Origin of the sequence: Streptomyces sp. col6 (genome assembly GCF_008042035.1) — a bacterium.
Lineage (GTDB): Bacteria > Actinomycetota > Actinomycetes > Streptomycetales > Streptomycetaceae > Streptomyces.
This window is the reverse complement of sequence record NZ_RDBL01000013.1, coordinates 1,018,354-1,073,949: the sequence shown is the minus strand read 5'-3', so window position 1 is coordinate 1,073,949 and position 55,596 is coordinate 1,018,354. Positions and strand designations below refer to the sequence as shown.

Genomic DNA, 55,596 nt, shown 5'->3' with positions numbered 1-55,596 from the left:
ACGGCCGGGGACCGGGGCGGAGGGACTAGGACCTGGGACCGGGGCGCGGCGGGCAGGGCGCGGCGGGTGGTGCGCACCGGGTGCCCGGAACCCTTCCGGAGCGTTGCAGTCCGCATTGCGCGAGCAACACATGGTGACGCTGTTACCGCCCCGATGTGAGGCCGCGCATAGGGCCCACGTCACTTACGAAGCCACCTAGTGGAGCGAAAAGGGCGATTTGGGTGGTGATGACCTGGGGGCGAACCCGGCAAACCGCCCTCCATTCCACTACCCGGCTTCGTACGTCACACCTTTGCCAGAGCATTTTGCCGCCGCTAAGAATTGAGCTCGTCCCCGACGGAGATGCGTAGTCGCTCCCGTCTTCGTCCTCCGTGAGGACCCCCCGAATTTCGAAGAGGTAAGCCTGTATGTCCGCGTCCCGCATCACCGGTCGTCTCCGAAACCTGAACAAGACCCAGAAGCTCTCCGCCGCCGGCGTCTCCGCCGTCGCCGCCGCTGCCATCTCCTTGTCCCTGGTACCCGGTCACGCCGAGGCCGAGACCGAACCGCAGGCTCTCTCCGCAGCCCCGGTCATCTTCGACTCCGCGAGCTCCAAGCAGGCCCGTGCCATCCAGGACAGCGTCATCGAGCAGCACTCGACCGCCGAGAAGCTGGTCAAGGCCGCCGACGCCGCCAAGGCCAAGAAGGCCGCCGCGGTGAAGGAGAAGGCCGAGGCGAAGGCCAAGAAGGCCAAGCTGAAGAAGGCCAAGGCCAAGGCGCACAGCAAGGCCAAGTCCCACAAGTCCGAGTCGCGCTCCAGCCGCTCCTCCGCCCGTACGCACATGTACGGGAACAACCTGGACGGCTGGATCCGGGAGTCCCTCGACATCATGCACAAGAAGGGCATCCCGGGTACGTACGAGGGCCTGCACCGCAACATCATCCGCGAGTCCAGCGGTAACCCGAACGCGATCAACGACTGGGACATCAACGCCCAGAACGGCGTGCCGTCGATCGGTCTGCTGCAGATCATCAAGCCGACGTTCGACTACTACCACGTGTCCGGCACCCCGCACACGCAGTACGACCCGGTCGCCAACATCACCGCGTCGGCCAACTACGCCGCCGACAAGTACGGCTCGATCGACAACGTCAACAGCGCGTACTGATCCGCTGCGATCCGTACGCCGGTGACAGAACGCCGAAGGGCGGCACCCCGCGCGGGGTGCCGCCCTTCGGCGCGTGTCCGGGCCGGTTACTTGCGCATGACCTCGGGCTCGTGGCGGCGCAGCAGCCGGGCGACCGCGAAGCCGCAGACGACGCCGATGAACAGCAGGATCCCGACGTTGATCCCCCACTGGCTCGCCGTGTGCTCCCAGAGCGGGTCCAGGTCCGTGGGGTTGTTCTGGTCCCACGGCGGCATGAGGTGGGCGAGGTCCAGCGTCGAGCCGGCGCCCGCGATGGCCCAGCGGGAGGGCATCAGCCAGGCGAACTGCTCCAGGCCGGGCGATCCGTACACCTGGAAGAGGATGCCGGTGAAGACGACCTGGACGATCGCGAACATGACCAGCAGCGGCATCGTCTTCTCGGCGGTCTTCACCAGCGAGGAGATGACCAGGCCGAACATCATCGAGGTGAAGCCGAGCGCGATGATCGTCACGCAGAGCTCGACGGCCGGCGGCATGATCAGGCCCTCTTCGGGCAGGTCGCGGGTGGCGAAGCCGATGCCGCAGATGATGACGCCCTGGAGGGCCGTGATCAGGCCGAGGACGATGACCTTGGACATCAGATAGGCGGAGCGGGACAGACCGGTGGCCCGTTCCCGTTCGTAGATGACGCGTTCCTTGATCAGTTCGCGTACGGAGTTGGCCGCGCCGGAGAAGCACATCCCGATGGTGAGGATCAGCATGATCGTTCCGGCGTCGCCGTTGAACTTGTGCGGCGGCTCGGGCGGGGCGAGCCCGTAGTCGGACGGGATGACCACGCTGACGATGCCGAGCACCGCGGGCAGGATCACCATCAGACCCATGAAGCCCTTGTCGGAGCCGATCACCGAGAGGTAGCGGCGCACCAGCGTCCACAGCTGCGTGCCCCAGCCCTGCGGCTTGGGCGGGCGCATCTGCTGCGGCGGCGGCATGTGCACGGACTGCACGGCGGCGGCGTCGATGTCGGCGGCGTACATCTGGTAGTGCTGCGAACCGCGCCAGCGGCCCGACCAGTCGTAGTCGCGGTAGTTCTCGAACGCCGAGAAGACATCGGCCCAGGTGGTGTAGCCGAAGAAGTTGAGCGCCTCGTCCGGCGGGCCGAAGTAGGCCACGGCGCCGCCCGGCGCCATCACCAGCAGCTTGTCGCAGATGGCCAGCTCGGCCACCGAGTGCGTGACGACCAGGACGGTACGGCCGTCGTCGGCCAGTCCGCGCAGCAGCTGCATGACATCGCGGTCCATGCCCGGGTCGAGGCCCGAGGTCGGCTCGTCGAGGAAGATCAGCGACGGCTTGGTGAGCAGCTCCAGCGCCACCGAGACGCGCTTGCGCTGGCCGCCGGAGAGCGAGGTGACCTTCTTGTCCTTGTGGACGTCGAGCTTCAGCTCGGTGAGGACCTCGTGTATCCGGGCCTGGCGCTCGGCCTCGGTGGTGTCCGCGGGGAAGCGGAGCTTGGCCGCGTACTTCAGGGCGCGGGTGACGGTCAGCTCCTTGTGCAGGATGTCGTCCTGCGGGACCAGACCGATGCGCTGGCGCAGCTCGGCGAACTGCTTGTAGAGGTTCCGGTTGTCGTAGAGGACGTCGCCCTGGTTGGCGGGCCGGTAACCGGTGAGCGCCTTGAGCAGGGTGGACTTTCCGGAGCCGGACGGGCCGATGACACCGATGAGCGACTTCTCCGGGACGCCGAAGGAGACGTCCTTGAGGATCTGCTTGCCGCCGTCGACCGTGACCGTGAGGTGGCGGGCCGCGAAGGAGACCTCACCGGTGTCGACGAACTCTTCCAGCCGGTCGCCGACGAGCCGGAAGGTCGAGTGACCGACGCCGACGGTGTCGTTCGGGCCGATGAGCGCCGAGCCGGACTTGGAGAGCGGCTGACCGTTGACGTACGTGCCGTTGTGCGAGCCGAGGTCGCGGATCTCGAAGCGGCCGTCGGGCGTCGCGTGGAACTCGGCGTGGTTCCGGGAGACCTGGAGGTCCGAGACCACCAGGTCGTTCTCCAGCGCACGACCGATCCGCATCACGCGGCCGAGCGCCAGCTGGTGGAACGTGGTCGGGCTGCGGTCCCCGTAGACCGGCGGCGCCCCCGCAGGGCCGCCGATGCCGGGACCGGGCGGTCCCGGGACCCCGCCCTGCTGCGGTACGTGCGGCTGCTGCGGCTGCGCGGGCTGCTGCCAGCCCTGCTGCTGCGGCACGGGCTGCTGGGGGGCCGGCTGCTGCCAGCCCGGTCCGCCGCCCTGCTGCGGCTGCGGCTGCGCGGGGCCCGCGCCCCGGCCGCTGTAGACGTCCGCGGCGCTCAGGTTCAGCCGGGGCCCGTCGGTGGCGTTGCCCAGGTTCACGGCGGAGCCCGCCGCGATCTCCATCTGATGGATCCGCTGCCCGTGCACGTACGTGCCGTTGGTGCTGCCGTGGTCCTCGATGAACCAACTGCGGCCGTTCCAGCTGATCGTGGCGTGCCGCCACGAGACCCTGGCGTCGTCGATCGCCATGTCGCCCTGCGGATCACGTCCGAGGGTGTACGACCTGGACGGATCGAGCGTCCAGGTCCTGCCATTCAATTCCAGTACGAGTTCCGGCACTCCGCGCCCCACTAGTTGTCCCCCGTGTTACCCCCGTCGCAGGGAGTCTAGGGATGCTGAACATCGTGGGGAACTATTCCAGGACCAGTCCCCGATACGAAAGCCGGGCGCCCCAGGGTGACCTCACCGAGACCTGTGCAGCCAGGCGAAATGGGGACGGACCGGTGCGTGCGGGCAGGCTGTCCGGTACTCGGGACGGGCTGCCGACGAGGGCGCGCGGACCGATACGGTGGAGGCACCATGAGCGCATCCCGGCCCCCTGAGCCCGCCCCGTCTCCCGAGCCCGCCGCGTCCCGGCAGGGTCCGGACGTACCGACTCTCCTCGTGAAGATCTTCGGGAAGGACCGCCCCGGGATCACCGCGGGCCTCTTCGACACCCTCGCCGCCTACTCCGTCGACGTCGTCGACATCGAGCAGGTCGTGACGCGGGGCCGTATCGTGCTGTGCGCGCTGGTCACCGCCCCCACCGCGGGCGGGACCACCGAGGGCGACCTGCGGGCCACCGTGCACAGCTGGGCGGACTCGCTGAAGCTCCAGGCCGAGATCATCTCCGGTACGGGCGACAACCGGCCGCGCGGCGACGGGCGTTCCCATGTCACGGTGCTCGGTCACCCGCTGACCGCGGAGTCGACGGCGGCCATAGCGGCCCGGATCACCTCGACCGGCGGGAACATCGACCGCGTCTTCCGGCTGGCGAAGTACCCGGTCACCGCGGTCGAGTTCGCCGTGTCCGGTACGGGGACCGAGGAGCTGCGCTCCGCGCTGGCACCGGAGGCCGCGGGCATCGGGGTGGACGTGGCGGTCGTGTCGGCGGGGCTGAGCCGCCGGGCGCAGCGGCTCGTGGTGATGGACGTCGACTCGACGCTCATCCAGGACGAGGTCATCGAGCTGTTCGCGGCCCACGCCGGCTGTGAGGCCGAGGTCGCCGAGGTGACCGAGCGGGCGATGCGCGGCGAGCTGGACTTCGAGCAGTCGCTGCACGCCCGGGTGGCGCTGCTGGCGGGGCTCGACGTGTCGGTGGTGGACAAGGTCCGCTCCGAGGTACGGCTGACGCCCGGGGCCCGGACGCTGATCCGTACGCTGAAGCGGCTCGGCTACCAAGTGGGCGTGGTCTCGGGCGGGTTCACCCAGGTGACCGACGATCTGAAGGAGCGCCTCGGCCTCGACTTCGCCTCCGCCAACACGCTGGAGGTCGTCGACGGGAAGCTCACGGGCCGGGTGACCGGGGACATCGTCGACCGGGCGGGCAAGGCCCGGCTGCTGCGGAGCTTCGCCGCCGAGGCGGGGGTGCCGCTGGCGCAGACGGTGGCGATCGGCGACGGGGCCAATGACCTGGACATGCTGAACACGGCGGGGCTCGGGGTCGCCTTCAACGCCAAGCCGGTGGTCCGCGAGGCCGCGCACACGGCGGTGAACGTGCCCTTCCTGGACACCGTGCTGTATCTGCTGGGCATCACCCGCGAGGAGGTCGAGGCGGCCGACGGCCTCGTCGAGTAAGTCCCGCCGTCCTCATGGCCAGGGCCCCGGCGCGCACCGCGTGGTGCGCGCCGGGGCCCTGGCCGTACGGGCGGCGGGTCAGTCGTTGGGGGTCCAGTACTCGGCGAGCCGGCCGACGCCGTGCTCGACGGTCTTCCAGGATCCGGAGAACTCGACGACGGCGAAGGCGGCGGTCGGGAAGCCGCCGCGCGCCATCCGGGCGAGTGCGTCGCCCTCGCCGCTGCCGGAGAGGGCGTCGGCGAGCGCGTGCATCCCGGGGTTGTGGCCGATGACCAGCAGGTTGGTGACGTCGTCCGGGGTTTCGTCGACCAGGGCGATCAGCTCGCCGAGCGAGGCGTCGTAGAGCCGCTCCTCGTACACGGTCCTCGGGCGCTGCGGCATCTCGTGCACGGCCAGCTTCCACGTCTCCCGCGTTCTGACGGCGGTCGAGCAGAGGGCCAGGTCGAAGACGGTCCCGGAATCGGCGAGCTTGCGGCCCACCATGGGGGCCTCCATACGGCCGCGCTCGGCCAGCGGCCGCTCGTGGTCGGACTCCTGCGACCATTCCGCCTTGGCATGCCTGAGAAGGACGATCCTGCGAGGTGTGTCGGCGCTCATACACCTCAGCTTCGCATGAAACGCGCCAGCTGGCGCAGGGTGTTGGAGCCTTCGCCCGTACCGGCCGCCGCGGACCCGGCCATGATCGGCGGGGCACCCCCCGGACGCCGGACTCAGCGGGTCAGCAGCTCCACGAGATGCCGCAGCAGCTGGCCGGTCGACGATTCGCCGGTGGCGGCGTGCGCCTGGCCCGGTCCGGCGATGAGCAGCAGCAGCGCGGCGAAGGCGACGGCGGGCAGCGCGATGGCCCACCACGGCAGCCGGACGTCGACACCGCTCGGCTCCGGGTGGGTGGGCCGGGTGTGCGTGAGGGCCGGCATGTCCGCCTCCGTGGTCCGTGGATTCCGATACCCAAGAACCTACGGAGGCGGAGACGCCGGTCCCATCCGGTGACCCACCCACTTCACCCTGACCCTGGCCCCCTAGGGGATGGGGGTGCTAGCACCACCCTCGCCGGGGCCGGGGTGTCACGGGGAGGCGATGGAGGCGATGACGCCGACGACGACCGTGATCAGCAGCATGGCCCCGAAGACGAGGAGCAGCTTCTTCTGACCGTTCTGGGGATTCGGATCGAGCACAGGTGACATGGCCCCAGTCTCGCATCTCAGGATTCGTCCTCGATCGTCCGGTCCCGGCCGGCCAGGACGCCCATGACCATCTGCGGGACCATGAGGGCGGCCATCAGCGCGATGGGCAGCCCCCAGCCGCCGCTGTGCTGGTAGAGCACGCCGACCAGGAGCGGTCCCGGGATCGAGATCAGGTAGCCGGTGGACTGGGCGAAGGCGGACAGCCGGACCACTCCGGCGCCGCTGCGGGCCCGCATGCCGATCATGGTGAGGGCGAGCGGGAAGGCGCAGTTCGAGATGCCCAGCAGCAGCGCCCAGGCCCAGGCGCCGCCGGACGGCGCCAGGTAGAGACCCGCGTAGCCGGTGAGGCCGCAGGCGCCGAGGAAGACGACGATCGGGCCCTGGGTCCGCATCCGGGCCGCGACGCGCGGGATCACGAAGGCGAGCGGGACGCCCATGGCCATGGTGAGGGCGAGCAGCACGCCCGCCGTGCCGGCCGAGACCCCGGCGTCCCGGAAGATCTGGGGCATCCAGCCCATCGTGATGTAGGCGGCGGTGGCCTGGAGGCCGAAGAAGCAGGCGAGCGCCCAGGCGGTCCTGCTGCGGGTGATCCGGAGCTCCGGGGCCTGGGGCCGCGCGGTGGCGGTCCGGGGGCCGGACGACGGTTCACGGGCGACGGACCGGTCCCGTACGAGCGGGATCCAGGGCAGGATCGCGGCGGCGGCCAGCACGGCCCAGATGCCGAGGCCGGCCTTCCAGCTGCCGCCCATCGCGTCGGTCATGGGCACGGTCACGGCGGCGGCGAGCGAGGTGCCGAGGGCCAGGGCCATGGAGTAGAGCCCGGTCATGGAGCCGACGCGGTCGGGGAACCAGCGCTTGACGATCACCGGCATCAGGACGTTGCTGACGGCGATGCCCATGAGGGCCAGGGCGCTGGCGGCGAGGAAGCCCGCGGTGCCGCCGACCAGGGGCCGGATCACCAGGCCCGCGGTGATGGCGACCATGCCCGCGCAGACGACCGCGCCGGGTCCGAAGCGGCGGGCGAGGCGCGGGGCCATGACGCCGAAGACGGCGAAGCAGAGCGGCGGCACGGAGGTGAGGACCCCGGCGACGCTGCCGCTCATGTGCAGCCCGTCGCGCACCTCTTCGAGGAGGGCGCCGAGGCTGGTGATGGCCGGGCGGAGGTTGAGCGCGGTGAGGACGAGCCCGATCGCCACCAGGCGCGGGGCCCACGACGCGGGGCCGGTCCGCGGGGCGGGGGCGCCGGTGCGGGAAGCCGCCGTGGTGCCGGGGCTCAGGGTCCCGGTGGCGGTCTGGGGAGTGGATTCGTCGTCACGCATGGGCCCATCATAGAATCATGGGATGATTGATTGTCCACTCCGTCCGTCCGCCGGACCCTGAGAAGATCCGGACCCTGAGAAGATCCGGCCCATGAGAAGTTGCGACCGAGGAGCACCATGGCGCTGACGTCCACGCGGCGTTCGGCACTCGCCGACCAGGTGATTGCCCAGCTGCGGAACCAGATCACCACGGGTGAGTGGCCGGTGGGCTCCCGCATCCCCACCGAACCCGAGCTGGTCGAGCAGCTGGGGGTGGCCCGTAACACCGTCCGCGAGGCGGTCCGCGCGCTCGCGCACAACGGGCTGCTCGACATCCGGCAGGGCTCGGGCACCTATGTGGTGGCCACGAGCGAGCTGGCCGGGGTGATGCACCGCCGGTTCGCCTCGGCGGACCCGCGCCACATCGCGGAGCTGCGCTCGACCCTGGAGTCGTCGGCCGCGCGACTGGCGGCCGTACGGCGGACCGAACGGGACCTGAAGCAGCTGGACGCGCTGATGAAGCGCCGGGAGGAGACCTGGGCGGCGGGGGACGCGGAGGCGTTCGTGGCCGCCGACGCGACGCTGCACCTGGCGGTGGTCGCCGCCTCCCACAACGACGTGCTGACGGGGCTCTACGCGGACCTGGGCGACCTGCTGCGGGACTACCTGCGGGGCGACGTGGGCCAGGAACTGCGGCCGGAGAACCACATGGACCACAGCAGGCTGGTCGAGGCGATCCGCGCGGGCGACGCGGAGACGGCGGCGGCGGAGGCCGCGAGCCACGCGCTGACCTGCCTGGCGGACCGGGTCTAGCTTCCCGTACCCGTGCCGTGGGTGACCCAGGCCGAGGCGACTTCCTTCCAGCAGCGGTCGGTCAGGCGCACCGTACGCCCCGGCCCGACCGTGACCGGCCTGCCGTCCGCGTCGACGTCCCACCAGCGGGCGCACTCGGTGTGCAGCTGGACGCGGTCGGCCGTGGGGTACGGGTTGTGGCAGTGCGCGACGACCCGGGAGCCCTGGACGGACGTACGGCACTCGGCGCCGGAGGGTTCCGGGCTGGGCGCCGGGGGCGCGGCGCCGGTGGCCCCGACGTGCCCGGCCGCGTACAGGCCGGCCGGGACGAGCAGGCCGGCGACAACCGCGCAGGAGGCCAGCAGGGAGCGGGTCCGGCGATGTGTGCGACGCACAGCGATCTCCTCCCCTGGGGCCTGCGGACGAACGGCCGACCGGGACCAGAAGTCCGGTTCCTCCTCATTCTGCGGTGGATCGTCCGGCTTTTCGACCTGAGCGCGGCAAGGGCGTACGCAGGGGAGAAACGCCCGCGCACCGCCTCCGGAGGACTCCGGGGACGGTGCGCGGGCGGAACGTACGGGCCTGAGAGGGTCAGGCGCCCATCATGTGCACGCCGCTGTCGACGTGGATGATCTCGCCGGTGGTCCTCGGGAAGAAGTCCGAGAGCAGCGCGACGATGCCGCGGCCGGCCGGCTCCGGGTCCTTCATGTCCCAGGCGAGCGGCGCGCGGGTGTTCCACACGTCGGCGAGCCCGTCGAAGCCCGGGATGGACTTGGCGGCCATGGAGCCGAGCGGTCCGGCCGAGATCAGGTTGCAGCGGATGCCGTCCGGGCCCAGGTCACGGGCGAGGTAGCGGGAGGTGGCCTCCAGGGCGGCCTTGGCCGGGCCCATCCAGTCGTACTGCGGCCACGCGAACTGCGCGTCGAAGGTGAGACCGACGATCGAGCCGCCCTCGCTCATCAGCGGCTTGCACGCCATGGCGAGCGACTTCAGCGAGAACGCCGAGACGTGCATCGCCGTGGAGACCGACTCGAACGGGGTGTTGAGGAAATTGCCGCCGAGCGCGTCCTGCGGCGCGAAGCCGATGGAGTGCACGACGCCGTCCAGCGAACCCAGCTCGTCGCGCACCAGGCCGGCGAGACGGTCCAGGTGCTCCTGGTTGGTCACGTCCAGCTCGATGACCTTGGCGGGCTTGGGGAGCTTCCTGGCGATGCGCTCGGTCAGCGTGGGCCGCGGGAACGCGGTCAGGATGACCTCCGCGCCCTGCTCCTGGGCGACCTTGGCGGCGTGGAACGCGATGGAGGACTCCATCAGCACCCCGGTGATCAGGATGCGCTTGCCGTCGAGAATTCCGCTCATGGTGATCAGTGACCCATGCCCAATCCGCCGTCAACGGGGATGACGGCTCCAGTGATGTACGACGCGTCGTCGGAGGCGAGGAAGCGCACCGCGGCGGCGATCTCCTCGGGCTGCGCGTAACGCGCGAGCGGCACCTGGGCCACGATGCCCTTGCGCTGCTCCTCGGTGAGCACCTGCGTCATGTCGGTGTCGACGAAGCCGGGCGCGACGACGTTGAAGGTGATGTTCCGCGAACCGAGCTCGCGCGCCAGGGACCTGGCGAAACCGACCAGACCGGCCTTGGAGGCCGCGTAGTTGGCCTGGCCCGCCGAGCCGAGGAGGCCGACGACGGAGGAGATGAGGACCACGCGGCCCTTCTTGGCGCGCAGCATGCCGCGGTTGGCGCGCTTGACGACCCGGAAGGTGCCGGTGAGGTTGGTGTCGATTACGGACGTGAAGTCCTCCTCGGACATGCGCATCAGCAACTGGTCCTTGGTGATACCGGCGTTGGCGACCAGCACCTCCACATTGCCGTGCTTCTCCTCGATCTCCTTGTAGGCCTGCTCCACCTGCTCGGGATCCGTGATGTCGCAACGGACCGCGAGGACACCGGTCTCGGTGAGCACGGCGGGCGGCTCGCCGGAACGGTAGGTGATCGCGACCTTGTCGCCGTTGTCGGCGAAAGCGCGGGCGATGGCGAGGCCGATGCCCCGGTTTCCTCCGGTGACGAGAACCGAGCGGCTCAACGGATCACCCTTTCGATAGCGGTCTGGTACCTCGGAAACCTATCGGTACCGCCCGCGCGGCGAGGAATCGGCCCCTGACAGGGCCTTCGGCCGGGCACTGTCGGGTTCCTACAGTCGGCCGCACGGTCCGCCCCGGGGAATTCGGCCGCGACGGGGCGGGGGCCGTGCTTCACTGCCTCGTACACGATCCGTGGGTATGTGACCGCGAAGGAGAGGCCGCCCGTGCCCCATGAGGTAGATCAGTCGTTCCTGGCGCTTCCGCTACGGGCTCTCGCCGACGCGGCGCTCGCCCGAGCGCGGGCGCTCGGCGCGGCGCACGCCGACTTCCGCTTCGAGCGGGTGCGCAGCGCGACCTGGCGGCTGCGGGACGCCCGGCCCGCCGGGGGCTCCGACACCACCGACCTCGGGTACGCGGTCCGGGTCGTGCACGGCGGGGCCTGGGGGTTCGCCTCGGGCGTCGACCTGACGATGGACGCGGCGGCGCGGGTCGCCTCGCAGGCCGTCGCCATGGCGAAGCTGTCGGCGAAGGTGATCGCGGCGGCGGGCTCCGACGAGAGGGTGGAGCTGGCGGACGAGCCCTCGCACGGGGAGCGCACCTGGGTCTCGGCGTACGAGGTCGACCCCTTCGACGTACCCGCCGAGGAGAAGGCGGGCCTGCTCGCCGAGTGGAGCGCGCGGCTGCTGGCGGCCGACGGCGTGGCGCATGTGGACGCCTCGCTGATGACCGTGCACGAGAACAAGTTCTACGCGGACACGGCGGGCACGGTCACCACGCAGCAGCGGGTCCGGCTGCACCCGCAGTTCACCGCGGTGGCCGTGGACGCGTCGACCGGTGAGTTCGACTCGATGCGCACCATCGCGCCGCCGGTGGGGCGCGGCTGGGAGTACCTGACCGGGACCGGCTGGGACTGGGACGCGGAGCTGGAGCGCATCCCGGGGCTGCTGGCCGAGAAGATGCGGGCGCCGAGCGTGGAGGCGGGGACGTACGACCTGGTCGTCGACCCGTCCAACCTCTGGCTGACCATCCACGAGTCCATCGGCCACGCCACGGAGCTGGACCGGGCGCTCGGCTACGAGGCGGCCTACGCCGGGACCTCGTTCGCCACGTTCGACCAGCTGGGGAAGCTGGCGTACGGCTCGCCCGTGATGAACGTGACCGGCGACCGCACCGCCGAGCACGGGCTCGCGACGATCGGCTACGACGACGAGGGCGTCGAGGCGCAGTCCTGGGACCTGGTGAAGGACGGGACGCTGGTGGGCTACCAGACGGACCGCCGGATCGCGAAGCTGACGGGCCTGGGCCGGTCCAACGGGTGCGCGTACGCGGACTCCCCCGGCCATGTCCCCGTCCAGCGCATGGCGAACGTGTCGCTGCAGCCGGACCCGGGCGGGCTCTCCACGGAGGACCTGATCGGCGGGGTCGAGCGCGGGATCTACGTGGTCGGCGACCGGTCCTGGTCGATCGACATGCAGCGCTACAACTTCCAGTTCACCGGGCAGCGGTTCTTCCGCATCGAGAACGGGAAGCTGGCCGGGCAGCTGCGCGATGTCGCGTACCAGGCGACGACGACGGACTTCTGGGGCTCGATGGAGAAGGTCGGCGGCCCGCAGACGTACGTGCTGGGCGGCGCCTTCAACTGCGGCAAGGCCCAGCCGGGCCAGGTCGCGGCCGTCTCCCACGGCTGCCCCTCCGCCCTCTTCCGAGGCGTGAACATCCTCAACACGACGCAGGAGGCCGGGCGATGAGCCGCGTCAGCAAGCCGTACGAGATCGTCGAGCGCGCGCTCGAACTGTCCACCGCCGACGGCTGTGTGGTCATCGCGGACGAGGAGTCCTCGGCCAATCTGCGCTGGGCCGGCAACGCGCTCACCACCAACGGTGTGACCCGGGGCCGGACCCTGACCGTCGTCGCCACGGTCGACGGCGCCGAGGGCACCGCCTCCGGTGTGGTCTCCCGCGCCGCCGTCACCGCGGACGACCTGGAGCCGCTGGTCCGGGCCGCCGAGGCCGCCGCGCGCTCCGCCGGACCGGCCGAGGACGCGCAGCCGCTGGTCACCGGGGTGCCCGCGTCGCCCGACTTCACGGACGCGCCGGCCGAGACGGACTCGGACGTGTTCGCCGCGTTCGCCCCGGCGCTCGGGGACGCCTTCGCGCGGGCCCGTTCCGGCGGGCGCGAGCTGTACGGCTTCGCCCACCACCAGATGACCTCCACCTACCTGGGCACGTCCACGGGGCTGCGGCTGCGCCACGACCAGCCGAACGGCACGCTGGAGCTGAACGCCAAGTCGCCCGACCGCACCCGTTCCGCGTGGGCGGGCCGCTCCACACGGGACTTCAAGGACGTCGACCCGGCGGAGATGGACGCGGAGCTCGCGCGGCGGCTCGGCTGGGCGGAGCGCCGTATCGACCTGCCCGCCGGGCGGTACGAGACGCTGCTGCCGCCGACCGCGGTCGCGGACCTGCTGATCTACCAGCTCTGGTCGTCCACGGCGCGGGACGCGACGGAGGGCCGCACGGTGTTCTCCAAGCCGGGCGGCGGTACCCGGCTCGGCGAGACGCTGTCCCCGCTGCCGCTCACCCTGCGCAGCGACCCGCACGCGCCGGGCCTGGAGTCGGCCCCCTTCGTCATCGCCCACTCCTCCGGCGACGGCGGCTCGGTCTTCGACAACGGACTGCCGCTGGCCCGGACCGACTGGGTCGCCGACGGCCGCCTGGAGCGGCTGACGACGACCCGGCACACCGCGGGCCTGACCGGGCTGCCCGTCGCCCCGGCGGTCGACAACCTGATCCTGGAGGGCGGCGGCGAACGGTCACTGGAGGAGATGGTGGCCGCCACGACCGGCCGGGCGCTGCTGCTGACCTGCCTCTGGTACATCCGCGAGGTGGACCCGGCCACGCTGCTGCTGACCGGGCTGACCCGGGACGGCGTCTATCTGGTGGAGGACGGCGAGGTGGTGGGCGAGGTGAACAACTTCCGGTTCAACGAGTCCCCGGTCGACCTGCTGTCCCGGGCCACCGAGGCGGGCCGCACCGAGAAGACCCTGCCGCGCGAGTGGGGCGACTGGTTCACCCGGGCCGCGATGCCCGCGCTGCGCATCCCGGACTTCAACATGAGCTCGGTCAGCCGGGGCGTGTGACCGGCCTAGACTGACTGACACCATTGATTCAACCGGTCTCGTAAGGAGCACAGGAACCGTGACGGACATCGTCGACGAGCTGAAGTGGCGCGGGCTGTTCGCCCAGTCCACCGATGAAGACGCATTGCGCAAGGCTCTCGCGGACGGTCCCGTCACGTTCTATTGCGGTTACGACCCCACCGCGGCGAGTCTGCACGTCGGCCATCTGGTGCAGGTGCTCACCATGCGCCGGCTCCAGCAGGCCGGTCTGCGTCCGCTCGCCCTGGTGGGCGGGGCCACCGGTCAGATCGGTGACCCCCGGCCGACCGCCGAGCGCACGCTGAACGACCCGGAGACGGTCGCCCAGTGGGTGACCCGGCTGCGTTCGCAGATCGAGCCGTTCCTGTCCTTCGAGGGCGAGAACGCCGCGGTCATGGTGAACAACCTGGACTGGACCGCGGGCCTGTCCGCGATCGAGTTCCTGCGGGACATCGGCAAGCACTTCCGGGTCAACAAGATGCTGACCAAGGAGTCCATCGCCCGCCGGCTGGAGTCCGACGAGGGCATCAGCTACACCGAGTTCAGCTACCAGCTGCTCCAGAGCATGGACTTCCTGGAGCTGTACCGCCGCTACGGCTGCACCCTGCAGCAGGGCGGCAGCGACCAGTGGGGCAACCTCACCGCCGGTCTCGACCTGATCCACCGCCTGGAGCCGGGCGCCGAGGTGCACGCGCTGGCGACCCCGCTGATGACGAAGGCGGACGGCACCAAGTTCGGCAAGTCGGAGAGCGGGGCCGTCTGGCTCGACGCGGAGATGACCACGCCGTACGCGTTCTACCAGTTCTGGCTGAACGCGGACGACCGGGACATCTCGCGCTACATGCGCATCCTCAGCTTCCGGACCCCGGCCGAGCTGGAGGAGCTGGAGAAGGTCACCGAGGAGCGCCCGCAGGCGCGGACGGCGCAGCGCGCGCTGGCCGAGGAGCTGACGACGCTGGTGCACGGGGCGGACCAGTGCGCCGCCGTCGTCGCCGCGTCGAAGGCCCTGTTCGGCCAGGGCGAGCTGGGTGAGCTGGACGAGGCGACGCTGAGCGCCGCCCTGTCCGAGGTGCCGCACGCCCGGGTCACCGAGCTGGGTCCGCTGGTGGACCTGCTGGTGGAGGCCGGCCTGGCCCCGAGCAAGTCGGGGGCGCGGCGCACGGTCAAGGAGGGCGGCGCGTACGTGAACAACGTCAAGGCCGTCGACGGCGAGGCGGCGCCGGGCCGCGAGGAGCTGCTGCACGGGCGCTGGCTGGTGCTGCGCCGGGGCAAGAAGAACCTGGCGGCGATCGAGGTCACGGCCGGCTGAGCCGTACCACTGCCGCACGACAGCGGCCGGGCGCGCGTGATGCGTGCCCGGCCGCTGTCGTCGGTTCCGGCGGATTCAGGTGCGCTGTCTGTTGCCCCGCAGCGAGGCGTACAGCATGTCGCCGACACCGACGATCACCACCGCGCCGATGAGCTGGAGGACGTGGCGCGTCCAGTCGATGCCCTTGGTGTCGTTGACGCCGATCCACGTGGCGACAGCATTTCCGAGGATGCTGCCGATCATGCCGCAGATGACCGTCAGCCAGAGCGGGATCTGCTGCTTCCCCGGCAGGATCGCCTTGGCGATCAGACCGAGCACCAGGCCCACGATGATTGCCCACAACCAGCCCATGCTGCCTCCTTGAGCGACGCGGTGTCGCGCGTGTCCCGCCCAGTCTCGGGGCCGGGGCGGGACCCCGCACGCCGGAGGGGCCCGTGCGGGCGAGTGGCGGAATGTGCGCATACGGCGTGCCCCGGTCTCGTACGCGCCGGATGCCGGGCGTAGCGTAGGAGCGGCCGGTCCGGGTCCGGGGAAGGTTTGGTGGGGACGTGGTGCGCAAACAGGGTGGTGCGGAGGTCTTCCGGATCACGGGGGCCCGTCAGGGGCTCGCCGACGACGTGCGGGGCAGACAGCGCCGCTACGTGATCTCGATGACCGTGCGCACGGTGTCGGTGGTGGCGGCGGCGGTCCTGTGGAACGTGGAGCGGCACATCGCGTTCGTGGCGCTCGCTCTCGGAGTCCTGCTGCCGTACGTGGCCGTCGTCATCGCCAACGCGGGCCGCGAGACCAGCCCGGCGCTGCCGTCGACCTTCGTGCTGCCCGCACCCGCCCGTCCGGTGCTGGAGGCCGGTCCGGCGCCGTCCTCACCGCAGTCCGGACGCGGTTTCCGGTCTTCGGATGGGCCCGAGCACGACTGAGCCCCGGACGGGCCCAAGCTCAAGAAAAGCTCAGATCAATCATGAAGTTCCGGTGCACCGCGGCAGGGTGTGCGTGACATACTTTGCAGGCGCTCCGCATCCCCCGTCGGAGCGACGGACCGACGCCGGGCAGCTCCCCCCGTGGCTGCCCGGCGTCGCCATTCCTCCGGCAGGGGATGCGCGCGGACCCTCTAGGGTTGAGTACGTGAACTCCCCCGAATCCGCCGAGAATCCCGCCCCCGTCTGTTCGGCCAAGGGCTGCCGGGCCGACGCCGTATGGGTGCTGGCCTGGAACAATCCGAAGCTGCACACGCCGGAGCGGCGCAAGACGTGGCTGGCCTGCGAGGAGCACCGGGAGCACCTGTCCTCGTTCCTCGGGGTGCGGGGCTTCCTCAAGGACGTGGTGACGCTGGCGGAGTGGGAGTCGCGCCCCGCGTCCGCCTAGACGGGCGGAGCGGGCGGGATCAGCCGCCGATCGCGGACATCGGGCGGTCGGGCTGGAGGAAGGTCGGGTCGTCAAGGCCGGAACCGGCCTTCTTGCCCCACATGGCGAGCTTCCAGATCCGGGCGATCTCCTCGTCGGGCGCGTCCGAGCGCAGCGCGCCGCGCAGGTCGGTCTCCTCGCGGGCGAAGAGGCAGGTGCGGACCTGTCCGTCGGCGGTGAGGCGGGTGCGGTCGCAGGCCCGGCAGAACGGGCGGGTGACGGAGGCGATGACGCCGACCCGGTGCGGGCCGCCGTCGACGGTCCAGCGCTCGGCGGGGGCGGAGCCGCGCTCGTCGTCGTCCTCGGGAGTGAGGTCGAAGCGGGTGCGCAGGGAGGCGAGGATGTCGCCCGCGGTGATCATGCCGTCGCGCTTCCAGCCGTGCTGGGCGTCCAGCGGCATCTGCTCGATGAAGCGGAGCTCGTAGCCGTGCTCGACGGCCCAGGCGAGCAGGTCGGGGGCCTCGTCGTCGTTGAGCCCCGGCATCAGGACGGTGTTGACCTTGACCGGGGTGAGTCCGGCCTCGTGGGCGGCCGCCAGGCCCGCCAGCACGTCGTGGTGGCGGTCGCGGCGGGTGAGGGTCTTGAACACCTCGGGCCGCAGGGTGTCGAGCGAGACGTTGACCCGGTCGAGCCCCGCGTCCTTGAGCGCGGCGGCGGTCCGCTTCAGCCCGATGCCGTTGGTGGTGAGGGACATCCTGGGGCGGGGGTCGAGGGCCGCGCACTGCTGGACGATGGAGACGAGTCCGGGGCGCAGCAGCGGTTCGCCGCCGGTGAAGCGGACCTCGGTGACGCCGAGCAGGGTGACGGCGACGCGGACGAGCCGGACGATCTCGTCGTCGCTGAGCAGGTCGGGCTTGGCGAGCCACTGCAGGCCCTCCTCGGGCATGCAGTACGTACACCGCAGGTTGCAGCGGTCGGTGAGCGAGACGCGCAGGTCGGTGGCGACCCGGTCGTAGGTGTCGATGAGCATGGTGGGCCCCCTCCCCCGGTGACTTCCCGGTCGCGGTAGCTGACTCTTTCGAGCCTACGCGAGACCGGTGGCGGCGGAGGGGCCCGTTTGGCACGAGGTGCGGCGGGGCCGCGTCGTAGGACCCTACGACGCGGCCCGGTACGCACCGCTCAGTGGGCGCCGATGCCGGTGAGGGACTTGACCTCCAGTTCGGCGTACTTGCCCTTGTCGGGCTCCTCCTTGGACAGGAGGGAGCCGATCCAGCCGAGCAGGAAGCCGAGCGGGATGGAGATCAGGCCGGGGTTCTCCAGCGGGAACCAGGCGAAGTCGACGCCCTTGAACATCGAGGTCTTCTCGTTGCCGGAGACGACCGGCGAGAACAGCACCAGGATCACGGAGGAGGCCAGGCCGCCGTAGATCGACCACAGCGCGCCCTGGGTGGTGAAGCGCTTCCAGAAGAGGCTGTAGAGGATCGTCGGCAGGTTGGCGGACGCGGCGACGGCGAAGGCCAGGGCGACGAGGCCTGCGACGTTCATGTCGCGGGCGAACGCGCCGAGGACGATGGCGGCGGCGCCGATGAAGACGGTGGCCCAGCGGGCGGCCTTCATCTCCTCCTTCTCGGTGGCCTTCCCCTTGCGGATGACGTTGGCGTAGATGTCGTGCGCGAAGGAGGACGAGGAGGCGAGGGTCAGTCCGGCGACGACGGCGAGGATGGTGGCGAAGGCGACCGCGGAGATGACGGCGAGCAGGACGGCGCCGCCGGTGGTGCCGACCCCGCCGAGGTATTCGGCAAGCTGCGGGGCGGCCGCGTTGCCGGCGGGGTTCTTCGCCTTGATCTCGTCGGGGCCGATGAGGGCGGCGGCGCCGAAGCCGAGGGCGATCGTCATCAGGTAGAAGGCGCCGATGATGCCGATGGCCCAGTTGACGGACTTACGGGCGGCCTTGGCGGTGGGCACCGTGTAGAAGCGGATCAGGATGTGCGGCAGTCCGGCGGTGCCGAGGACGAGGGCGATGCCGAGGGAGAGGAAGTCCAGCTTCGAGGTGCCGGTGGCGCCGTACTTGAGGCCGGGCTCCAGGAACGCGGAGCCGTGGCCGCTCTTCTCGGCGGCGGTGCCCAGCAGGTCGGAGACGTTGAAGTCGAACTTCCACAGCACCATGAGCGTCATCAGGATGGCGCCGGCGATGAGCAGCACGGCCTTGACCATCTGCACCCAGGTGGTGCCCTTCATGCCGCCGATGGTGACGTAGACGATCATCAGTACGCCGACCAGCGCAACGATGAGGATCTTTCCGGCGTCGCTGGTGATGCCGAGGAGCAGGGAGACCAGGACGCCCGCGCCCGCCATCTGCGCCAGCAGGTAGAAGATCGACACGATGATGGTGGAGACGCCGGCCGCGGTGCGGACCGGGCGCTGGCGCATCCGGTAGGCGAGGACGTCGCCCATGGTGTAGCGGCCGGAGTTGCGCAGCGGCTCGGCGACGAGCAGGAGCGCGACGAGCCAGGCGACGAGGAAGCCGATGGAGTAGAGGAAGCCGTCGTAGCCGAAGAGGGCGATGGCGCCGGCGATGCCGAGGAAGGACGCGGCGGACATGTAGTCGCCGGAGACCGCGAGACCGTTCTGGAAGGCGGTGAACTGGCGCCCGCCCGCGTAGAAGTCGGCGGCGCTGCGGGTCTGGCGGCCGGCCCAGACGGTGATCCCGAGGGTGGCGGCGACGAAGACCGCGAAGAGGGTGATGATCAGCGGCCGGTGCTCGGTGGCCGAGGCGGCGAGGGTGACGGCGTGCGGGGAGTGGTACGCGGCGCTCATACGTCGGCCTCCATACGGGACTTGATGGCCTCGGCCTTCGGGTCGAGCTTCGCGTTGGCGTGCCGCGAGTAGAACCAGGCGATGAGGAAGGTGGTGAGGAACTGGGCGAGGCCGAAGACGAAGGCCACGTTGATGTTGCTGAACACCTTGGTGCCCATGAAGCCGCCCGCGTAGTTGGAGAGCAGCACGTACAGCAGGTACCAGAGGACGAAGGCGATGGTCAGCGGGAAGGCGAACGAGCGGTAGGAGCGGCGCAGTTCGCCGAATTCCGCGCTGGCCTGCTCCGCGAGGAACGCCTCGGTCGTGGGCTGGGCAGGGCTCTTGTCCGTACTGCCCTCGGGCGGCGGTGCATCGGTAGCCACGGATTCTCCTCGCGACGCGGGTGCGGTGGTGGGGACGGTGGGTTTCACTGGGGGACCTCGTGATCGGGGGTGGTGGAGCGCTTCCCCTGACAACGGCACGCAACGCACGGCGAAGCGGTTCACTTCGGTTCGCGCCTTCTCCCGCTCACCCCTTCGGGGGGTTGGATGTGCACGTGTTCCCGCGAATCGATTGATGTGCCGGGTTGACCGGCGCTAGCTTCACTGGTCATGTACGCGACTGGACACACCCCGTGTCCGGTCACTGACACGGATGAAGTGGAGACCCCATGGCTCATCTGGGATCCAGACGGACGCGCGCACTGACGCTGCCCGTCGGATTGGCCCTCACCGCCTCGCTCGGCTTCCTGCCGGCGGGTGCCGCCTCCGCCGCCCCGGCGCACGGCGCGCCCCCGGCGGCGGTACCGGCGGACGGTCCGGAACTGTCGTACGTGGTCAACACGCAGGGCGGGACCGGCACCGTCAAGCAGGTGCGCACGGCGATAGAACGGGCCGGCGGCACGGTAGTGATCGCCTATGACCGGATCGGTGTCATCGTCGTCCACTCGAAGAACCCGGACTTCGCGAAGACGGTCCGCAAGGTCAGGGGCGTCCGGTCGGCGGGCGCCACGCGTACCAACCCGATCGTGCCGCAGGCCACCAAGGACATCGGGGTGGACCAGCCGCTGACCGCCGCGCAGCAGAAGGCCGCTGCTGCGGAGGCGACGGCGGACCAGGACCCGATGGAGCCGTTGCAGTGGGACCTGCCCGCCATCAAGGCGGACAAGGCCCACCAGAAGTCGCTGGGCAGCAGCAGGGTGACGGTCGCGGTCATCGACACCGGCGTCGACGACACCCACCCGGACCTCGCGCCGAACTTCGACCGCGCGGCCTCCGCCAACTGTGTGTCGGGCGCCCCGGACACCACGGACGGCGCCTGGCGCCCGAAGGCCGGCGAGAGCGACCACGGCACCCATGTCGCCGGCACCATCGCGGCGGCGAAGAACGGCATCGGCGTGACGGGCGTGGCGCCGGGCGTGAAGGTCTCCGGTATCAAGGTCGGCAACCCGGACGGCTTCTTCTACACCGAGGCCGTCGTCTGCGGCTTCGTCTGGGCCGCCGAGCACGGGGTCGACGTCACCAACAACAGCTATTACACCGATCCTTGGATGTACAACTGCAAGAACGACCCCGACCAGGGCGCCCTGGTCGAGGCCGTGTACCGGGCCACCCGGTACGCCGAGCTGAAGGGCGCGGTCAACGTCGCCGCCGCGGGCAACTCCGCCGAGGACCTGGCGGCGGACTCCATCGAGGACACGACCAGCCCGAACGACACCACCCCGGGCAGCCGGACCGTCGACCCGCGCCAGTGCCTGGACATCCCGACGATGCTGCCGGGGGTCGTGACGGTCTCGGCGACGGGCGCCAAGGGCCTGAAGGCCTCGTACTCGAACTACGGGAACGGCGTCATCGACGTGGCCGCGCCGGGCGGCGACTCGACGGTCTACCAGACGCCCGAGCCCCCGGCGACGAGCGGTCTGATCCTCTCGACGCTGCCGGGCGGCAAGTACGGCTACAAGGCCGGTACGTCGATGGCGTCCCCGCACGTCGCGGGCGTCGTGGCCCTGATCAAGTCGAAGCACCCCTACGCGCCGCCCGCCGCGGTCAAGGCGCTGCTGACGCTGGAGGCGGACGCGAAGGCGTGCGGCGCGCCGTACGACATCGACGGTGACGGCACGGTCGACGCGGTCTGCGAGGGCGGCAAGAACCGCAACGGCTTCTACGGGGCCGGTGTGGTCGACGCGCTGGACGCCGTGCGCTGGTGACGCCGGGGTCCGGGGGCCGGTACGACACGGCCCCCGGGCCGCCGGATCACGGCGTGATGAGGACCTTCAGCGCCGTGCGCTCGTCCATCGCCCGGTAACCGGCCGGTACGTCGTCGAGGCCGACGGACAGGTCGAAGACGGGCGAGGGGTCGATGGTGCCGTCCAGCACGTCGGGCAGCAGCTCCGGGATGTACGTGCGCACGGGGGCGACGCCGCCGCGCAGGGCGATGTTCCGGTCGAACATGTCGCCGAGGTCCAGCCCGGTGCCGCTGCCGTGCGGGACGCCGACGTAGCCGATCGCACCGCCGTCCCGGGTGATGCCGACGGCGGTGCGCATCGACTGCTCCGTGCCCACGGCCTCGATCACGCAGTGCGCGCCCTCGCCGCCGAGCAGTTCCCGTACGGCCGCGACCGCCGCGTCACCGCGCTCGGCGACGACGTCGGTGGCGCCGAAGTCCCGGGCGATGTCGGTGCGCGCCGTATGGCGGCCGAGCGCGATGATCCGCTCGGCGCCGAGCCGCTTGGCGGCCATCACTCCGCACAGCCCGACGGCCCCGTCCCCGACGACGGCGACGGTCGAACCGGCCCGCACCCCGGCGCCGACCGCCGCGTGGTGGCCGGTGCCGAGCACGTCGGACAGGGCCAGCAGCCCGGTGAGCAGCCGGTCGTCGGAGGCCGCGGCAGTGGGCAGGGCGACCAGCGTGCCGTCGGCGAAGGGGACCCGGACGGCCTCGCCCTGCCCGCCGTCGGAGCCCACCGAGCCCCAGAAGCCGCCCTGCGGGCAGGAGGTGGTCAGCCCCTCCGCGCAGTACGCGCAGGTGCCGTCGGACCAGACGAAGGGCGCGACGACCAGGTCCCCGACGGCGAACCCGCGCACCTCGGACCCGGCCTCCTCGACGATCCCGAGGAACTCGTGGCCGATGCGCTGGCCGGGCTGCCGGGCGGACTCACCGCGGTAGGCCCACAGGTCGCTGCCGCAGATGCAGGCCCGCAGGACCCGCAGCACCACGTCCGTGGGCTGCTGGATCACGGGGTCCGGGACCTCCTGCACGCGGATGTCGTGGGGGGCGTGGATGACGGTGGCGCGCATGCGTGGGGGTCCTTGCCGGTCTCAGATGCTGATACTCCTTTCACGGTACGCCCCCGCCCCGGCCTCCCCCGAAACCGGGGCGAGCGCGCCCAGGGTCAGCAGGAGCTGCGCGGCCGCATAGGTGAGCATCACCCAGAAGCCGGGGGCCGACAGCTGCGGCCAGTCGGCGATGCCGGTGGCGATGAGCGCGTCGGAGAGCAGGAAGAGGGCGCCGCCGGTGGCCGCGTACCGGCCGAGGACGCCGGCGCGGTACGCCATGGCGGTCAGCAGCAGGCTGTAGCCGGCCATCGGAATCCGCAGCCCCGCCGGCAGCCCGTCCCAGATCAGCGCGACGAAGACGACGAGCACGACGGCGTACACGATCCCGGGCAGCAGCGCCCCGCGCGCCCGGCCGAACAGCACCAGGTAGCAGACGTGCCCGGCGGCGAAGGAGGCCATCCCGACGAGGAACGCCGGATCGGAGTCGGCCAGCAGGAACACGTCGCCCGCCCAGCCGCACAGCAGCGCGGCGATCAGCAGCCGGGGCCCGCGCCGGGCGAGGGCGTACCCGGCGAGCAGCGGCATCAGCAGCGGCTTCGCGCCGAGGTGGAGCCACTCGGGGCCGGCGAGGACACCGACGAGGTCGACGGCGCACGCGACGAGGAAGGCGATGAGCAGCGGGCGCGCGTACCGCTCGCGCCCCTCGGGGACCGTGCCCTCGCTCATCCGGTGTGCTCCGGCGCGGGCGCGGCGACGGGTCCGGCGGGGGCGGGCACGGTACGGGACGCGGCCCCGGCCGGCTGCCAGCCCGGTCCGCGGAAGACCCGGCCGGCCCGCTCGCTCCAGCTGCCCGCCGCGCGGATGTCCCGGGCGATGGCGGCGTACTCGTGGGTGGCGACGCGCAGCGGGTTGTACGTGTGGATGTTCTTGGTGAGCCCGTACACCGGCCGCACCGTCTCCGAGGCGAACGAGCCGAACCAGCGGTCCCACACGATGAGGATGCCGCCGAAGTTGCGGTCGAGGTAGCCGCCCTGGGAGGCGTGGTGCACCCGGTGGTGGGAGGGCGTGTTGAGCACGTACTCGAAGGGCCGGGGCAGCCTGTCGATCCGTTCGGTGTGCACCCAGAACTGGTAGACCAGGTTGGCCGACGAGCAGAACGCGAGCGCCGCCGGGTGCACCCCGCACGCGATGAGCGGCAGATAGAACGGCCAGGACGTCAGCGAGGTCCAGGGCTGGCGCAGCGCGGTGGAGAGGTTGAACTTCTCACTGGAGTGGTGGACCACGTGGCAGGCCCACAGGATGCGGATGACGTGGTGGCCCCGGTGGGACCAGTAGTAGAAGAAGTCCTGCGCGAGCAGCATCAGCGGGATCGTCCACCACAGCACCGGCACACGCAGCGGCGTCAGCTCGTACACAGCGGTGTAGAGGGCGACGATGGGCACTTTCCACATCAGGTCGAAGACCAGACTGCCCAGCCCCATGGTGATGCTGGTGGCGGCGTCCTTCGCCTCGTACCCGGCGGCGTCCTCGTCGGGGTGGAAGTGGTGGAGCGCCATTTCCAGGACGGTGAGCAGGACGAAGGCCGGTATGGACCAGAGCACTACATCGGGCAGGTTCGTCGGCATGCCTGCACCGTAGAGCCGCGCCGGGCCGGGGGCCAGATGTTGTTACCAACAAGTATGCGAGACCTGTTGTCAGCAGAGTTTGGCGACTTCCGACAGCGTCCGGCTCCTACACCCCCGCCGCGCCCAGCAGGTGCCCCGCCGCGTACGTCACCGCCATGGCCACCGCTCCCCCGCCCATGTTGCGCAGCACCGCACGGCCCGCCGCCGCCTCGCCCAGGCGGGCGCTCCACCAGCCCGTCACGGCCAGCACCGCGAGGACGCTGAGCACGGTCACCGGGACCCGGACGGTGGACGGCGGCAGCACGATGGCCAGCAGGGGCAGCAGTGCGCCGACCGTGAAGGCGAGGAAGCTGGCGCCCGCCGCGTGCCAGGGGTTGGTGAGGTCGTCCGGGTCGATGCCCAGCTCGACCTCCGCGTGGGCGCGCAGCGCGTCGCGCTCGGTGAGCTGGACGGCGGCCTCGCGGGCGACCTCATGGCTCAGGCCCTTGCCCTCCAACAGGCCGGTCAGCTCGATGAGTTCGGCCTCCGGGGTCTCCTGGAGCTCGCGCCTCTCGGTGGCCAGCGCGGCCTTCTCCGAGTCGCGCTGGGTGGAGACCGAGACGTACTCGCCGGCCGCCATCGACAGCGACCCGGCGAGCAGCCCGGCCAGCCCGGCCGTCAGCAGGGCGCCCCGGTCACCGGTCGCCCCGGCGACCCCGACGACGAGCCCGGCGGTCGACACCACACCGTCGTTCGCACCGAGCACGGCGGCCCGCAGCCAGTTGAGCCGGGCGCCCAGGCCGGAGCCGTGGGGTTCGTCGTGCTCGGGCGGTCGCGTCATCCCGGGATGGTCTCATCCCCGGCGGCCCGGCCCGCGTCCGACACCGCCGACGGTGCCGTCCTCAGCACCGTGCCGCCGGAGCCAGCGAGCGGACGTCACGGGCCGGGACACGGCGCAGTGCCTTCTGGCCGCGCACCTTGAGGGTGACCGCTTCCCGGTCGCCGAGGACCAGTTCACCGCAGGTGGTGCCGGTGGCCGTGGAGACGACGACGAGCGGCCCGGCCGGTTTGGGCTCCGCCGCCTTCTGCGCCGGGACGATCCAGGTCACCGCGATGGCCGCGACGACCGCGGACAGGCCGACGACGGAGCAGCGGCGCGCCGAGGCCAGCACGTCCTGGATGCCTTCGACCTCGTCGAGGACGGCGGACAGCAGTTCGTCCCCGGTCAGCCAGGTGCCCTGACCGAGGCTCCCGTGCGCGGCACGCACCGCCAGCAGGGCGCCCCGCAGGAGCAGCAGGAAGGCCAGGACGAGCAGGCCGGCGGTGAGCAAGCGCCAGCCCGGGGTGAGGCCGGCAACACTCTCCGGCCCCTTGAGGACGAAGACGACTCCGACGAGCCCGGTCAGCGCGGTGAGGCCGTTGCGCCAGCCCTCGGCCTGCTTCCGTGCGGCGGTGAGCTGTTCGAGTTGCAGTTGCTGGCCGAGCTGGGCGAACCGCTTCCTGGTCAGGTCCGTCACGGCACCGGCACATCCCAGAAGGCACCGCAGCCGGATTCCGGGAACTCGGCGGGCCGGTCGGGATGCGGGTAGCCGCACTGGCAGTAGACCGCGATGTTCCCCGTCAGCTTCTCCGGGGTCCTGCGGCGGCCGAGCAGCCTGCCCTTGCCCTTGTACGGGCCGAGAACCCCGTACGACACCCGGAACACGCCGCTCGCGTGGCAGTTGGGACAGTCGCTCGTCACGACGTACCAGCGGCCGTCGGCCGAGCGCGTGACGGTCGGGGTGCCGACAGGGGCGAGCTGCTGTTCGCGGAACGCTTTCAGATCATGCGCGGGCGGCATCGGCCTTCCTCTCGTACGGCGCGTCGTCGTGGTACGAACGCGCGGGCGGGGTCGGTGCGGGGGTGTCGGGGTACGTCTCCGGGACGTCGAGGCCGAACACGCCCGCGTACAGGCGCAGCCGCTCCGCGACCCGGTCGGTGGTCCACTCCAGCTCCCGCGCGCCGACGGCGATCCGCTCGCCGGAGACCGGGCCGGCGAGCGCGGGAGCCCGGCCGGTGTACTCGTCGGTGAGCAGGATCAGATCCTGCCACAGTGGGATGTCGGAGAACTCCGGCCGTTCGACGAGGAGTTCGACGCCGAAGGGCCGGTAGAGGGCGAGCCGGTCCCATGCCCGGTCCATCGGCCAGCCGAAGCGGGCGGCGACCCGCAGGAGGTCGAGCGGACCGACGGGCCGGTCGCCCACCAGGTCGTCCTCGAACATCGCGGTGTCGTGCGGGGTGGGGCGCCACTGGGCCCATTCCGCGTCGGCCGTGTCGTCGCGGGGCTGCCAGGGGCTGCCGAGGGGGGCGAAGCGGCTGAGTTCCCTCACGCTGTCGCCGAGGGTGCCCTCCCTGTCGTAGGCGTGGCGCGACAGCTTTCGGGCATGACCGTCCGTCAGCCATCGGAATCCTTCCGGGGCCCACTCGCAGCTCACAGCCACGTCCGTCGGGCTGACGTATTCACCGGTCAGGCACTCGGGCAGGGGCTCCAGCAGGAACTCGGCGTCCAGCAGCACGGCCAGGTCGGTCAGCTTCGCGTACACCACGCCGAGAGGAAGGCCCCGTGCGGACGCCGCCACGACGGCGTAGGCGGAGTCCAGGCGCGTCGGGCCGCCGGGCGTCGTCACCCAGTCGATCCCCCAGGTCCATGGCATCAGAAGGGACATGTCCTCCTGAGGAACGGCGAGCCAGCGGTCGACGAGTCCGGGGGCCCGGGAGTCCAGGAGCCCGGATTCGGCCAAGCTGGTCAGCGCAGCGACGATGTCGGTGGTGTCGGCCTGAGACGTCCGGACCGCGACGGCCACCTCGGCGAGCGGCGCGAGATACGGAGTGTCCCGTGGATGAGCCTCATAGGGCTCATAGCGTTCCTGTGGCACGGCCGGGTCCGTCACCAGCACGGCTTCCAGCTTGGTGAAGGCGCGGTCCCGCAGACTGTCCAGGGCGGGAAGGGCCAGGTCCATCGAGGCGAACCAGGGAGCGAAGCGTTCGTACGTCTCGCTCAGCGTCAACGACGTGCGGGCGGCCGCTCCGACCCAGCTGCGCAAGGTGGGAGCATGCGTTCCACGCCAGAGGGTGCGCCCGAAAGCGGCTTCCACATCGGAGTACGACACGCGGTTGGCCCGGACCCGCAGAGTCGCCGCCATGTCACGGTCCTTCGACAGCCCGAGCCATTCATACCGGGCGACGACGTCCTCGAACTCCTGCTGGGACGGCAGGTCGTCCGTCTCTGCTTGTTCTCCCTCCTTGGCGAAGTCGGGGTGCAGCCGCAGTACGCGCAGCTCCCGCTGCGTCGCCGGCCGGTCCGCGGGCACCCGGTCGTAGTCGGCGTCCAGTGGTACCAGAGGGAAACCGGCCTCGGTGAATCGCCCCGCCCTTGCCACGGCCTCCCGCAGGTGGAGTCCTGGCTCGACCGAAAAGTGTTGCAGCAGCGTCACCACCTGAGAGAGCCACGAACTCTGCTCGTTCGCGTCCGTCTCCTGCGTCCATGTGTGGATCAACGAGTCGGAGAAAGGCTCGTGGTCGGTCAAAAGCGCGCCATCGACGGAATCGAGCGCGATCGCGTGCGCCACTTCGAGATCGGCGACGGCGGGGACACGGACTCCGCAGATGGCGTATCTACGGAGCCCCCGGAGCAGCCCGGCGAACGTGGCAGGCGCTTCTCCCGCCTGCGGCACCACGGACTCGGCCAGGCTGCCTCGCCCGTACTCCTCCGCGACGATCCGGCTCTCCCGTGGTAGAGGCCGCGGGTAGCCGGCCAACGACTCCGGAGCCGGCACGTCCATCCACCTGGCCTCCAAGGGAATACGAGCCGCTCGCAGGGCGGCCACGCGCCACGCCACCACGCCGGGCGCCATGCCATGAAGGCTTCCGTACCGGAAGGCGATGGAGTTCCGGCCGTCGTGGAGCACGAAGTCCATCGGCAGGCATCCGAGGTCTCTGAGGGAGATTCCGGCCGAGCTGTACCAGCTCGTTGTGCTGGCCACCGGCCGGCCCTCCGCGAGGAGCCTGGCCACCAGCGGTTGCGCGCCGCCGCGGTGGCTGTGCGCGAAACTCCAGAGCCACTCGACGGTGAACCATTCCGGCAGGACCATGCGCGCGGTCAGACGGCGCACATGGTCCGCAACCCATTGCGTGTCATACGTGAGGATCCTCGTTCTGCTGGTGTTCAGCTCCGGAGAGTGCGTCTCCCTGAGATCGACCACACACCCGAACATGGTTCCGTCGAGCGGATTTACCCTTGTTTGGAACGAGCCCCCTGAAGCCACCTCCTGTTCGCTCACCGGTGTCCAGATCCCGTCCACGAGGAGGCAGCCCCGCCCCGGAACCCACCACACGTCATGGTCCGCCCGCACCGGGCTCATGCGGTCGCCGTCGTAGTAGAGGACGTCCGGCTCCCACTCCTTCACCACCGCGTCGCCCTTCTCGACGCGCATCGCGAAGTCGCACCGCCACACGTACTTGGCCAGCTCGTCGGCGGCCTCGATCGCGTCGCCGTTCAGATAGAGCCGCACCCGTGTGCCGCCGCCCGGCTGGGAGGCGTCGCTCTCCTTGATACGGAAGAGGCTTCCGCTCGACGCGATGTCCACCCGCAGCCCACGGCCGGATTCGGGGCGCCCGAACTCGTCCGTGGCCCGGGTCCAGATGCTGATCTCGTCGGCCAGCATGAAGTAGCTGAACACCCCGATGCCGAAGCGGCTGTTCGCGAAGATCCGGAGGTCCTCGTCGACGGCCCGCCACCGTGCCTGCTCCCTGCGGTACTCCCGGGACTGCTCGAAGCGGCGCCCGGCCCTCGAGAACGTGCTGCGCAGTGCGGTCTGGCTCATCCCGACGCCGTTGTCCTCGCACTCGACATAGGCGCGGCCGTCCTCGTCCACTCCCTGCCGGAAGACGATCGCGCCGTCCCACTGCTGGCGCATGCCCTCCTTCAGCTCGCCGTAGCGGACCCGGGCGCCGCGGTAGCGGCAGGCGTCCAGGGCGTTCTGGTACAGCTCGCGCAGGGCCAGCGTGCGGTCCCCGTAGAGCTGGGAGCCCATGAGGAGTTCGCGCATCTCGTCCTCGGCCAGGCTGAACCGCATCAGCGGAAGTCCGTACGCCTCGCCGCGCCCGTCCGCGTTGTACCGGGGGCGCAGCTTGCGGCAGGTGACGCGTTCGGGGAGGTGGGCGAGGGGGCCGGCGGGCTCGGCCGGGGCGAGGTGCTGCTTGATGTGCTGGACGGCGTCGTCCGCCCACTCGGTCAGCTTTTCGAGGGCGGCGTGGACCGCCGGGTGCGGGCAGGGCAGGTCGAGGTCGATGCAGGTGCCGAGCCGGTCCCTGGACCAGCGCAGCTCCTGGACGCCGGTGACGGCCTGCGCGGGGACGAGCCCGTCGGTGACGCCGATGTTGTCCACCAGGACGCCCGGCATGTCCCTCAGGTCCCCGCCGAGCAGCCCCGCGAGCCCGAGGAGCCAGGACAGCTCCCTGGCCCGCCACCGCTCGACCGGTCCGGTGCGCGGGGCGATGTCCGAGAGGCGCTGCGATTCGTCGGCGGCCTCGCGCTCGCCCCCGTACGGCTGAGTGGGCGGGACGGCGGTCTGACGGCACACCCGGACCAGGCCGTCCAAGACCTCGGCAAGCCGGGCGGACTCCTCGTTTCCCAGCATCGCGGCGGCCAGCGGGCGCAGCAGGTTCGGCGCGTAGATGTCCCAGAGGTCCTCGCGCCCCAGGACGTGGCGGTGCATCAGCCAGGCGGCGACGGCACCGGCCTCCTCGGTGGCGCCGCGGCCGGCGAGTTCACGCCCCTTGCGCCAGATGAGCGGGTGGGCGGCGTACGTGTGCTCCAGGTCGATGCGGGCCGCGTCGGCGCCGAGTTCCCCGCTGGCCGGTTCGAGCCGCAGGGGCTGAGCGGCGGCCGCCTCCTTGACGCCCATCGCGTAGACGGCCTCGCGGACGAAGGGGGCGGCCATGAGGGCGGCGAACTCGCAGGGGTCCAGGAGCGGGCCGCCCTGGGTGACGGACGGGGCGAGGAGCGCGCGCAGTCCGGTCGTCAGCACACGTACGGGATAGCCGTCGTCGGCCCACGGGTCGCTGACCTCGCCCAGGGCGGAGGCACGCAGCCTGGCGCACTCCAGGACCAGCCTCTTCAGGGCGTCCTGGAGGTCGCGCCTGCGCGCGTCGTCGCACTGGACGGCGGCCCACAGCTCGGGGTCGCCGACGGCTACCGACCACTCCTCCTGGAGGGTCCGCCCGGCACAGAGTTCGACCCCGTTGATGGCGCCGGGCCCGCTGGGCGCGTACTGCGGGGCGGGCCGCTGTGCGTGCTGCGCGGCGCGGGCGAACTCCGTGGTCCTGCGGACGGTGTGGGCGATGACGTCGCCCACGGTGCGCGGGGAACTGTCGGAGGCGAGTGCCTCCGACAGCGCCCGGGTGAAGTGGCTGCCCTCCTGGTCGTCGGACCCGCAGGTCTGGCCGGCCGCGCAGCCGAAGAGGACGGCGACCCGGTCGCGCCAGGAGGGGAAGTTGGTCGCCGGGCCGCCGAAGGAGACGTCCGCGTCGGGGTGGGCGTCGCGGCAGGCGTCGACGGTGAGCAGGACGGTGCCGGCCCGGCAGCCCTTGAGCAGGGTCGTCAGATCGAGTCCGATCAGGCCGGCGGTGTCGACGTGCGGCGGGTCGGTCGACCAGTTGAGCTGGGCCTCGGAGGGGACGAGGTAGTCGGAGCCGTCCGCGGAGAGCCCGTGTCCGGTGAAGTGGATGAGGACGGTGCCGCCCTCGGGGGCGGTGCAGCAGACCCGGCTGATCGCGCTGATGATCCGGGACCGCAGCGCCGGGCGGTCGGCGGTGAGCCCCAGCGTCTCCACGGTGTACCCCGACGACCGCAGCGCGGTGTCCATCAACTCCGCGTCCTTGACCACCGCTTGGGTCAGGTCCGGGAAGTGGTCGCTCAGTTCGTACTGCGGCACCGCGATGATCAGTGCCTGCCTGCTCTCCCCCACGGCCTGTGCCGCCTCCCCCTCGTACCTGTCCGGTAGCGGATCAGCCTGCCACAGGCGGAGCCCGGGACGGACGGGTTGGGCGACCTCTGCGCGTACACCGCCGCCGCCACCGAATAGGGGACTGTCCGACACGGCCCGTATTCTCTGTGACCATGCTCGACGACCCGCAGACCGCAGCACCGTGGCCGGCCGCCTACCCGCAGGGGTACGCGGTCGTCGACGTGGAGACCACCGGGCTCGCCCGGGACGACCGGATAGTGTCCGCGGCCGTCTACCGGCTGGACGCGCGGGGCAACGTCGAGGACCACTGGTACACGCTGGTCAACCCGGAGCGCGATCCGGGGCCGGTCTGGATCCATGGGCTGACGAGTGACGTGCTGGAGGGGGCGCCGCTCTTTCCGGAGGTCGCGGCCGAGCTGTCCGAACGGCTCGCGGACCGGGTGCTCGTGGCGCACAACGCCGCGTTCGACTGGTCGATGCTGGCCCGGGAGTACGCGCGCGCCTCGGTGACCGCGCCGGTGCGGCAGCGGCTGTGCACCATCGCGCTCGCCAAGGAGCTGCGGCTGCCGCTGGCCAACCACAAGCTGGCGTCGCTGGCCGAGCACTTCGGCGTGGTCCAGCAGCGCGCGCACCACGCGCTGGACGACGCCCGGGTGCTGGCCGAGGCGTTCCGCCCGAGCCTGCACGCGGCGGCACGGGACGGGGTGCGGCTGCCGCTCCTGGAGTGCCGGCCGCTGACCGAGTGGTCGCACTCGCCGGTGACCCCGCGGACCGGCTCCTCCTCGTACGGGGGACACGGCACCTGGCGCGCCTCGCGGAAGCGGCCGGCCTGCCCGTATCCGAACCCGGGGCGGTACGACAAGGACAAACCACTCATGCAGGGCATGCGGGTGGCGTTCTCCGGGGACACCTCCATCGACCGCGAACTGCTGGAGGACCGGGCGGTGGAGGCGGGGCTGCACGTGGCGACCAGCGTCTCCCGGCTGACCAGCCTGCTCGTCACCAACGACCCGGACGCGGCGACGTCGAAGACGGTGAAGGCCAAGTCCTTCGGCACGCCGATCCTGGACGAGAGCGCCTTCACGCACCTCCTGCGGGACGTCGCCCCCGCTGTCGCGAAGGTGCCGGCACCGACGCCGTCATCGGAGTGAACCGGGGGCGACTCGCCGTCCGCCGTCCGCCCGGCGCCGCCCCCGCGTCCCACCCTGTGGCGCATGGCACGTTGTGAGGTCTGCGGAAACGATTACGGGATGTCCTTCGAGGTGCACGCGCAGGGCGCGGTGCACGTCTTCGACTGCTTCGCCTGCGCCATCCACCGCATGGCGCCCATCTGCGAGCACTGCCGGGTGCAGGTCATCGGCCAGGGTGTCGAGGTCGACGGGCACTGGTTCTGCGGCGGGCACTGCGCCCGCGCCGAGGGGAAGGTGGGCATCGTCGACAGGGTCTGAGCACCGGGTGCGCCCCCCTTCGGCCACCCCCTGCGCGATGCGCCCCGCGACCGGTTGTACCGTCGTGGGGTGTACCGCTTCCTGATGACCCGGCAGTGGCTGATCCTCGCCCTCCTCTCCCTCGTCCTCATCCCCACGATGATCGAGCTGGGTTTCTGGCAGCTGCACCGGCACGAGCACAAGGTCGCGCAGAACGCCCTGATCTCGCGCAACCTCAAGGCGGACCCGGTCCAGGTGTCCGCGCTCACCTCCCCCGGCCACACCGTTCCGCGCGCCGACTACTGGCGCACCGTGACGGCGACCGGGACGTTCGACGAGAAGCACGAGGTCGTCGTGCGCCGCAGGACCGCCAACGACGGCTCCATCGGCGTCCATGTGCTGGTCCCGTTCGACCTCAAGGGCGGCGGCACGGTCCTGATCAACCGCGGCTGGGTCCCTTCCGCCGCCGACCAGCACGCCTTCCCCGACGTCCCGGCCGCGCCCCGGGGCGAGGTGACCGTCACCGGACGGCTCAAGGCCGACGAGACGACCGGCGCGAGCGGCATCAAGGACATCTCGGACCTTCCGGACCGCCAAGTGATGCTGATCAACAGCGCCCAGCAGGCCCGGCTGCTCGACCGTCCGGTGCTCGGCGGCTACATCGAGCTGACCGGCCCGGCGCCGAAGAACGGCTCGCCCGAGCTGATCGAGGCCCCCGACGACAGCTCCATCGGCCCGCACATGGCGTACGCCGTCCAGTGGTGGCTGTTCGCCGCCGGTGTCCCGGTGGGCTTCGTGGTCCTGGCCCGGCGCGAGAAGCGCGACCGGGTCGCGGCGGCACAGGCGGCTGCCGCCGCCGAGCAGGACACGACGCCGGAGCCCGTGCCCGCGCAACCGTGACTCCCACCTCTCCTGGCACACAGCCTGCTTAACGGGCGCCCGGTTCGGGAAGACGCCAGAACGTGACCCCACGCATCGAGGACTACGCCCTCATCGGCGATCTCCAGACCGCGGCCCTGGTCGGCAAAAACGGTTCTGTCGACTGGTTGTGCCTGCCCCGTTTCGACTCGGGCGCCTGCTTCGCCGCCCTCCTCGGCGACGAGGACAACGGCCACTGGCGGATCGCGCCCAAGGGCGCGGACATCTGCACCCGGCGGGCCTACGCGGGCGAGTCGCTCGTCCTGGAGACGTACTGGGAGACGCGCACCGGCACCGTGAAGGTCATCGACTTCATGCCGCAGCGCGACAAGGAACCCGATGTGATGCGGATCGTCGAGGGCGTCAGCGGCACCGTCGACATGACCTCCGTGATCCGGCTGCGCTTCGACTTCGGGTCCATCGTGCCGTGGATGCGCCGCTCGGACGGCCACCGGGTCGCGGTCGCCGGGCCGGACTCGGCCTGGCTGCGCAGCGAACCACCGGTCAAGACGTGGGGCCAGCAGTTCTCCACCTGCTCCTCCTTCACCGTGTCCGAGGGCGAGAAGGTGGCCTTCGTGCTGACCTGGCACCCCTCGCACTCCCCCCGGCCCAAGCTCGTCGACCCGTACGAGGCGCTGGAGAACTCCCTGACCGACTGGGCGCAGTGGTCCGCGCGCTGCAAGTACGAGGGGCCGTACCGGGACGCCGTGATCCGTTCGCTGATCACCCTCAAGGCGCTCACCTTCGGCCCGACCGGCGGCATCGTGGCGGCCCCCACCACCTCGCTGCCGGAGGAGATCGGCGGCGTACGGAACTGGGACTACCGCTTCTGCTGGCTGCGGGACTCCACCCTCACCCTCGGCGCGCTGATCTCGGCCGGTTATCTGGAGGAGGCCGCCGCCTGGCGCGACTGGCTGCTGCGCGCGGTCGCCGGCGACCCGGCCGACCTGCAGATCATGTACGGCCTGGCCGGCGAGCGCAGACTCCCCGAGTCCGAGCTGCCCTGGCTGAGCGGCTACGAGAACTCCGCCCCGGTCCGGATCGGCAACGCGGCGGTGCGCCAGCGCCAGCTGGACGTGTACGGGGAGGTCATCGACTCGCTCCGGCTGGCCCGGGATGCGGGGCTGGACGACAAGCCGCACGCCTGGAGCCTCCAGCTCAGCCTGCTCGGGTTCCTGGAGTCCACCTGGCGCGAGCCGGACGAGGGGCTCTGGGAGATCCGCGGGCAGCGGCGCCACTTCGTGCACTCCAAGGTGATGGCCTGGGTCGCCGCCGACCGGGCGGTGCGCAGCCTGGAGGACGACCCCACGCTGGCCGGGGACGCCGACCGCTGGCGGGCGATGCGCGACGCCGTCCACCGGGAGGTCTGCGAGAAGGGCTACGACCCGGTGCGCAACACCTTCACCCAGTCGTACGGCTCCCGGGAGCTGGACGCCGCGACGCTCCTGATCGCCAGGACCGGCTTCCTGCCGCCGGACGACCCGCGCCTGATCGGCACGGTGGACGCCGTGCGCGAGGAGCTGGGCAGCGGCGGCGGGCTGGTGCGCCGCTACAGCACCGACGGCACCTCGATCGACGGGCTGCCGGGCGGCGAGGGCGCGTTCCTGGCCTGCTCGTTCTGGCTGGCGGACGCGTTGCGGATGACGGGGCGCACCGACGAGGCCACCGCGCTGTTCGAACAGCTGCTGGCCCTGCGCAACGACGTGGGCCTGCTGGCCGAGGAGTACGACACCGCGGCGCAGCGCCAGCTCGGCAACTTCCCGCAGGCCTTCAGTCACATCGGCCTGGTCGGCACGGCGGTCGCGCTGTCCGGGGAGCGGTCCGCCGAGGCGGAGGCCGCCGAGGACACGGAGATGGACGGCACGGCAGGATAGGGTTATGGATCTTGGACTGAAGGACCGTGTGTACATCGTCACCGGAGCGACGCGCGGGCTCGGTTACGCCACCGCCCGAGCGCTGGTGGCCGACGGCGCGAAGGTGATCATCACCGGCCGGGACGAGAAGCGCGCCCAGGAGGCCGCCGCCGAGCTGGGCCCGGCCGCGGTCGGGCTCGCCGCCGACAACGCCGACCCCGCGGCGGCCGAACGGCTGGTGGAGGCCGCCAGGGAAGGACTCGGCCGGCTCGACGGCATCCTGATCAGCGTCGGCGGTCCGCCGCCCGGCGGTATCGCGGACAACACCGACGAGCAGTGGCAGGCGGCCTTCGCATCCGTCTTCCTGGGTGCGGTACGGCTGGCCAGGGCCGCGGCCGCGGCGCTCGGCGAGGGCGGGGCCATCGGCTTCGTGCTCTCCGGCTCCGTCCACGAGCCGATCCCCGGGCTGACCATCTCCAACGGGCTGCGCCCCGGGCTGGCCGGCGTCGCCAAGTCGATGGCCGACGAGCTCGGGCCGCGCGGGATCCGCGTCGTGGGCCTGCTGCCGGCCCGGATCGACACGGACCGGGTACGGGAGCTGGACGCGCTGTCCGGGGACGCGGAGGCCTCACGTACCGCCAACGAGGCGAACATCCCGCTGCGCCGCTACGGCACCCCTGAGGAGTTCGGCCGCACGGCCGCGTTCCTGCTGTCCCCCGCCGCCTCGTATCTGACGGGCATCATGGTGCCCGTCGACGGCGGGCACCGGCACGGCTTCTGAGCCGCGGGCGGTGGTACGGCGGTGGCGCGGGGCCCGCGCCACCGCACCGCCCGTCAGCTCACCCGCGCGGCCCGGTGCTTGACGGCCTTCAGCCGGACCTCGGCGGGCAGCCGGTCGAGACCCGCCGAATCCCGGGCGTGCGCCAGCGCCTCGTCGCTCAGCCGGCCCAGCGCCTCGTCCGGCGCGGCGTGCGGCTCCATCAGCAGGCGGACCCGGGCGGCCGGGGTGGAGCGCTTGCCGGTCAGGGTGACCTGGGCGCGGGCCACCCCGTCCAGGGCGCCCGCCTCCCCGGCGAGCACACCCTCCAGGGCGCGGCCGCGCAGCAGGGCGCCCTCGCCGTCGCCGCTCTCCACCAGCACCTCGGAGAGCCGGGAGCGGCGGAACTGCGCCAGCAGCCACCACAGGGCGAGGACCACGAGGACGGCGAGGACCGCGATCACCGTCGGCCACCACCAGCCCTCGGCGCGCCAGCGGTCCCGGTCGGCGTCGCTGAGCAGCACGTCGTTCTTGCCGTACCAGGGCCACCAGGACGGGACGGACAGACCGGTCGCGGCGGCCAGGACACCGCCGCCGACACAGATCAGCACCAGCCCGGCCAGACCCAGCAGTACCCGGTTGACGGTCCTGAGCACGCCGTTCACCCCTTCTTCGCCGGCCGGCGGACATGGACCGACAGGCTCGGGTGCCTGGCGAGTCCCAGTTCCCGGATGCCCGTGGAGAGCACGGAGTCCAGGTCGGCCCGTACGTCGTCGAGTTCCCGGAAGTGCGACACGGCGCGCACCCCGACCTTGCTCCGGCCCATCCGGACCCGGACGGACTGCACACCGGAGACCTCGACGGCCCGGTCCCGCAGGACCATCGCGGCGGCCGTCCGGTCGAGCGCGGCGCGCACGTCGGCGTGTTCGCGGCGCATCGGGAGCAGGTCGCGCAGTCCCGGGGTGAGCGCGAGGAACAGCAGCCAGAGGCCGAGGGCGGCGGCGAAGGACGCGCCGGTGAGCACCCAGACGTCGTCGAGCCGGCGCGTCGCGAGTTCGTCCGCGAGGGTGCGGCGCCACTGCATCGCCGGGTGTCCGGCGCGGACCGCGGCCACGTCGTAGAGGAGCAGGCCGCTCGCGCCGAGGACCACCGCGGCGACGATGCCGGCGGGGATGCGCCGGGCGGACCAGAAGCGGCCCGCGTGACCGTCGGGCCGCTCCTTGCCGGGTGCGGGGTCGTACGCCGCGGACGAGGCGGACTGGTCGAGCGCGAGGACGGCGCCGCCGTGTTCCGCCGGCCCGGCGCCGGGCGGTCGCCGTGTGCCGTCGTCCGGGTCGTGGGGCTCGGTCATCGGATCCTCCCCTGTGCCGCGAGGCTCGCTCCTGAGGGGTGCAGGCGTTCGACCTGTACGGCCACTTCGGGCACCTCCATCCCCGCCAACGCCTTTACCCGCTCGGCGACCCGCCGACGCACGGCGCCGCACTGGTGGCCGATGTCGCTGGGATATCCCAGCTCCAGGCTCACCCGTACGCGGGCGGTGTCGCGGTGCACGGTGACCGTGGCACGCGGCGACGCCGCCTCCTTCGGGGGCGCGTCGACCGCCTCCTTCGCCGCCTGCGCGGCGATCTTCGCGACCACCCGGTCGGCGATCCGTGTCTGTCCCCGCTCCCCGGCCGCGACCGGGCCGCTCGCCCCCGACAACGCCGTCACCGCCGTCGGTCGCCGCGCTCGCGACTCCGGAAGAAGTCGCCGGGTTCCAGGTCGCCGTCGAGGAAGCGGCCGGCGACGAAGCCGACCGCTCCGAGGGCGGCCACCAGTACAAAGGCACCGAACCCGCCGAAGTACCCGGCGAAACCGAGCGCCATGCCGGCCACCAGTCCGACCACAGCCATGCTCATCGTGTGCTCCTCATTCGCTGGGGACGCCTCGGCTACTGGACGCGGGATTCGGAATCGTCGTCGTCATCGTCCTCGTCGGGCAGCTTCACGTCGCTGACCGCGATGTTGACCTCGACGACCTCCAGGCCCGTCATGCGCTCGACGGCCGCGATGACGTTCTCCCGTACATCGCGGGCGACATCGGCGATCGACACGCCGTAGTCGACGACGATCTCCAGGTCCAGGGCCGTCTGGGTCTCGCCGACCTCGGCCTTGACCCCCCGGCTGACGGACTTGGAGCTGCCGGGGACCCGGTCGCGGACCGCTCCGAACGTCCGGGACAGTCCGCTGCCCATCGCGTGCACCCCGACGACGTCGCGCGCCGCCATGCCGGCGATCTTCTCGACGACCCCGTCCGCGATCGTCGTACGGCCGCGGGTCCCGGGGTCGCCTCCGCCGCGCTTGGTCAGGCTGCTGCCGCCCGAGGCGTTGCTGTCGGGGTTCTCGGGCCGGTTCCGCTGTGGGGTCTCGGTCATCGCCGTACTTCCCTTCGGGGCAGTTTGGACTTCTTCGCCCACATTAAGGGCGCTTGCCCCGACTCGCGCCATGGATACGGCAGTCTGGTGGCCATGACGACGGCTGACAGCCCGCACAGGGCCCACGCGTGGACGGCTGCGGTACGGCAACGGCTCTCGCTGGGCCGACTGCTCCCTCTGGGCGGTCCGGCGGACGGCGCCTGGATCGCGGAGCGAGCCGCGGTCGCGGTGTTGCGCCGGGCGGTGGACGGCCAGGCGGCCGGGCCGGTGCTCGGTGAGCTGCGCATCGCCGTGGCCGACCCGGAGTCGGCTCCCGCCGCCCAGGTGCCCCCGCCCCCGAGCGCACTGCCGCCGGGTCCCCTACGAATCGAGGCGACGATGACCGCGACGGCCGATCAGCCCCTTCCCGCAGCCGCCGAGGCCTTGCGCGCGGCCCTTCTGTCGGCCGCCGCGCGGCGGCTCGGCCTGGCGGTCGCCGAGGTGGACCTGCGGGTGACGGGGCTGCTGGACGGCTCGTCCGAACGGGTGGAGCCGGAGCCGGTGGAGGTACGCCCGGCGCCCGCGGAGAACGCGGCCGGGCATGCGGCCGCCTCCGTGACCGGGGTGGCGGCGCTGACCGGTGTGCTGGGTCCGGCGGTGCGGACGGGCACCGGTCATGTGCAGGTCGAGCTGGCGACGGAGAGCGGGCACCGCGCGCTCGATGTGGCCCGCGCCGTGCGGGAGGCGGTGACGGAGGCGTCCGAGGGCCGGCCGTCGGTCGCGGTGCTGGTCACGGCGGTGTCCGGCGACGCCACGGCGGGCTGACCGGAGGCGAGCGGCTGCCTCCGGCCGGCCCGTACGGGATCAGTCGAGGGCGCCCGCCAGGTCGCGGAGGCGGCGGCCCTGCGCGGCCCGTTCGGCGGCGCGCTGCTCCTCGTACGTACGCGAGACGGCGCCGCCCAGCAGCGCCTTGGTCTCGATGACGGCGTCGCGCGGCGCGGCGATCAGGGCGCCGGCCAGGTCGCGGGCGGCGCCTTCCAGTTCGGCCGCGGGCACGACGAGGTTGGCCAGCCCGGTGCGCTCGGCCTCCTCGGCGTGGACGTAGCGGCCGGTGGCGCAGATCTCCAGCGCGCGGGCGTACCCCACGAGGTGCACCAGGGGGTGCGTGCCGGTGAGGTCGGGCACCAGGCCCAGGCTGGTCTCGCGCATGGCGAACTGGACGTCCTCGGCGACGATGCGCAGGTCACAGGCGAGGGCGAGCTGGAAGCCCGCCCCGATGGCGTGCCCCTGGACGGCCGCGATCGACACGATGTCGTTGCGGCGCCACCAGGTGAACGCCTCCTGGTATCCGGCGATCAGCGCGTCGAGGTCGGCCTCCGGGCCGCGCCCCATGTCGAGGAAGGACGGCTCGCCGTCGAATCCCTCGGGGGTGAAGGCCCGGCGGTCGAGTCCGGCGGAGAACGACACGCCTTCGGCGCGCAGCACGACGACCCGCACACTGCCGGGCAGAGCCCGTCCGGCCTCGGTCAACGCCCGCCACAGAGCGGGAGACTGGGCGTTGCGCTTGGTCGGGTTGGTGAGGGTCACCGTGGCAACCGCGTCGTCGACGGTGAGTCGTACGCCGTCCTTGTCGAGCACGGAGTCGAGCGAGGTCATACGGAGCCTCCGGATCGGGTGCAGTCAGCACATGGAGCTAAGTGACTGAACAGTAACCACCGGATCGACCCTGTGGTCGACCGGGTGGCCGCACCCGGAACCGGGGAGCCCCCGGGGCCCTGACGTGCCCCGGTCCGCTGCCGGCCGTCAGGCCGTCGCGGCCTTCTTGCCTCGTGTGGCGCCGCCGCGTCCGCGGAGCGTCACTCCGGATTCGCTGAGCATCCGGTGGACGAATCCGTAGGAGCGGCCCGTTTCCTCGGCCAGCGCCCGGATGCTCGCACCGGAGTCGTACTTCTTCTTCAGGTCTGCCGCGAGCTTGTCGCGCGCGGCGCCGGTCACCCGGCTGCCCTTCTTCAGAGTCTCGGCCACCCGTGCCTCCTCATGGGAAGTGCGCTCTGGACTCTCATGATCACCCCTCACGCGCTTCCTGGCCACCCATTCGGCAAGGTCCGTGCGACCGGATTCACGCCCCGGGAGTGCGCCGACGCGACCGGAATGCCTCATTCCAGCAGGTGCGCCGGGCAGCCGACGGGCACCTCGGGAGGAACGTCCAGGTCAGGGCCCGCACGGGAAGGACGGCCGAAAGAGGTGCGCCCGGCAGCTGTCCGCCGGGCGCCGCGCCGAGGTACGAGACGCACTCACACAGATGACGGATCCCGGATAGGCCGAATGATCCAGTGCGGGGTGATCAGGCCAGCGCGACCAGGTCCCGGTAGTCCGCACCCCACAGGTCCTCGATCCCGTCCGGGAGCAGGATGATCCGCTCCGGCTGCAGGGCCTCGACCGCGCCCTCGTCGTGCGTGACGAGGACGACCGCGCCCTTGTACGTACGCAGCGCGCCGAGGATCTCCTCGCGGCTGGCCGGGTCGAGGTTGTTGGTGGGCTCGTCGAGCAGGAGCACGTTGGCGGAGGAGACGACCAGCGTCGCCAGGGCGAGACGGGTCTTCTCGCCGCCGGAGAGCACCCCGGCGGGCTTGTCCACGTCGTCCCCGGAGAACAGGAACGAACCGAGCGTCTTGCGGACCGCGACGAGGTCGAGGTCGGGCGCGGCGGAGCGCATGTTCTCCAGGACCGTGCGGTCGGGGTCCAGGGTCTCGTGCTCCTGGGCGTAGTAGCCCAGCTTGAGACCGTGGCCCTCGACGATCCGGCCGGTGTCGGGCTGCTCGGCGCCGCCGAGGAGCCGCAGCAGCGTCGTCTTGCCGGCGCCGTTGAGGCCGAGGATGACCACGCGGGAGCCCTTGTCGATGGCGAGGTCGACGTCGGTGAAGATCTCCAGGGAGCCGTAGGACTTCGACAGCCCCTCCGCCATCAGGGGCGTCTTGCCGCACGGCGAGGGGTCGGGGAAGCGCAGCTTGGCGACCTTGTCGGCGACCCGGACCTCGTCGAGGCCGGACAGCAGGCGGTCGGCGCGCTTGGCCATGTTCTGCGCGGCGACGGTCTTGGTGGCCTTGGCGCGCATCTTGTCGGCCTGCGCGTTGAGGGCCGCCGCCTTCTTCTCGGCGTTCTGGCGCTCGCGCTTGCGGCGCTTCTCGTCGGCCTCGCGCTGCTGCTGGTAGAGCTTCCAGCCCATGTTGTAGACATCGATCTGCGAGCGGTTGGCGTCGAGGTAGAAGACCTTGTTGACGACCGTCTCGACGAGTTCCACGTCGTGGGAGATCACGACGAATCCGCCGCGGTAGGTCTTCAGGTAGTCGCGCAGCCAGACGATGGAGTCCGCGTCCAGGTGGTTGGTGGGCTCGTCGAGGAGCAGCGTGTCGGCGTCCGAGAAGAGGATGCGGGCCAGCTCGACGCGGCGGCGCTGACCGCCGGAGAGGGTGTGCAGCGGCTGGCCGAGCACCCGGTCGGGCAGGCTGAGCGCGGCGGCGATGGTGGCGGCCTCGGCCTCGGCGGCGTACCCGCCCTTGGTGAGGAACTCCGTCTCCAGGCGCTCGTACTTCTTCATCGCCTTCTCGCGGGTGGCGCCCTTGCCGTTCGCCATCCGGTCCTCGTTCTCCCGCATCCTGCGCAGGATCTCGTCGAGGCCGCGGGCGGACAGGACCCGGTCCCTGGCCAGGACGTCGAGGTCGCCGGTGCGCGGGTCCTGCGGGAGATAGCCCACCTCGCCGGAGCGGGTGATGGTCCCGGCCGCGGGGGTGCCCTCGCCCGCGAGGCACTTGGTGAGGGTGGTCTTACCGGCTCCGTTGCGGCCGACGAGGCCGATGCGGTCGCCCTTGGCGATGCGGAAGCTGGCGGATTCGATGAGCAGACGGGCGCCGGCGCGCAGCTCGATGCCGGAGGCGGTGATCACGGGGAAGTACTCCAGGGCGGAATGGACGGCGGAGGAACGGCAGGCGGGGACGACTCGACGCCGTTACTCACGCACACGCACAAGGAGGACTGCCATGGGAACCAGTCTACTGGCGGTGTCCAACGACTTTTCCGCGTGCTCCACCCGGCTCCCCTCTCGCCTGAAGCCGGGCATGACCGGACGAACTACCGGATACTCGGCGAAGGGGACAAGCGGTGACCGTTCGTGGCGGAGGGTGGTGCGATGCAGTTCGACGACGACGCCGATCTGGACACGTCGGAGGTCAGGGACGTACGCGGCAGCCGGATCCCGGGCGGCCGGGCCACGGTGGGCGGCGGCATCGCCGGTGTCATCGCGCTGATCCTGGGACTGCTCTTCGGGGTCGGCCCCGATCAGCTCGGGCTCTCGTCCGGCGACTCGGACCCGGGCGCGACCGCGTCCTCGGCGGCGCAGGTCCAGCAGGAGTGCCGGACCGGGCGGGACGCCAACACCAAGGACGACTGCCGGATCGTCGCGGTGGTCAACAGCGTGCAGGACTACTGGGACCAGGAGTTCACCCGCCGCGACGCGCGGTACGCCACGGCGCGCACGGTGCTGTTCACCGACCGGATCAGTACGGCCTGCGGCTCCGCGACCTCGGCCGTGGGGCCGTTCTACTGCCCCGGTGACCGGCAGGTCTACCTGGACCTGGGGTTCTTCGACGAGCTGCGGACGAAGTTCGGATCGAGCGGCGGGCCGTTCGCCCAGGCGTACGTCGTCGCGCACGAGTACGGGCACCACGTGCAGAACCAGATGGGGACGCTGGGCCGGACCCAGGACGGGCGGACCGGCGAGAACAGCAACGCGGTGAAGGTGGAACTCCAGGCGGACTGCTACGCCGGGGTCTGGGCGCACCACGCGACCACCACGCCCGACGAGTCGACCGGACGGCCGCTGATCACCGAGGTCACCCGGGCGGACATCCGGGACGGCCTGGACGCGGCGGCGTCGGTCGGGGACGACCGCATCCAGGAGAAGTTCCAGGGCCGGGTCACGCCCGAGTCCTGGACGCACGGGTCGGCGGCGCAGCGCCAGGAGTGGTTCACCACGGGGTTCCGCGGCGGGGACATGGACGACTGCGACACGTTCCGCTGACGTCCGCCGGGACGTTGTCGGTGGGCGGTGCCAGACTGAGACCTGGATCACATGTGCCGTACGAAGGGGCTGAGCGCGATGGCGGAGACGGGTGTGGCGACGGTGTACCCGACGATCCTCTACGACGACGCGAAGGCCGCGATCAGGACGCTGACGGAGGGCCTCGGCTTCACGAAGGAAGCGGTGTACGAGGCGGAGGACGGCTCGGTGGTGCACGCGGAGCTGTCCTGCGGCAACGGCAGGGTGATGCTGGGGTCGCGGGGGCGGGAGGGGGCCGGCCGGGGTCTATGTGGTGGTGGGTGAGGTCGACGCGCACTATGCGCGGGCCGTCGAGCACGGGGTGGAGATCTTGATGCCGCCCACGGATCAGTCGTACGGGTCGCGGGACTACATGGCGCGGGACGGGGAGGGGAATGTGTGGAGCTTCGGCACGTATGCGCCGGGGGCGGCGGGCTGAAGCGGGGCGCGGCGGGGCGCCTGCGGCGGGCCTGCTCCCCTGCCCGCCCCTTCCCGGAACCGGGGCGCTGCCCCGGGCCCCGCGCCTCGAACGCCGGCGGGGCTGGGGTTGCGGGGCTCCGCCCCGGGCCCCGCGCCTCAAACGCCGGCGGGGCTGGAAGCGCGGGGCCGGGAGGCCGTCCCGGCCCCGGCGGCACGGGTGTCTGCGGCAGGAGCGAAAATCCAGCCCCTCCGGCGATTGAGGAGCGGGGGTCCGGGGGCAGCGACCCCGTCAGGAGCCGCCCGTGTGGACCTGGAACGCCGCCTTGCGGACCGCCTTGGCCAGGGCCGGGTCCGGGTGGGCCGCCGCCAGGGCGACCAGGACCTGGACCGTACGGGGGTGGCCGACGGCCCGGACCTCGTCGAGGAGGGCGGGGACGGTGCCCTGGACCGCGGAGTCGAGGTGCCGGACCAGGAGGCCCGTCTCGCCGTGGTCCGCGACCGCCGCCGCCGTGTCGACCCAGAGCCACGTGGCCTCCTCGCGGCTGAGGACCTCCTGCGCGTCCTCGGGGTCCGTACCGTCGTACTCCGCGAGCCACAGCAGCGCGTAGGGCCGCAGGGACGGGTCGGTGAGGACGGCCCGTACCTCGGGCTCGGCGGGCGCGCCGACGACGCGCAGGGCCTCGAAGGCCAGCCCGCGCAGCAGCGCGTCCTCGCCCCGGGCCACGTCGAGGAGTTCGGCGACGGCGCTGCCGACGGGGCGGGCGGCCAGCCAGGCGCGGTATTCGGCGCGGGCCGGTCCGGGGGTGAGGCGGGCACAGCCCAGGAGCATGTCGGCGGCTGCCTGCTCGATGTTGCCGGCCGGGCTCTGGGCGGCGACGCAGATCTGCTCCAGCTTGACCCAGACCGCCCAGTTGCCGAGCGGCGTCAGGGTGGCCTGACCGGCGCCGAGGGTGAGCGCGCCGACGGCGGCCAGGCCCTCCAACGCCCAGTCCAGCAGCAGCGCGACGAGCGCCGGGGAGTGGGCGGTGGGCGCCGGCTCGGCGGGGGCGGGCAGCGGCTCGGGGCCGTACGGCACCTCGCAGCGCTCCTCGTGGAGTTCCGCGACCCGCTGGCCGAGGAGGTCGAGCAGGGCGGGCACGGTGACCGGGCCCGCCGAGAGCTGGAGCAGCGAGAGGACCTGAGGGACGGCCTCGACGGCCTCGGCGACGGCGGTGGACTCGACGTCCAGGGGCGCGGGGTGGACGAGCGACCACGCGTCGAAGAGCGCCACCCAGCCGCGGAGCACCGCGGAGTCGTCCCGGTCCCAGGCGCGCAGCCGCCAGCCGGGCCGCGCGGTGTCGCCGTGCAGCTCGACCAGGCCGGCGAGGCGGGCCCGGTCCCAGCCGGAGCGCACCTGCGCCGGGGACAGTTCCAGCGCGGCGGCGGCGTGTTCGAGGGCCTGTGCCGCCAGCGGCGGGGTGCCGGGGGTCGCCCCGTCGGCCGCCCAGTGGGCGATCCGTACGGCGTCGGCGAGCACCTTCCTGGCCTGGCGGGCCAGTTCGGCCCGGGGCGGGGTGCCCTCCGGGGGGCGCGGCGCGGGCCGCGTGCGCCGGGTCGTCACGGCCTTGCGAGCGGTGGTGAGGGATCGCGGGCGGACAAGTCGCAGCCTGGAGTCGCGCGGGGTACGGGACGTCACGGGGAGCAGTCTTGCCCCTGACGGCCCGAAAGCCCAAACGGAACCCGGGTCACCGGTGTCCGCGGGCCCCTGTGCCGGCCAGGACCAATCGGCCGAACCGGCGCATCACCTCACATCAGGGGCGTGAGAAAGCGGCGCAGGGTCTCCTCGTAGCGGGCCGGGTCGGCGTTCCACATCGCCGCATGCGGAGCCCGGTCCACGGTGTGCAGGGAGACGACGTCGGGGCGGGTCGCGGCGAGCCGGCGGGAGTGCGACCAGGGTGCCAGGGTGTCGTCGGGGCCGTGGAAGATCAGCGTCGGGATGTGCAGGCTCACCGGCAGCGAGGTGTCGAGGAGCCCCGTGCCGTGCAGCCCGGTCTGGCCCTGGGCGGCGCGCACGGCCAGCGGCAGCAGTGCGGCGGGGACGCCGCGCGCGGCGGCCAGGCCGCGCAGGGTGTCGGTCCAGTCCAGCACCGGGGAGTCGAGGACGAGGCCGGAGATCCGGTCGCGGAGCGCGGAGCCGGCGCAGGCGTGCAGGGCCATGGACGCGCCGGTGGACCAGCCGTACAGGATGACCTGCTCGGCGCCGCCCCGGACGGCGAAGCGGATGGCGGCGTCCAGGTCGCGCCACTCGGACTCGCCGAGGTGGCCGAGCCCGTCCGGGGAGCGGGGGGCGCCCGGGTCGCCCCGGTAGGCGAGGTCGAGCACGGGCAGCTGCTGGCCGTGCAGGAAGCCGAGGAGGTTCAGCGGGTGCTCGCGGGTCGCGCCGATGCCGTGCACGGTGATGACCCAGGTGGAACGGGGCGCGGGGACGAGCCAGGCGGGCAGTGCGCCGAGTTCGCCGGGGATCTCCACCTCGCGGAAGGCGAGACCGAGCGCGCTGCCGGGGTCGCCGCTGTACACCTGGGGCGTGAGGCGGACCTTGTCACCGGGGGCCAGGATGCCGTGCTCGACGCGCTCCAGCCGGCGTACGACGGTGTCGGCGGCCTGGTGGGCCCGGTCGAGCACGGGGCCGACGACGGCGTGGACGTTCTTGCCCGTCAGCCCGTAGGTACCGGGGCGCAGTGAGGTGAGGGACCGGGTCAGGGTGACCTGTCCGGCGGCCGTCGCGTGGACGGTGAGTTCGCGGTCGGCGGGGAGCGGACGTCCGGGCGGCGTCTTCAGGGCGACGTCGCCGGCGATCCGGCCGGCCGCGACCGCTGCCGCACCGGCGCCGATGAGTGTGGTGACGGCCGCTGCCGTCGCTGTTACCGGGCGCACACCCTCAGTGTCGGGGTGCGGGTGGCGCGATGCCAGTGGGCGGGGCCGTACGGGCCGGTCCGGGCCCCGTACGGACCGCCTCAGCGCTGCCCGTATCCCTTCAGGGCCTCGCCCACCTCGCCCAGCTGGTCCTCCGTGAGCAGGGACGGGCTGCGTCCGGGCACGGAGCTCGCGGCGAGCCAGACCTGGCAGAGCCATTCGAGTTGGGCGGTGCGGTCGTACGCCTCGTCGAGGGTGGTCCCGTAGGTGACGGTGCCGTGGTTGGCGAGCAGGCAGCCGGTGCGGTCGCGGAGGGCGGCGAGCATGTTCGCGGCGAGTTCGGGGGTGCCGTACCGGGCGTAGGGGGCGACCCGGACGGTGCCGCCCAGGATCGCGGCGGCGTAGTGGACCGGGGGGACCTCGGTGACGAGCGTGGAGACGGCGGTGGCGTGGACCGCGTGGGTGTGCACGACGGCGGTCGCCCCGGTGTTCCGGTAGACGGCGAGATGGAGGGGAAGTTCGCTGGTGGGGGTCAGTTTCCCGAGGATCTGGTTGCCTTCCGGATCGACCCCGGTCAGGTCCTCGGGGCGGAGCCGTTCGTACGGGACTCCGCTGGGGGTGACCAGCACGGTGTCGCCGATGCGCACGGAGACGTTTCCGGAGGTTCCGACGACCAGTCCCTCAGCCGCCGTCCGGCGGGCCGTGGCGACGACCGCCTCCCATCCCCGGTCGATCGCCTCGTGCTGTCGGTCACTCATACGAAGATCCTTTCCGGGCCCCGCCCGGCCGCCGCGGCAGGGGTCACCGCAACGCCCTGCTCAGTTCATCTTCTGTTCACTCAAGTTGCCTACGTTCCACGTGCCAATGACGTCGAACGATTGCCTGGGTAAATGGAACACATCACGCTGCTGCTCGCGATAGTGATCGTGACAGCTCTAGTGTTCGATTTCACGAACGGTTTCCACGACACCGCCAACGCGATGGCCACGACCATCTCGACCGGCGCCCTCAAACCCAAGACGGCGGTCGCGATGTCCGCCGTTCTCAATCTGGTCGGCGCGTTCCTGTCCGTGGAGGTCGCCAAGACGATCTCCGGCGGGATCGTCAACGAGGACGGCCTCAGAACCGAGGTCATCTTCGCGGCGCTCGTCGGCGCCATCCTGTGGAATCTTCTGACCTGGCTGGTCGGGCTCCCGTCCAGCTCCTCCCACGCACTGTTCGGCGGCCTCATCGGCGCCGCGGTGATGTCCGCCGGCTGGTCGTCGGTCAACGGCGGCACCGTCGTCACCAAGGTGCTGCTGCCCGCCGTCGCCGCCCCGATCGTGGCCGGCCTGGCCGCGCTCCTGGCCACCCGGCTCACGTACCGGATCGGCGGGAAGATCCGCAACGACGCCCAGGAGAAGGCCACCGCCAAGGGCTACCGGGCCGGCCAGATCGCCTCGGCCGGTCTCGTCTCGCTCGCCCACGGCACCAACGACGCGCAGAAGACCATGGGCATCATCACGCTCGCCCTGGTCACCGGCGGCGTCCTCTCCCCCGGCTCCAACCCGCCGGTGTGGGTCATCGTCAGCGCCGGCCTGGCCATCGCGCTCGGCACGTACCTCGGCGGCTGGCGCATCATCCGCACCATGGGCAGCGGCCTGACCGAGCTGAAGCCCCCGCAGGGCTTCGCCGCCCAGACCAGCGCGGCCACCGTCATCCTGGCCTCCTCGCACCTCGGCTTCTCCCTGTCCACCACGCAGTCCTGCTCCGGGGCCGTGATGGGCGCGGGCCTCGGCCGCTCCGGAGGTGTGGTCCGCTGGTCCACCGCCACCCGGATGTTCGTCGCCTGGGGCCTGACCCTGCCGGCCGCCGGTCTGGTCGGCGCGGGCGCGGAGTTCCTGACCAAGCAGGGCACCTGGGGCGTCGTGGTCGTCGCGGCGCTGCTGGTCGCCGGTTCGGGAGCGATCTGGATGCTCTCGCGCCGCAAGCCCGTCGGCCACGACGATGTGGCGCCCGGCTCCGAGGACGCGGCCCCGGCCGAGCCCGCGGGTGTCGTCACCCAGGCCATCGCGGCCGTGAGCCCGCCGCCCACCCTGGCCCAGGCCCACGACCTCGCCGCCACCATCCCGGCGCCCACCGCACCCGTCGCCGCCGACCCGGCCCGACCCGCCACGGTCTGACAGACCCCGGTACTCCGGTAAGGACACCCCGTATGAACATCGACTGGGCAGCTCTGGGCACCGTCTTCGGCGTCTCCCTCGTCACCACCGTCGCCCTGGTGGGCCTCTTCACCCTCGGCATCGTCGGCCTCTCCAAGCAGCCGGAACCGGCCGCGCAGGGCGGTCCGGCGGGCGGCTCGGTCCTGCTGGCCCGCGCCGGGGCGTACGTCTGCTTCGGGCTGTGCGCGGCGGCCGTCGCGTACGGCATCTATCTGATCGTCGCCTGACGCACGACCACCTCCATCGGGCCGGACGCACCTCGTGTGCGTCCGGCCCGATGTGCGTCCGCCCACACCGCGCCGTCGCAGGTCAACAGCGAGTTGACGGGCGTTCGCGGGGCGTGGTGGACTGCCGGAGCCATTACGGCGACAGCAGAGGAAGCCGGTGCGAATCCGGCGCGGTCCCGCCACTGTCACCGGGGAGCGGTCCCCCACCACCGCACGTCACGGCTCGCGCGAGCGGGCTGGAAGACCGGGGGAATCCGCCGATCCGGAAGCCAGGAGACTCTTGTCGCCGTCACGTCGAACCAGGGCGCGGACCCTGAGTGAGGACATGTCGCCATGCCCGGCTGCCGTACGGCCCCCTCCCCAGCACCCCTGTCGGCGGACACCGGTTCGGCCGGCTGAACCGTGCGTGCCGACCGCATCTACGCGTACGGCGCCACGGCCGGCCTGATCGGCGACCTGCTGCTCGGTGACCCCCGCAGGGGGCACCCGGTCGCCGCCTTCGGACGGGCCGCCGCGGCCGTCGAACACCGGCTCTGGCGCGACCACCGCGGCTGGGGCGCCCTGCACACCCTGCTCTGCGCCGGCGGCGCCGCCGGGTCCGCCGCGCTGGCCGCCCGCGCTCTGCGCCGCCACCCCGCCGCGTCCGCGGCCCTGACCGCCGCCGCCACCTGGTCCGTCGTCGGCGGTACATCGCTGGGGCGCGAGGCCCGCGCCATCGGGGGGGCGCTCGCCGCCGGGGACGTCGAACTGGCCCGGGAGCGGCTGCCGCACCTGTGCGGGCGCGACCCGCAGGCGCTGGACGCTCCCGGGATCGCCCGCGCCGTCGTCGAGTCCGTCGCCGAGAACACCTCGGACGCCGTGGTCGGCGCCCTGGTGTGGGGCGCCCTCGCCGGTGTCCCCGGGCTCGTCGGCTTCCGCGCCGCCAACACGCTCGACGCGATGGTCGGCCACAAGTCGCCCCGCTACCGGCGGTACGGCTGGGCCTCCGCCCGGCTCGACGACCTCGCGGGCTGGCCGGGCGCCCGGCTGACCGCCCTGCTCGCCGTGACCGCCGGGGGCCGGCCCCGGGAGGCGGTACGGGCCTGGCGGGCGGACGCCGCGAAGCACCCGAGTCCCAACGCGGGCCCGGTGGAGGCCGCGTTCGCCGGGGCGCTCGGCGTACGGCTCGGCGGAACCCTCGCCTACGGCGGGCGCGTCGAACACCGGCCCGTGCTCAACGGGGACGCCGGGCGGGCGGTGGAGACCGGGGACATCGAGCGAGCCGTGCGCCTCTCGCGCCGGGTGGGCGTGCTCGCCCTGGGCGTCACTGTGGCCGCCCGGCTGGGCGCGGCAGCGGTCGCGCGCCGGGCCGCACGATCCCACGGACCCCGTACTTCCGGACGGAGAGCGATATGAGCGGCGGACTGCTGGTCGCCGGGACCACCTCGGACGCGGGCAAGAGCGTCGTCACCGCGGGCATCTGCCGCTGGCTCGTACGCCGGGGGGTGAAGGTAGCCCCGTTCAAGGCGCAGAACATGTCGCTGAACTCCTTCGTCACCCGCGAGGGCGCCGAGATCGGCCGCGCCCAGGCGATGCAGGCCCAGGCCGCCCGCGTCGAGCCGACCGCCCTGATGAACCCGGTGCTGCTCAAGCCCGGCGGTGACCGCTCCAGCCAGGTCGTCCTGATGGGGCGGCCGGTCGGCGAGATGAGCGCCCGCGGCTACCACGGCGGGCGGCAGGAACAGCTGCTGTCCACCGTCACGGACTGCCTGGAGCAGTTGCGGGGCACGTATGACGCGGTGATCTGCGAGGGGGCGGGCAGTCCGGCCGAGATCAACCTGCGGCGCACGGACATCGTGAACATGGGCATCGCCCGTGCCGCGCGCTTCCCCGTGGTCGTGGTCGGGGACATCGACCGGGGCGGGGTCTTCGCCTCGTTCTTCGGCACGACGGCGCTGCTCGCGCCCGAGGACCAGGAGCTGATCGCGGGGTACCTGGTCAACAAGTTCCGGGGCGATGTCTCGCTGCTGGAGCCGGGGCTCGACATGCTCCGCGATCTGACGGGCCGCCCCACCTACGGGGTGCTGCCCTTCGCGCACGGGCTCGGCATCGACGAGGAGGACGGCCTGCGGGTGTCGCTGCGCGGCACCGTACGGGAGTCGGCGGTCGCTCCGCCGCACGGCGAGGACGTCCTGCGCGTCGCCGTGTGCGCGGTGCCGCTGATGTCCAACTTCACCGACGTGGACGCGCTGGCCGCCGAACCCGGCGTCGTCGTCCGCTTCGTGGACCGGGCCGAGGAACTGGCCGACGCGGACCTCGTCATCGTGCCCGGCACCCGGGGCACCGTGAAGGCGCTCGCCTGGCTGCGCGAACGCGGGCTCGCCGACGCGCTGCGACGGCGCGCGGCGGAGGGCCGGCCGGTGCTCGGCATCTGCGGCGGCTACCAGGTCCTGGGCGAACACATCGAGGACGAGGTCGAGTCGCGCGCCGGGCGGGTCGACGCGCTCGGGCTGCTGCCCGTACGCGTGCGCTTCGACCGCGAGAAGACCCTCGCCCGGCCGGCCGGCGAGGCGCTCGGCGCGCCCGTCGAGGGGTACGAGATCCATCACGGCGTCGCGGATGTGCGCGGCGGCGAACCGTTCCTGACGGACGGGCGGGGCACACCGCTGGACGGCTGCCGGTCCGGTTCCGTCTGGGGCACCCACTGGCACGGTTCGCTGGAGAGCGACGCGTTCCGCCGCCGGTTCCTGACCGAGGTCGCCCGCATCACGGGCCGCCGCTTCGTGTCCGCCCCCGGCACCTGTTTCGCCGCGCTGCGCGAGGAGCAGCTCGACCGCCTCGGCGACCTGATCGAGGAGCACGCGGACACCGACGCGCTGTGGCGGCTCATCGAGTCGGGCGCGCCGTCCGGACTGCCGTTCATCCCGCCGGGAGCGCCCGCCATGCCCGTCAAGGAGGCCCTGTGAGTACGCCTTATCCCTTCACCGCCATCGTCGGCCAGGACGACCTGCGGCTCGGGCTGCTGCTCAACGCGGTCAGCCCGGCCGTGGGCGGGGTTCTGGTCCGGGGTGAGAAGGGCACCGCCAAGTCGACCGCCGTGCGTGCGCTGGCCGCGCTGATGCCGGAGGTCTCCGTCGTGCCGGGGTGCCGGTTCTCGTGCGCCCCCGCCGCGCCCGATCCGGCGTGTCCGGACGGCCCGCACGAGGACGCCTCCGGCGTGTCGCGGGCGGCGCGGACCGTGGAGCTGCCCGTCGGCGCGTCCGAGGACCGGCTCGTCGGTGCGCTCGACATCGAACGGGCCCTCGCGGAGGGCGTGAAGGCCTTCGAGCCGGGGCTGCTCGCGGACGCGCACCGCGGAATCCTGTACGTGGACGAGGTCAACCTCCTCCACGACCACTTGGTGGACCTGCTGCTCGACGCGGCGGCCATGGGCGCCTCGTACGTCGAGCGCGAGGGCGTCTCCGTACGGCATGCGGCGCGGTTCCTGCTCGTCGGGACGATGAACCCCGAAGAGGGCGAGCTGCGGCCCCAGTTGCTCGACCGGTTCGGGCTGACCGTGGAGGTCGCGGCCTCCCGGGAGACGGACCAGCGGGTGGAGGTCGTACGGCGACGGCTGGCGTACGAGGACGATCCGGCCGCGTTCGCGGCGCGCTGGGCCGACGAGGAAGCGGAGCTGCGGGACCGGATCGCGGCCGCGCGGGCGCTGCTGCCCGGAGTGCGGCTCGGGGACCTGGCGTTGCGGCAGATCGCGGCGACCTGCGCGGCCTTCGAGGTCGACGGGATGCGCGCCGACATCGTGATGGCGAGGACCGCCACCGCGCTGGCCGCGTGGGCGGGGCGTACCGACGTACTGGCCGAGGACGTCCGGCAGGCGGCGCTGCTCGCGCTCCCCCACCGGCGCCGGCGCAACCCCTTCGACGCGCCGGGGCTCGACGAGGACAAGCTCGACGACACGCTGGAGCAGAACGGCGGCGGGGACGACGATCCGGAGCCGGACGGGCCCGGTGACGGCGGTGACGGTGGCGGTGGTGGCGGGCTGCCGCAGGGGGGCGGGCCCGACACACCGCCCCCGGGGGCCGACGGCGCCGACGACACGCCCGGCCGGGGCGGCTCGGAGCAGTCCGGGCCGGGTGCGCCCGTGCCGGGGCAGGGCGGCGAGCAGCAGCCCGTACGGGCCGGGGAGCCGTTCCGTACGAAGATGCTGAGCGTGCCCGGTCTCGGCGAGGGCGCGGCGGGACGGCGGTCCCGGGCGCGTACCGAACACGGGCGGACGACGGGTTCGCGGCGGCCCGAGGGCGCGCTGACCAAGCTGCACCTGGCCGCGACCGTCCTGGCCGCCGCCCCGCACCAGCGGGCGCGGGGCCGGTCCGGGCGGGGTCTGGTGGTGCGGCGGGACGATCTGCGTCAGGCGACGCGTGAGGGGCGCGAGGGCAACCTCGTGCTGTTCGTCGTGGACGCCTCCGGTTCGATGGCGGCCCGGCAGCGCATGGGTGCCGTGAAGGGCGCGGTCCTGTCCCTGCTGATGGACGCCTACCAGCGGCGCGACAAGGTCGGGCTGATCACCTTCCGGGGCCGGGACGCGGAGCTGGCGCTGCCGCCGACCTCGTCGGTGGACGCGGCGGCGGCCCGGCTGGAGTCGCTGCCGACCGGCGGGCGCACCCCGGTGGCGGCCGGGCTGCTCAAGGCCCATGACGTGCTGCGGGTGGAGCGGCTGCGCGATCCGTCCCGCCGGGCGCTGCTGGTCGTGGTGACGGACGGGCGGGCGACCGGCGGGCCCGACCCGGTGGCGCTGGCCGCGCGGGCCGCCCGGCTGCACGCGGCCGAGGGCATCGCGTCGGTCGTCGTGGACTGCGAGACGGGGCCGGTACGGCTGGGGCTCGGGGCGGAACTCGCGCGCAATCTGGGCGGCACCGCCGTCACGCTCGACGAGCTGCGCGCCGAATCGATCGCCGGGCTGGTCAAGGACGTCCGGGGCGCGGGTCCCGGGCACAGCGACAGGAGGGCCGCGTAATGCCGCAGGGACAGCCGGAGAGCGTGCCGGACGACGGACTCACCACCCGGCAGCGGCGCAACCGTCCGCTGCTGATGGTGCACACCGGCATCGGCAAGGGGAAGTCGACGGCGGCCTTCGGGCTCGCGCTGCGCGCCTGGAATCAGGGGTGGCCCATCGGGGTCTTCCAGTTCGTGAAGTCGGCGAAGTGGAAGGTCGGCGAGGAGAACGCCCTGAAGGTCCTCGGCGCGAGCGGCGAGGGCGGGCCGGTCGCCTGGCACAAGATGGGTGAGGGCTGGTCCTGGGTCCAGCGCGACGACCAGACGGACAACGAGGCGAAGGCCCGTGAGGGCTGGGAGCAGGTCAAGCGCGACCTGGCCGCCGAGACGTACCGGCTGTACGTGCTGGACGAGTTCGCCTACCCGCTGCACTGGGGCTGGATCGACACCGGCGAGGTCGTCTCGGTGCTGCGCGACCGCCCCGGTACGCAGCACGTGGTGATCACCGGCCGCAACGCGCCCGCCGCACTGCTGGACGCGGCGGACCTGGTGACCGACATGTCGAAGGTCAAGCACCCGATGGACGCCGGGCAGAAGGGCCAGAGGGGCATCGAGTGGTGAACATCCCCCGCCTGGTCGTCGCCGCGCCCTCCTCGGGCAGCGGCAAGACCACCGTCGCGACGGGGCTGATGGCCGCGTTCGCCGCGCGGGGGCTCGCCGTGTCCGGGCACAAGGTGGGCCCCGACTACATCGACCCCGGCTTCCACACGCTGGCGACGGGGCGGCCGGGGCGCAACCTCGACGCGTACATGTGCGGGCCCGAGCTGATCGCGCCGCTCTTCGCACACGGGGCGCGGGGGTGCGGGCTGGCGGTCGTCGAGGGCGTGATGGGGCTGTACGACGGTGCCTCGGGGCTCGGCGAGCTGGCGTCCACCGCGCATGTGGCGAAGCTGCTGCGGGCGCCGGTGGTGCTGGTCGTGGACGCGTCCTCGCAGTCCCGGTCGGTGGCGGCGCTGGTGCACGGCTTCGCGTCCTGGGACACGGAGGTGCGGATCGGCGGGGTGATCCTGAACAAGGTGGGGTCCGACCGGCACGAGGCGCTGCTGCGGGAGGCGCTGGAGGAGTCGGGGGTGCCGGTGCTCGGTGCCTTGCGGCGGGCGGAGGGGGTTTCCGTGCCGTCGCGGCATCTGGGGCTGGTGCCGGTGGCGGAGCGGCGGTCCGATGCGGTGGCCGCTGTCGCGGCGATGGCGGCGCAGGTGGCTGCGGGGTGCGATCTGGAGGGGTTGGTGGCGTTGGCGCGGTCGGCGCCTGCGGTGCCTGATGCGGGGTGGTCTGCGGGTGAGGCGG

At 72.2% G+C, this 55,596-nt stretch carries 53 protein-coding genes, 1 pseudogene and 1 riboswitch; of the genes and pseudogenes, 24 read left to right on the top strand and 30 right to left on the bottom strand.

Going from position 1 to position 55,596, the window contains the following annotated elements; translation table 11 throughout:
- Nucleotides 1-407: 407 nt before the first annotated feature.
- Nucleotides 408-1,148, top strand: a complete 741-nt coding sequence (locus EAO73_RS21540; protein ID WP_147973118.1) for a transglycosylase SLT domain-containing protein — start codon at nt 408-410, stop codon at nt 1,146-1,148.
- 86 nt (nt 1,149-1,234) lie between these two features.
- Here EAO73_RS21540 and EAO73_RS21535 read toward each other — a convergent pair whose 3' ends face one another.
- A complete protein-coding gene (locus tag EAO73_RS21535) occupies nt 1,235-3,769 on the bottom strand; it encodes an FHA domain-containing protein (RefSeq protein ID WP_147973117.1) in 2,535 nt (844 codons plus the stop codon).
- A 228-nt stretch (nt 3,770-3,997) separates the two neighbouring features.
- Here EAO73_RS21535 and serB point away from each other — a divergent pair, with 228 nt between their 5' ends.
- Nucleotides 3,998-5,254, top strand: a complete 1,257-nt coding sequence (gene serB / locus EAO73_RS21530) for a phosphoserine phosphatase SerB (RefSeq protein ID WP_147973116.1) — start codon at nt 3,998-4,000, stop codon at nt 5,252-5,254.
- Nucleotides 5,255-5,332: 78 nt separating this feature from the next.
- Here serB and EAO73_RS21525 read toward each other — a convergent pair whose 3' ends face one another.
- The 4 genes from EAO73_RS21525 to EAO73_RS21515 form a co-directional block, all read right to left on the bottom strand.
- Nucleotides 5,333-5,851: a SixA phosphatase family protein gene (locus tag EAO73_RS21525; RefSeq protein WP_147973115.1), complete on the bottom strand. Its 519-nt coding sequence runs from the start codon at nt 5,849-5,851 to the stop codon at nt 5,333-5,335.
- 113 nt (nt 5,852-5,964) lie between these two features.
- Nucleotides 5,965-6,171, bottom strand: coding sequence for a hypothetical protein (locus EAO73_RS21520; RefSeq protein ID WP_147973114.1), 207 nt, complete (start codon nt 6,169-6,171; stop codon nt 5,965-5,967).
- Between the two features lie 147 nt (nt 6,172-6,318).
- Nucleotides 6,319-6,429, bottom strand: a complete 111-nt coding sequence (locus EAO73_RS37125) for an SGM_5486 family transporter-associated protein (protein ID WP_018553371.1) — start codon at nt 6,427-6,429, stop codon at nt 6,319-6,321.
- Nucleotides 6,430-6,455: 26 nt separating this feature from the next.
- On the bottom strand, nt 6,456-7,757 hold the full coding sequence (locus EAO73_RS21515) for a CynX/NimT family MFS transporter (protein ID WP_147973113.1): 1,302 nt from the start codon (nt 7,755-7,757) through the stop codon (nt 6,456-6,458).
- 117 nt (nt 7,758-7,874) lie between these two features.
- Here EAO73_RS21515 and EAO73_RS21510 point away from each other — a divergent pair, with 117 nt between their 5' ends.
- Complete coding sequence (locus tag EAO73_RS21510) at nt 7,875-8,549, top strand: FadR/GntR family transcriptional regulator (protein WP_147973112.1); 675 nt, start codon at nt 7,875-7,877, stop codon at nt 8,547-8,549.
- Here the strand turns inward: EAO73_RS21510 and EAO73_RS21505 are convergent.
- The 3 genes from EAO73_RS21505 to fabG all read right to left on the bottom strand — a co-directional run bounded on the left by EAO73_RS21505 (nt 8,546) and on the right by fabG (nt 10,612).
- A complete protein-coding gene (locus EAO73_RS21505; RefSeq protein WP_147973111.1) occupies nt 8,546-8,923 on the bottom strand; it encodes a hypothetical protein in 378 nt (125 codons plus the stop codon). The two genes, EAO73_RS21510 and EAO73_RS21505, sit on opposite strands and share 4 nt — an antisense overlap.
- Nucleotides 8,924-9,119: 196 nt before the next feature.
- Complete coding sequence (gene fabI / locus EAO73_RS21500; protein WP_147973110.1) at nt 9,120-9,887, bottom strand: enoyl-ACP reductase FabI; 768 nt, start codon at nt 9,885-9,887, stop codon at nt 9,120-9,122.
- A 5-nt stretch (nt 9,888-9,892) separates the two neighbouring features.
- Nucleotides 9,893-10,612, bottom strand: coding sequence for a 3-oxoacyl-[acyl-carrier-protein] reductase (gene fabG, locus EAO73_RS21495; RefSeq protein WP_147973109.1), 720 nt, complete (start codon nt 10,610-10,612; stop codon nt 9,893-9,895).
- A gap of 222 nt (nt 10,613-10,834) precedes the next feature.
- On the opposite strand from fabG, the gene EAO73_RS21490 reads away from it, so the two are divergent.
- From EAO73_RS21490 to tyrS, 3 genes are read left to right on the top strand one after another with little or no spacing between them, the layout of a single operon-like run.
- A complete protein-coding gene (locus tag EAO73_RS21490) occupies nt 10,835-12,358 on the top strand; it encodes a TldD/PmbA family protein (RefSeq protein ID WP_147973108.1) in 1,524 nt (507 codons plus the stop codon).
- Entirely contained in the window at nt 12,355-13,749 is a 1,395-nt protein-coding gene (locus EAO73_RS21485) for a metallopeptidase TldD-related protein (RefSeq protein ID WP_147973107.1), read from the top strand. Before EAO73_RS21490 ends, EAO73_RS21485 begins: the two co-directional genes overlap by 4 nt.
- Before the next feature lie 58 nt (nt 13,750-13,807).
- Nucleotides 13,808-15,076 (top strand): tyrosine--tRNA ligase, encoded by a 1,269-nt coding sequence (gene tyrS, locus EAO73_RS21480; RefSeq protein ID WP_018518927.1) that lies wholly within the window; start codon nt 13,808-13,810, stop codon nt 15,074-15,076.
- A gap of 75 nt (nt 15,077-15,151) precedes the next feature.
- Here the strand turns inward: tyrS and EAO73_RS21475 are convergent, their stop codons facing one another.
- Nucleotides 15,152-15,427, bottom strand: coding sequence for a GlsB/YeaQ/YmgE family stress response membrane protein (locus tag EAO73_RS21475; protein ID WP_018104720.1), 276 nt, complete (start codon nt 15,425-15,427; stop codon nt 15,152-15,154).
- Nucleotides 15,428-15,624: 197 nt separating this feature from the next.
- Between EAO73_RS21475 and EAO73_RS21470 the strand changes: the two genes are divergently transcribed.
- Together EAO73_RS21470 and EAO73_RS21465 are read left to right on the top strand one after the other, a co-directional pair.
- Nucleotides 15,625-15,993, top strand: a complete 369-nt coding sequence (locus EAO73_RS21470; protein WP_147973106.1) for a DUF3099 domain-containing protein — start codon at nt 15,625-15,627, stop codon at nt 15,991-15,993.
- 205 nt (nt 15,994-16,198) lie between these two features.
- Entirely contained in the window at nt 16,199-16,438 is a 240-nt protein-coding gene (locus EAO73_RS21465; RefSeq protein WP_147973105.1) for a hypothetical protein, read from the top strand.
- Nucleotides 16,439-16,457: 19 nt separating this feature from the next.
- On the opposite strand, the gene moaA is transcribed toward EAO73_RS21465, so the two are convergent.
- The 3 genes from moaA to EAO73_RS21450 all read right to left on the bottom strand — a co-directional run bounded on the left by moaA (nt 16,458) and on the right by EAO73_RS21450 (nt 19,596).
- Nucleotides 16,458-17,447 carry a GTP 3',8-cyclase MoaA gene (gene moaA, locus EAO73_RS21460; protein WP_147973104.1) on the bottom strand — a complete coding sequence of 330 codons (990 nt, stop codon included), beginning with the start codon at nt 17,445-17,447 and terminating at the stop codon, nt 16,458-16,460.
- A 149-nt stretch (nt 17,448-17,596) separates the two neighbouring features.
- Complete coding sequence (locus EAO73_RS21455; RefSeq protein ID WP_147973103.1) at nt 17,597-19,234, bottom strand: cation acetate symporter; 1,638 nt, start codon at nt 19,232-19,234, stop codon at nt 17,597-17,599.
- Nucleotides 19,231-19,596, bottom strand: coding sequence for a DUF485 domain-containing protein (locus tag EAO73_RS21450; RefSeq protein ID WP_147973102.1), 366 nt, complete (start codon nt 19,594-19,596; stop codon nt 19,231-19,233). Before EAO73_RS21450 ends, EAO73_RS21455 begins: the two co-directional genes overlap by 4 nt.
- 287 nt (nt 19,597-19,883) lie before the next feature.
- On the opposite strand from EAO73_RS21450, the gene EAO73_RS21445 reads away from it, so the two are divergent.
- The gene (locus EAO73_RS21445; protein ID WP_147973101.1) at nt 19,884-21,419 is read left to right on the top strand and encodes a S8 family peptidase; all 1,536 of its coding nucleotides are present in this window, start codon (nt 19,884-19,886) and stop codon (nt 21,417-21,419) included.
- Nucleotides 21,420-21,465: 46 nt separating this feature from the next.
- Here EAO73_RS21445 and EAO73_RS21440 read toward each other — a convergent pair whose 3' ends face one another.
- The 7 genes from EAO73_RS21440 to EAO73_RS21410 form a co-directional block, all read right to left on the bottom strand.
- Nucleotides 21,466-22,509 carry a zinc-dependent alcohol dehydrogenase family protein gene (locus EAO73_RS21440; RefSeq protein WP_147973100.1) on the bottom strand — a complete coding sequence of 348 codons (1,044 nt, stop codon included), beginning with the start codon at nt 22,507-22,509 and terminating at the stop codon, nt 21,466-21,468.
- A 21-nt stretch (nt 22,510-22,530) separates the two neighbouring features.
- On the bottom strand, nt 22,531-23,214 hold the full coding sequence (locus EAO73_RS21435; protein WP_147973099.1) for a lysoplasmalogenase: 684 nt from the start codon (nt 23,212-23,214) through the stop codon (nt 22,531-22,533).
- Nucleotides 23,211-24,113, bottom strand: a complete 903-nt coding sequence (locus EAO73_RS21430; RefSeq protein ID WP_147973098.1) for a sterol desaturase family protein — start codon at nt 24,111-24,113, stop codon at nt 23,211-23,213. The genes EAO73_RS21435 and EAO73_RS21430 overlap by 4 nt, the downstream gene beginning before the upstream one ends.
- 106 nt (nt 24,114-24,219) lie before the next feature.
- On the bottom strand, nt 24,220-24,933 hold the full coding sequence (locus EAO73_RS21425; protein WP_147973097.1) for a VIT family protein: 714 nt from the start codon (nt 24,931-24,933) through the stop codon (nt 24,220-24,222).
- Nucleotides 24,934-24,994: 61 nt separating this feature from the next.
- Complete coding sequence (locus EAO73_RS21420; RefSeq protein ID WP_147973096.1) at nt 24,995-25,609, bottom strand: hypothetical protein; 615 nt, start codon at nt 25,607-25,609, stop codon at nt 24,995-24,997.
- Nucleotides 25,606-25,932, bottom strand: a complete 327-nt coding sequence (locus EAO73_RS21415) for a hypothetical protein (RefSeq protein WP_147973095.1) — start codon at nt 25,930-25,932, stop codon at nt 25,606-25,608. The genes EAO73_RS21420 and EAO73_RS21415 overlap by 4 nt, the downstream gene beginning before the upstream one ends.
- A complete protein-coding gene (locus EAO73_RS21410; RefSeq protein WP_191134160.1) occupies nt 25,916-31,099 on the bottom strand; it encodes a caspase family protein in 5,184 nt (1,727 codons plus the stop codon). Before EAO73_RS21410 ends, EAO73_RS21415 begins: the two co-directional genes overlap by 17 nt.
- A gap of 146 nt (nt 31,100-31,245) precedes the next feature.
- Between EAO73_RS21410 and EAO73_RS21405 the strand changes: the two genes are divergently transcribed.
- The 5 genes from EAO73_RS21405 (at nt 31,246) to EAO73_RS21385 (ending at nt 36,078) form a co-directional block, all read left to right on the top strand.
- Nucleotides 31,246-32,250, top strand: coding sequence for a DEDDh family exonuclease (locus EAO73_RS21405; RefSeq protein WP_147973093.1), 1,005 nt, complete (start codon nt 31,246-31,248; stop codon nt 32,248-32,250).
- A 63-nt stretch (nt 32,251-32,313) separates the two neighbouring features.
- Nucleotides 32,314-32,547, top strand: coding sequence for a hypothetical protein (locus tag EAO73_RS21400; protein ID WP_026171732.1), 234 nt, complete (start codon nt 32,314-32,316; stop codon nt 32,545-32,547).
- 69 nt (nt 32,548-32,616) lie between these two features.
- Nucleotides 32,617-33,426, top strand: coding sequence for an SURF1 family protein (locus EAO73_RS21395; protein ID WP_147973092.1), 810 nt, complete (start codon nt 32,617-32,619; stop codon nt 33,424-33,426).
- Between the two features lie 62 nt (nt 33,427-33,488).
- Nucleotides 33,489-35,318, top strand: a complete 1,830-nt coding sequence (locus tag EAO73_RS21390) for a glycoside hydrolase family 15 protein (protein WP_147973091.1) — start codon at nt 33,489-33,491, stop codon at nt 35,316-35,318.
- Between the two features lie 4 nt (nt 35,319-35,322).
- Nucleotides 35,323-36,078 carry an SDR family oxidoreductase gene (locus EAO73_RS21385; RefSeq protein ID WP_147973090.1) on the top strand — a complete coding sequence of 252 codons (756 nt, stop codon included), beginning with the start codon at nt 35,323-35,325 and terminating at the stop codon, nt 36,076-36,078.
- 53 nt (nt 36,079-36,131) lie between these two features.
- Here EAO73_RS21385 and amaP read toward each other — a convergent pair whose 3' ends face one another.
- Genes amaP through EAO73_RS21360 form a run of 5 tightly spaced genes read right to left on the bottom strand, consistent with a single transcriptional unit; the run spans nt 36,132 to nt 38,467 of the window.
- Nucleotides 36,132-36,719 (bottom strand): alkaline shock response membrane anchor protein AmaP, encoded by a 588-nt coding sequence (gene amaP / locus EAO73_RS21380; RefSeq protein WP_147973089.1) that lies wholly within the window; start codon nt 36,717-36,719, stop codon nt 36,132-36,134.
- Entirely contained in the window at nt 36,716-37,405 is a 690-nt protein-coding gene (locus EAO73_RS21375) for a DUF6286 domain-containing protein (RefSeq protein WP_147973088.1), read from the bottom strand. The genes amaP and EAO73_RS21375 overlap by 4 nt, the downstream gene beginning before the upstream one ends.
- Nucleotides 37,402-37,764: an Asp23/Gls24 family envelope stress response protein gene (locus EAO73_RS21370; protein ID WP_147973087.1), complete on the bottom strand. Its 363-nt coding sequence runs from the start codon at nt 37,762-37,764 to the stop codon at nt 37,402-37,404. Before EAO73_RS21370 ends, EAO73_RS21375 begins: the two co-directional genes overlap by 4 nt.
- Nucleotides 37,761-37,952 (bottom strand): hypothetical protein, encoded by a 192-nt coding sequence (locus tag EAO73_RS21365; protein ID WP_014156990.1) that lies wholly within the window; start codon nt 37,950-37,952, stop codon nt 37,761-37,763. The genes EAO73_RS21370 and EAO73_RS21365 overlap by 4 nt, the downstream gene beginning before the upstream one ends.
- A 32-nt stretch (nt 37,953-37,984) precedes the next feature.
- Nucleotides 37,985-38,467 (bottom strand): Asp23/Gls24 family envelope stress response protein, encoded by a 483-nt coding sequence (locus tag EAO73_RS21360; RefSeq protein ID WP_147973086.1) that lies wholly within the window; start codon nt 38,465-38,467, stop codon nt 37,985-37,987.
- A 93-nt stretch (nt 38,468-38,560) separates the two neighbouring features.
- Between EAO73_RS21360 and EAO73_RS21355 the strand changes: the two genes are divergently transcribed.
- Nucleotides 38,561-39,271, top strand: coding sequence for a hypothetical protein (locus tag EAO73_RS21355; RefSeq protein WP_147973085.1), 711 nt, complete (start codon nt 38,561-38,563; stop codon nt 39,269-39,271).
- Between the two features lie 39 nt (nt 39,272-39,310).
- Here EAO73_RS21355 and EAO73_RS21350 read toward each other — a convergent pair whose 3' ends face one another.
- The 3 genes from EAO73_RS21350 to EAO73_RS21340 form a co-directional block, all read right to left on the bottom strand.
- Entirely contained in the window at nt 39,311-40,102 is a 792-nt protein-coding gene (locus EAO73_RS21350; RefSeq protein ID WP_147973084.1) for an enoyl-CoA hydratase/isomerase family protein, read from the bottom strand.
- Between the two features lie 147 nt (nt 40,103-40,249).
- On the bottom strand, nt 40,250-40,471 hold the full coding sequence (locus EAO73_RS21345; protein WP_018518904.1) for a helix-turn-helix domain-containing protein: 222 nt from the start codon (nt 40,469-40,471) through the stop codon (nt 40,250-40,252).
- A 319-nt stretch (nt 40,472-40,790) separates the two neighbouring features.
- Complete coding sequence (locus tag EAO73_RS21340) at nt 40,791-42,389, bottom strand: ABC-F family ATP-binding cassette domain-containing protein (RefSeq protein ID WP_147973082.1); 1,599 nt, start codon at nt 42,387-42,389, stop codon at nt 40,791-40,793.
- A gap of 243 nt (nt 42,390-42,632) precedes the next feature.
- Between EAO73_RS21340 and EAO73_RS21335 the strand changes: the two genes are divergently transcribed.
- Together EAO73_RS21335 and EAO73_RS21330 are read left to right on the top strand one after the other, a co-directional pair.
- Nucleotides 42,633-43,523, top strand: a complete 891-nt coding sequence (locus EAO73_RS21335) for a neutral zinc metallopeptidase (protein ID WP_147973081.1) — start codon at nt 42,633-42,635, stop codon at nt 43,521-43,523.
- Between the two features lie 78 nt (nt 43,524-43,601).
- Nucleotides 43,602-43,980, top strand: a pseudogene (locus EAO73_RS21330) (VOC family protein).
- Nucleotides 43,981-44,250: 270 nt separating this feature from the next.
- Here EAO73_RS21330 and EAO73_RS21325 read toward each other — a convergent pair.
- The 3 genes from EAO73_RS21325 to EAO73_RS21315 all read right to left on the bottom strand — a co-directional run bounded on the left by EAO73_RS21325 (nt 44,251) and on the right by EAO73_RS21315 (nt 47,611).
- A complete protein-coding gene (locus EAO73_RS21325) occupies nt 44,251-45,561 on the bottom strand; it encodes a hypothetical protein (RefSeq protein WP_147973580.1) in 1,311 nt (436 codons plus the stop codon).
- A 185-nt stretch (nt 45,562-45,746) separates the two neighbouring features.
- A complete protein-coding gene (locus tag EAO73_RS21320; protein WP_147973080.1) occupies nt 45,747-46,874 on the bottom strand; it encodes an alpha/beta hydrolase in 1,128 nt (375 codons plus the stop codon).
- An 80-nt stretch (nt 46,875-46,954) separates the two neighbouring features.
- Complete coding sequence (locus EAO73_RS21315) at nt 46,955-47,611, bottom strand: class II aldolase/adducin family protein (RefSeq protein WP_147973079.1); 657 nt, start codon at nt 47,609-47,611, stop codon at nt 46,955-46,957.
- A gap of 132 nt (nt 47,612-47,743) precedes the next feature.
- Between EAO73_RS21315 and EAO73_RS21310 the strand changes: the two genes are divergently transcribed.
- From EAO73_RS21310 to EAO73_RS21280, 7 genes are all read left to right on the top strand, one after another.
- Entirely contained in the window at nt 47,744-49,015 is a 1,272-nt protein-coding gene (locus EAO73_RS21310; protein WP_147973078.1) for an inorganic phosphate transporter, read from the top strand.
- Between the two features lie 32 nt (nt 49,016-49,047).
- Nucleotides 49,048-49,281 (top strand): hypothetical protein, encoded by a 234-nt coding sequence (locus tag EAO73_RS21305; protein ID WP_132902368.1) that lies wholly within the window; start codon nt 49,048-49,050, stop codon nt 49,279-49,281.
- Nucleotides 49,282-49,427: 146 nt separating this feature from the next.
- Nucleotides 49,428-49,561: riboswitch (cobalamin riboswitch) on the top strand.
- A gap of 122 nt (nt 49,562-49,683) precedes the next feature.
- Nucleotides 49,684-50,676 carry a cobalamin biosynthesis protein gene (locus tag EAO73_RS21300; RefSeq protein ID WP_147973077.1) on the top strand — a complete coding sequence of 331 codons (993 nt, stop codon included), beginning with the start codon at nt 49,684-49,686 and terminating at the stop codon, nt 50,674-50,676.
- Nucleotides 50,673-52,226, top strand: a complete 1,554-nt coding sequence (locus EAO73_RS21295; RefSeq protein WP_147973076.1) for a cobyric acid synthase — start codon at nt 50,673-50,675, stop codon at nt 52,224-52,226. The genes EAO73_RS21300 and EAO73_RS21295 overlap by 4 nt, the downstream gene beginning before the upstream one ends.
- The gene (locus tag EAO73_RS21290) at nt 52,223-54,271 is read left to right on the top strand and encodes a putative cobaltochelatase (RefSeq protein WP_147973075.1); all 2,049 of its coding nucleotides are present in this window, start codon (nt 52,223-52,225) and stop codon (nt 54,269-54,271) included. Before EAO73_RS21295 ends, EAO73_RS21290 begins: the two co-directional genes overlap by 4 nt.
- Nucleotides 54,271-54,870, top strand: a complete 600-nt coding sequence (cobO, locus tag EAO73_RS21285) for a cob(I)yrinic acid a,c-diamide adenosyltransferase (protein ID WP_147973074.1) — start codon at nt 54,271-54,273, stop codon at nt 54,868-54,870. Before EAO73_RS21290 ends, cobO begins: the two co-directional genes overlap by 1 nt.
- A partial coding sequence (locus tag EAO73_RS21280) for a cobyrinate a,c-diamide synthase (RefSeq protein WP_147973579.1) occupies nt 54,864-55,596 on the top strand: 733 nt, incomplete at its 3' end. The genes cobO and EAO73_RS21280, both read left to right, overlap by 7 nt.

What these genes read in the sequence shown, in the direction of transcription:
- EAO73_RS21540 (WP_147973118.1), top strand. Translation starts at nt 408, where the DNA reads ATGTCCGCGTCCCGCATCACCGGTCGTCTCCGAAACCTGAACAAGACC.
- serB (WP_147973116.1), top strand. Translation starts at nt 3,998, where the DNA reads ATGAGCGCATCCCGGCCCCCTGAGCCCGCCCCGTCTCCCGAGCCCGCC.
- EAO73_RS21525 (WP_147973115.1), bottom strand. Translation starts at nt 5,851, where the DNA reads ATGAGCGCCGACACACCTCGCAGGATCGTCCTTCTCAGGCATGCCAAG.
- EAO73_RS21520 (WP_147973114.1), bottom strand. Translation starts at nt 6,171, where the DNA reads ATGCCGGCCCTCACGCACACCCGGCCCACCCACCCGGAGCCGAGCGGT.
- EAO73_RS21515 (WP_147973113.1), bottom strand. Translation starts at nt 7,757, where the DNA reads ATGCGTGACGACGAATCCACTCCCCAGACCGCCACCGGGACCCTGAGC.
- EAO73_RS21510 (WP_147973112.1), top strand. Translation starts at nt 7,875, where the DNA reads ATGGCGCTGACGTCCACGCGGCGTTCGGCACTCGCCGACCAGGTGATT.
- fabI (WP_147973110.1), bottom strand. Translation starts at nt 9,887, where the DNA reads ATGAGCGGAATTCTCGACGGCAAGCGCATCCTGATCACCGGGGTGCTG.
- EAO73_RS21485 (WP_147973107.1), top strand. Translation starts at nt 12,355, where the DNA reads ATGAGCCGCGTCAGCAAGCCGTACGAGATCGTCGAGCGCGCGCTCGAA.
- EAO73_RS21475 (WP_018104720.1), bottom strand. Translation starts at nt 15,427, where the DNA reads ATGGGCTGGTTGTGGGCAATCATCGTGGGCCTGGTGCTCGGTCTGATC.
- moaA (WP_147973104.1), bottom strand. Translation starts at nt 17,447, where the DNA reads ATGCTCATCGACACCTACGACCGGGTCGCCACCGACCTGCGCGTCTCG.
- EAO73_RS21455 (WP_147973103.1), bottom strand. Translation starts at nt 19,234, where the DNA reads ATGAGCGCCGCGTACCACTCCCCGCACGCCGTCACCCTCGCCGCCTCG.
- EAO73_RS21445 (WP_147973101.1), top strand. Translation starts at nt 19,884, where the DNA reads ATGGCTCATCTGGGATCCAGACGGACGCGCGCACTGACGCTGCCCGTC.
- EAO73_RS21440 (WP_147973100.1), bottom strand. Translation starts at nt 22,509, where the DNA reads ATGCGCGCCACCGTCATCCACGCCCCCCACGACATCCGCGTGCAGGAG.
- EAO73_RS21435 (WP_147973099.1), bottom strand. Translation starts at nt 23,214, where the DNA reads ATGAGCGAGGGCACGGTCCCCGAGGGGCGCGAGCGGTACGCGCGCCCG.
- EAO73_RS21430 (WP_147973098.1), bottom strand. Translation starts at nt 24,113, where the DNA reads ATGCCGACGAACCTGCCCGATGTAGTGCTCTGGTCCATACCGGCCTTC.
- EAO73_RS21425 (WP_147973097.1), bottom strand. Translation starts at nt 24,933, where the DNA reads ATGACGCGACCGCCCGAGCACGACGAACCCCACGGCTCCGGCCTGGGC.
- EAO73_RS21415 (WP_147973095.1), bottom strand. Translation starts at nt 25,932, where the DNA reads ATGCCGCCCGCGCATGATCTGAAAGCGTTCCGCGAACAGCAGCTCGCC.
- EAO73_RS21400 (WP_026171732.1), top strand. Translation starts at nt 32,314, where the DNA reads ATGGCACGTTGTGAGGTCTGCGGAAACGATTACGGGATGTCCTTCGAG.
- EAO73_RS21385 (WP_147973090.1), top strand. Translation starts at nt 35,323, where the DNA reads ATGGATCTTGGACTGAAGGACCGTGTGTACATCGTCACCGGAGCGACG.
- EAO73_RS21375 (WP_147973088.1), bottom strand. Translation starts at nt 37,405, where the DNA reads ATGACCGAGCCCCACGACCCGGACGACGGCACACGGCGACCGCCCGGC.
- EAO73_RS21365 (WP_014156990.1), bottom strand. Translation starts at nt 37,952, where the DNA reads ATGAGCATGGCTGTGGTCGGACTGGTGGCCGGCATGGCGCTCGGTTTC.
- EAO73_RS21360 (WP_147973086.1), bottom strand. Translation starts at nt 38,467, where the DNA reads ATGACCGAGACCCCACAGCGGAACCGGCCCGAGAACCCCGACAGCAAC.
- EAO73_RS21355 (WP_147973085.1), top strand. Translation starts at nt 38,561, where the DNA reads ATGACGACGGCTGACAGCCCGCACAGGGCCCACGCGTGGACGGCTGCG.
- EAO73_RS21350 (WP_147973084.1), bottom strand. Translation starts at nt 40,102, where the DNA reads ATGACCTCGCTCGACTCCGTGCTCGACAAGGACGGCGTACGACTCACC.
- EAO73_RS21335 (WP_147973081.1), top strand. Translation starts at nt 42,633, where the DNA reads ATGCAGTTCGACGACGACGCCGATCTGGACACGTCGGAGGTCAGGGAC.
- EAO73_RS21315 (WP_147973079.1), bottom strand. Translation starts at nt 47,611, where the DNA reads ATGAGTGACCGACAGCACGAGGCGATCGACCGGGGATGGGAGGCGGTC.
- EAO73_RS21310 (WP_147973078.1), top strand. Translation starts at nt 47,744, where the DNA reads ATGGAACACATCACGCTGCTGCTCGCGATAGTGATCGTGACAGCTCTA.
- EAO73_RS21305 (WP_132902368.1), top strand. Translation starts at nt 49,048, where the DNA reads ATGAACATCGACTGGGCAGCTCTGGGCACCGTCTTCGGCGTCTCCCTC.
- EAO73_RS21295 (WP_147973076.1), top strand. Translation starts at nt 50,673, where the DNA reads ATGAGCGGCGGACTGCTGGTCGCCGGGACCACCTCGGACGCGGGCAAG.
- cobO (WP_147973074.1), top strand. Translation starts at nt 54,271, where the DNA reads ATGCCGCAGGGACAGCCGGAGAGCGTGCCGGACGACGGACTCACCACC.